This window comes from Burkholderia crassaminum (assembly GCF_964265005.1).
Taxonomy (GTDB): Bacteria; Pseudomonadota; Gammaproteobacteria; order Burkholderiales; family Burkholderiaceae; genus Burkholderia.
This window is the reverse complement of the sequence record NZ_OZ183799.1, coordinates 1,374,604-1,430,979: the sequence shown is the minus strand read 5'-3', so window position 1 is coordinate 1,430,979 and position 56,376 is coordinate 1,374,604. Positions and strand designations below refer to the sequence as shown.

General features: G+C 68.4%; 54 protein-coding genes and 1 pseudogene (2 of these 55 cut by a window edge). 21 read left to right on the top strand and 34 right to left on the bottom strand.

The window, feature by feature from the left end:
• The 3 genes from ACPTTF_RS06595 to gloB all read right to left on the bottom strand — a co-directional run.
• A protein-coding gene (locus tag ACPTTF_RS06595; protein WP_423370641.1) for an MFS transporter crosses the window boundary here: on the bottom strand, positions 1-955 show its 5' portion. Its footprint begins 263 nt before the window's first position; 955 of the gene's 1,218 nt are visible here — the first part of the coding sequence; its start codon is at positions 953-955; the stop codon falls past the left edge of the window.
• Positions 956-1,112: 157 nt separating this feature from the next.
• Positions 1,113-2,675 carry a transglycosylase SLT domain-containing protein gene (locus tag ACPTTF_RS06590; protein WP_423370640.1) on the bottom strand — a complete coding sequence of 521 codons (1,563 nt, stop codon included), beginning with the start codon at positions 2,673-2,675 and terminating at the stop codon, positions 1,113-1,115.
• A gap of 151 nt (positions 2,676-2,826) precedes the next feature.
• Positions 2,827-3,633 (bottom strand): hydroxyacylglutathione hydrolase, encoded by an 807-nt coding sequence (gene gloB, locus ACPTTF_RS06585; RefSeq protein WP_423370639.1) that lies wholly within the window; start codon positions 3,631-3,633, stop codon positions 2,827-2,829.
• Between the two features lie 18 nt (positions 3,634-3,651).
• Between gloB and ACPTTF_RS06580 the strand changes: the two genes are divergently transcribed.
• The 3 genes from ACPTTF_RS06580 to dnaQ are packed head-to-tail and all read left to right on the top strand — an operon-like array spanning position 3,652 to position 5,677.
• Positions 3,652-4,464: a class I SAM-dependent methyltransferase gene (locus ACPTTF_RS06580; protein ID WP_166963164.1), complete on the top strand. Its 813-nt coding sequence runs from the start codon at positions 3,652-3,654 to the stop codon at positions 4,462-4,464.
• A complete protein-coding gene (gene rnhA, locus ACPTTF_RS06575; RefSeq protein WP_011351593.1) occupies positions 4,461-4,904 on the top strand; it encodes a ribonuclease HI in 444 nt (147 codons plus the stop codon). The genes ACPTTF_RS06580 and rnhA overlap by 4 nt, the downstream gene beginning before the upstream one ends.
• Positions 4,905-4,942: 38 nt before the next feature.
• Positions 4,943-5,677, top strand: coding sequence for a DNA polymerase III subunit epsilon (gene dnaQ / locus ACPTTF_RS06570; RefSeq protein ID WP_166963166.1), 735 nt, complete (start codon positions 4,943-4,945; stop codon positions 5,675-5,677).
• A gap of 34 nt (positions 5,678-5,711) precedes the next feature.
• Here dnaQ and ACPTTF_RS06565 read toward each other — a convergent pair whose 3' ends face one another.
• Positions 5,712-6,044, bottom strand: coding sequence for a YnfA family protein (locus tag ACPTTF_RS06565; RefSeq protein ID WP_122944979.1), 333 nt, complete (start codon positions 6,042-6,044; stop codon positions 5,712-5,714).
• 539 nt (positions 6,045-6,583) lie between these two features.
• On the opposite strand from ACPTTF_RS06565, the gene proP reads away from it, so the two are divergent.
• The gene (gene proP / locus ACPTTF_RS06560) at positions 6,584-8,071 is read left to right on the top strand and encodes a glycine betaine/L-proline transporter ProP (RefSeq protein WP_423370638.1); all 1,488 of its coding nucleotides are present in this window, start codon (positions 6,584-6,586) and stop codon (positions 8,069-8,071) included.
• A gap of 109 nt (positions 8,072-8,180) precedes the next feature.
• On the opposite strand, the gene ACPTTF_RS06555 is transcribed toward proP, so the two are convergent.
• Together ACPTTF_RS06555 and ACPTTF_RS06550 are read right to left on the bottom strand one after the other, a co-directional pair.
• Complete coding sequence (locus ACPTTF_RS06555; RefSeq protein WP_174915255.1) at positions 8,181-8,387, bottom strand: hypothetical protein; 207 nt, start codon at positions 8,385-8,387, stop codon at positions 8,181-8,183.
• Between the two features lie 228 nt (positions 8,388-8,615).
• Positions 8,616-9,245, bottom strand: a complete 630-nt coding sequence (locus ACPTTF_RS06550) for a glutathione S-transferase (protein ID WP_423370637.1) — start codon at positions 9,243-9,245, stop codon at positions 8,616-8,618.
• A gap of 169 nt (positions 9,246-9,414) precedes the next feature.
• Here ACPTTF_RS06550 and ACPTTF_RS06545 point away from each other — a divergent pair, with 169 nt between their 5' ends.
• A complete protein-coding gene (locus ACPTTF_RS06545) occupies positions 9,415-10,632 on the top strand; it encodes a polyhydroxyalkanoate depolymerase (RefSeq protein ID WP_423370636.1) in 1,218 nt (405 codons plus the stop codon).
• Between the two features lie 7 nt (positions 10,633-10,639).
• Here the strand turns inward: ACPTTF_RS06545 and ACPTTF_RS06540 are convergent, their stop codons facing one another.
• The 11 genes from ACPTTF_RS06540 to madL form a co-directional block, all read right to left on the bottom strand.
• Positions 10,640-11,284 (bottom strand): phosphoribosyltransferase, encoded by a 645-nt coding sequence (locus tag ACPTTF_RS06540; protein ID WP_423370635.1) that lies wholly within the window; start codon positions 11,282-11,284, stop codon positions 10,640-10,642.
• A gap of 125 nt (positions 11,285-11,409) precedes the next feature.
• Complete coding sequence (locus ACPTTF_RS06535; RefSeq protein ID WP_423370634.1) at positions 11,410-11,931, bottom strand: phospholipase D-like domain-containing protein; 522 nt, start codon at positions 11,929-11,931, stop codon at positions 11,410-11,412.
• A gap of 117 nt (positions 11,932-12,048) precedes the next feature.
• A complete protein-coding gene (locus ACPTTF_RS06530; RefSeq protein ID WP_423370633.1) occupies positions 12,049-12,981 on the bottom strand; it encodes an acyltransferase domain-containing protein in 933 nt (310 codons plus the stop codon).
• Positions 12,978-13,844 (bottom strand): triphosphoribosyl-dephospho-CoA synthase MdcB, encoded by an 867-nt coding sequence (gene mdcB / locus ACPTTF_RS06525; protein ID WP_423370632.1) that lies wholly within the window; start codon positions 13,842-13,844, stop codon positions 12,978-12,980. The genes ACPTTF_RS06530 and mdcB overlap by 4 nt, the downstream gene beginning before the upstream one ends.
• Positions 13,841-14,509, bottom strand: coding sequence for a malonate decarboxylase holo-[acyl-carrier-protein] synthase (mdcG, locus tag ACPTTF_RS06520; protein ID WP_423370631.1), 669 nt, complete (start codon positions 14,507-14,509; stop codon positions 13,841-13,843). Before mdcG ends, mdcB begins: the two co-directional genes overlap by 4 nt.
• Positions 14,496-15,203 (bottom strand): biotin-independent malonate decarboxylase subunit gamma, encoded by a 708-nt coding sequence (gene mdcE / locus ACPTTF_RS06515; RefSeq protein ID WP_423370630.1) that lies wholly within the window; start codon positions 15,201-15,203, stop codon positions 14,496-14,498. Before mdcE ends, mdcG begins: the two co-directional genes overlap by 14 nt.
• Entirely contained in the window at positions 15,190-16,125 is a 936-nt protein-coding gene (locus ACPTTF_RS06510; RefSeq protein ID WP_423370629.1) for a biotin-independent malonate decarboxylase subunit beta, read from the bottom strand. The genes mdcE and ACPTTF_RS06510 overlap by 14 nt, the downstream gene beginning before the upstream one ends.
• Entirely contained in the window at positions 16,122-16,436 is a 315-nt protein-coding gene (gene mdcC, locus ACPTTF_RS06505; RefSeq protein WP_034183256.1) for a malonate decarboxylase acyl carrier protein, read from the bottom strand. The genes ACPTTF_RS06510 and mdcC overlap by 4 nt, the downstream gene beginning before the upstream one ends.
• 10 nt (positions 16,437-16,446) lie before the next feature.
• Complete coding sequence (mdcA, locus tag ACPTTF_RS06500) at positions 16,447-18,093, bottom strand: malonate decarboxylase subunit alpha (RefSeq protein WP_423370628.1); 1,647 nt, start codon at positions 18,091-18,093, stop codon at positions 16,447-16,449.
• Positions 18,094-18,227: 134 nt separating this feature from the next.
• On the bottom strand, positions 18,228-18,995 hold the full coding sequence (gene madM / locus ACPTTF_RS06495; RefSeq protein ID WP_423370627.1) for a malonate transporter subunit MadM: 768 nt from the start codon (positions 18,993-18,995) through the stop codon (positions 18,228-18,230).
• Between the two features lie 11 nt (positions 18,996-19,006).
• Entirely contained in the window at positions 19,007-19,402 is a 396-nt protein-coding gene (gene madL / locus ACPTTF_RS06490) for a malonate transporter subunit MadL (RefSeq protein ID WP_048242453.1), read from the bottom strand.
• A gap of 327 nt (positions 19,403-19,729) precedes the next feature.
• Here madL and ACPTTF_RS06485 point away from each other — a divergent pair, with 327 nt between their 5' ends.
• Positions 19,730-20,578, top strand: coding sequence for a LysR substrate-binding domain-containing protein (locus tag ACPTTF_RS06485; protein WP_166963192.1), 849 nt, complete (start codon positions 19,730-19,732; stop codon positions 20,576-20,578).
• A gap of 171 nt (positions 20,579-20,749) precedes the next feature.
• Positions 20,750-21,031, top strand: a complete 282-nt coding sequence (locus ACPTTF_RS06480) for a DUF4148 domain-containing protein (RefSeq protein ID WP_423370626.1) — start codon at positions 20,750-20,752, stop codon at positions 21,029-21,031.
• 54 nt (positions 21,032-21,085) lie between these two features.
• Here ACPTTF_RS06480 and ACPTTF_RS06475 read toward each other — a convergent pair whose 3' ends face one another.
• Complete coding sequence (locus tag ACPTTF_RS06475; protein ID WP_423370625.1) at positions 21,086-22,003, bottom strand: 3-hydroxyacyl-CoA dehydrogenase NAD-binding domain-containing protein; 918 nt, start codon at positions 22,001-22,003, stop codon at positions 21,086-21,088.
• Between the two features lie 246 nt (positions 22,004-22,249).
• On the opposite strand from ACPTTF_RS06475, the gene ACPTTF_RS06470 reads away from it, so the two are divergent.
• Complete coding sequence (locus ACPTTF_RS06470; RefSeq protein WP_423370624.1) at positions 22,250-22,690, top strand: Hsp20/alpha crystallin family protein; 441 nt, start codon at positions 22,250-22,252, stop codon at positions 22,688-22,690.
• A 16-nt stretch (positions 22,691-22,706) separates the two neighbouring features.
• Positions 22,707-23,117 carry an Hsp20/alpha crystallin family protein gene (locus ACPTTF_RS06465; protein ID WP_423370623.1) on the top strand — a complete coding sequence of 137 codons (411 nt, stop codon included), beginning with the start codon at positions 22,707-22,709 and terminating at the stop codon, positions 23,115-23,117.
• Positions 23,118-23,204: 87 nt separating this feature from the next.
• Here the strand turns inward: ACPTTF_RS06465 and ACPTTF_RS06460 are convergent.
• Together ACPTTF_RS06460 and ACPTTF_RS06455 are read right to left on the bottom strand one after the other, a co-directional pair.
• Positions 23,205-23,541, bottom strand: a pseudogene (locus ACPTTF_RS06460) (zf-TFIIB domain-containing protein).
• A 93-nt stretch (positions 23,542-23,634) separates the two neighbouring features.
• Entirely contained in the window at positions 23,635-24,390 is a 756-nt protein-coding gene (locus ACPTTF_RS06455; RefSeq protein WP_423370621.1) for a TerC family protein, read from the bottom strand.
• Between the two features lie 108 nt (positions 24,391-24,498).
• On the opposite strand from ACPTTF_RS06455, the gene ACPTTF_RS06450 reads away from it, so the two are divergent.
• Together ACPTTF_RS06450 and ACPTTF_RS06445 are read left to right on the top strand one after the other, a co-directional pair.
• The gene (locus ACPTTF_RS06450) at positions 24,499-25,392 is read left to right on the top strand and encodes a LysR family transcriptional regulator (protein ID WP_423370620.1); all 894 of its coding nucleotides are present in this window, start codon (positions 24,499-24,501) and stop codon (positions 25,390-25,392) included.
• Between the two features lie 115 nt (positions 25,393-25,507).
• A complete protein-coding gene (locus ACPTTF_RS06445; protein WP_423370619.1) occupies positions 25,508-26,824 on the top strand; it encodes a DUF2242 domain-containing protein in 1,317 nt (438 codons plus the stop codon).
• 234 nt (positions 26,825-27,058) lie between these two features.
• Here the strand turns inward: ACPTTF_RS06445 and ACPTTF_RS06440 are convergent, their stop codons facing one another.
• Complete coding sequence (locus ACPTTF_RS06440) at positions 27,059-27,979, bottom strand: pyridoxal-phosphate dependent enzyme (RefSeq protein WP_423370618.1); 921 nt, start codon at positions 27,977-27,979, stop codon at positions 27,059-27,061.
• Between the two features lie 165 nt (positions 27,980-28,144).
• On the opposite strand from ACPTTF_RS06440, the gene ACPTTF_RS06435 reads away from it, so the two are divergent.
• From ACPTTF_RS06435 to ACPTTF_RS06410, 6 genes are all read left to right on the top strand, one after another.
• Positions 28,145-29,056: a LysR family transcriptional regulator gene (locus ACPTTF_RS06435; RefSeq protein WP_423370617.1), complete on the top strand. Its 912-nt coding sequence runs from the start codon at positions 28,145-28,147 to the stop codon at positions 29,054-29,056.
• Positions 29,057-29,794: 738 nt separating this feature from the next.
• Positions 29,795-31,000 (top strand): MFS transporter, encoded by a 1,206-nt coding sequence (locus ACPTTF_RS06430; RefSeq protein WP_423370616.1) that lies wholly within the window; start codon positions 29,795-29,797, stop codon positions 30,998-31,000.
• Positions 31,001-31,578: 578 nt separating this feature from the next.
• Complete coding sequence (locus ACPTTF_RS06425; protein ID WP_423371849.1) at positions 31,579-32,076, top strand: Csu type fimbrial protein; 498 nt, start codon at positions 31,579-31,581, stop codon at positions 32,074-32,076.
• A gap of 15 nt (positions 32,077-32,091) precedes the next feature.
• On the top strand, positions 32,092-32,811 hold the full coding sequence (locus ACPTTF_RS06420) for a fimbrial biogenesis chaperone (RefSeq protein ID WP_423370615.1): 720 nt from the start codon (positions 32,092-32,094) through the stop codon (positions 32,809-32,811).
• Positions 32,812-32,920: 109 nt separating this feature from the next.
• Positions 32,921-35,203 carry a fimbria/pilus outer membrane usher protein gene (locus ACPTTF_RS06415; protein ID WP_423370614.1) on the top strand — a complete coding sequence of 761 codons (2,283 nt, stop codon included), beginning with the start codon at positions 32,921-32,923 and terminating at the stop codon, positions 35,201-35,203.
• On the top strand, positions 35,200-36,162 hold the full coding sequence (locus ACPTTF_RS06410) for a Csu type fimbrial protein (protein ID WP_423370613.1): 963 nt from the start codon (positions 35,200-35,202) through the stop codon (positions 36,160-36,162). Before ACPTTF_RS06415 ends, ACPTTF_RS06410 begins: the two co-directional genes overlap by 4 nt.
• Positions 36,163-36,190: 28 nt before the next feature.
• On the opposite strand, the gene ACPTTF_RS06405 is transcribed toward ACPTTF_RS06410, so the two are convergent.
• The 4 genes from ACPTTF_RS06405 to ACPTTF_RS06390 form a co-directional block, all read right to left on the bottom strand.
• Complete coding sequence (locus tag ACPTTF_RS06405) at positions 36,191-36,481, bottom strand: hypothetical protein (RefSeq protein WP_166957847.1); 291 nt, start codon at positions 36,479-36,481, stop codon at positions 36,191-36,193.
• Positions 36,482-36,586: 105 nt separating this feature from the next.
• Positions 36,587-37,609 carry a histone deacetylase family protein gene (locus ACPTTF_RS06400; protein ID WP_423370612.1) on the bottom strand — a complete coding sequence of 341 codons (1,023 nt, stop codon included), beginning with the start codon at positions 37,607-37,609 and terminating at the stop codon, positions 36,587-36,589.
• A gap of 49 nt (positions 37,610-37,658) precedes the next feature.
• Positions 37,659-38,930, bottom strand: coding sequence for a Zn-dependent hydrolase (locus ACPTTF_RS06395; protein WP_423370611.1), 1,272 nt, complete (start codon positions 38,928-38,930; stop codon positions 37,659-37,661).
• A 31-nt stretch (positions 38,931-38,961) separates the two neighbouring features.
• Complete coding sequence (locus tag ACPTTF_RS06390; RefSeq protein ID WP_423370610.1) at positions 38,962-40,272, bottom strand: MFS transporter; 1,311 nt, start codon at positions 40,270-40,272, stop codon at positions 38,962-38,964.
• 190 nt (positions 40,273-40,462) lie between these two features.
• Between ACPTTF_RS06390 and ACPTTF_RS06385 the strand changes: the two genes are divergently transcribed.
• Positions 40,463-41,419, top strand: a complete 957-nt coding sequence (locus tag ACPTTF_RS06385; RefSeq protein ID WP_423370609.1) for a LysR family transcriptional regulator — start codon at positions 40,463-40,465, stop codon at positions 41,417-41,419.
• 58 nt (positions 41,420-41,477) lie between these two features.
• Here ACPTTF_RS06385 and ACPTTF_RS06380 read toward each other — a convergent pair whose 3' ends face one another.
• From ACPTTF_RS06380 to speB, 5 genes are all read right to left on the bottom strand, one after another.
• Positions 41,478-42,548, bottom strand: a complete 1,071-nt coding sequence (locus ACPTTF_RS06380) for a porin (RefSeq protein WP_423370608.1) — start codon at positions 42,546-42,548, stop codon at positions 41,478-41,480.
• Between the two features lie 160 nt (positions 42,549-42,708).
• Positions 42,709-44,139, bottom strand: coding sequence for a purine-cytosine permease family protein (locus ACPTTF_RS06375; protein ID WP_423370607.1), 1,431 nt, complete (start codon positions 44,137-44,139; stop codon positions 42,709-42,711).
• A 304-nt stretch (positions 44,140-44,443) separates the two neighbouring features.
• Positions 44,444-45,121: an SOS response-associated peptidase family protein gene (locus ACPTTF_RS06370; protein ID WP_423370606.1), complete on the bottom strand. Its 678-nt coding sequence runs from the start codon at positions 45,119-45,121 to the stop codon at positions 44,444-44,446.
• Between the two features lie 128 nt (positions 45,122-45,249).
• The gene (locus tag ACPTTF_RS06365; protein WP_423370605.1) at positions 45,250-45,714 is read right to left on the bottom strand and encodes a GNAT family N-acetyltransferase; all 465 of its coding nucleotides are present in this window, start codon (positions 45,712-45,714) and stop codon (positions 45,250-45,252) included.
• A complete protein-coding gene (gene speB / locus ACPTTF_RS06360) occupies positions 45,707-46,675 on the bottom strand; it encodes an agmatinase (RefSeq protein WP_423370604.1) in 969 nt (322 codons plus the stop codon). Before speB ends, ACPTTF_RS06365 begins: the two co-directional genes overlap by 8 nt.
• 127 nt (positions 46,676-46,802) lie before the next feature.
• Between speB and ACPTTF_RS06355 the strand changes: the two genes are divergently transcribed.
• Positions 46,803-47,720: a LysR family transcriptional regulator gene (locus tag ACPTTF_RS06355; RefSeq protein WP_423370603.1), complete on the top strand. Its 918-nt coding sequence runs from the start codon at positions 46,803-46,805 to the stop codon at positions 47,718-47,720.
• A gap of 24 nt (positions 47,721-47,744) precedes the next feature.
• On the opposite strand, the gene ACPTTF_RS06350 is transcribed toward ACPTTF_RS06355, so the two are convergent.
• Complete coding sequence (locus ACPTTF_RS06350; RefSeq protein WP_423370602.1) at positions 47,745-48,374, bottom strand: NAD(P)H-binding protein; 630 nt, start codon at positions 48,372-48,374, stop codon at positions 47,745-47,747.
• Positions 48,375-48,828: 454 nt separating this feature from the next.
• Between ACPTTF_RS06350 and ACPTTF_RS06345 the strand changes: the two genes are divergently transcribed.
• Both ACPTTF_RS06345 and ACPTTF_RS06340 read left to right on the top strand, forming a co-directional pair.
• Positions 48,829-52,416, top strand: a complete 3,588-nt coding sequence (locus ACPTTF_RS06345) for an ESPR-type extended signal peptide-containing protein (RefSeq protein ID WP_423370601.1) — start codon at positions 48,829-48,831, stop codon at positions 52,414-52,416.
• A gap of 59 nt (positions 52,417-52,475) precedes the next feature.
• Positions 52,476-52,649, top strand: coding sequence for a hypothetical protein (locus ACPTTF_RS06340; RefSeq protein WP_423370600.1), 174 nt, complete (start codon positions 52,476-52,478; stop codon positions 52,647-52,649).
• A gap of 88 nt (positions 52,650-52,737) precedes the next feature.
• Here the strand turns inward: ACPTTF_RS06340 and lpdA are convergent, their stop codons facing one another.
• The 3 genes in view from lpdA to ACPTTF_RS06325 are tightly spaced (at most 5 nt apart) and all read right to left on the bottom strand, a layout consistent with a single transcriptional unit that may run on beyond the window.
• On the bottom strand, positions 52,738-54,129 hold the full coding sequence (lpdA, locus tag ACPTTF_RS06335; protein ID WP_423370599.1) for a dihydrolipoyl dehydrogenase: 1,392 nt from the start codon (positions 54,127-54,129) through the stop codon (positions 52,738-52,740).
• Positions 54,130-54,134: 5 nt separating this feature from the next.
• Positions 54,135-55,472, bottom strand: coding sequence for a dihydrolipoamide acetyltransferase family protein (locus ACPTTF_RS06330; RefSeq protein ID WP_423370598.1), 1,338 nt, complete (start codon positions 55,470-55,472; stop codon positions 54,135-54,137).
• Position 55,473: 1 nt separating this feature from the next.
• Positions 55,474-56,376: the 3' portion of an alpha-ketoacid dehydrogenase subunit beta gene (locus ACPTTF_RS06325; RefSeq protein ID WP_166957915.1), read on the bottom strand. The gene runs 138 nt beyond the window's last position; only the last 903 of its 1,041 coding nucleotides appear in the window; its start codon lies off the right edge, out of view — the gene reads right to left on this strand; it ends in the stop codon at positions 55,474-55,476.

The following is a 56,376-nucleotide window of genomic DNA, read 5'->3' as shown; positions in this document are numbered from 1 at the left end:
CGACGCCGCCGAACATCCCGTATGCGGCCCACAGCACGGCCGGCGGCAACGGCACGCGCGCGACGATCGCGGCCTGCGTCGCGACGAACAGCGCCATCCCGACGCCGCAGAACGCGTACACGGACACGCCGCGGCGCTCGAGCACGCGCGCCGCGGCGCCGAAGCCGACGCAGCCGGCCATCATCGCGAAGCCGAGCACCGACACGAGGCGCGCCGCATGCGGCGCATCGAACCCCGCGACGTCGCGCAGGTACGGCCCGACCCACAGCGACTGCATCGCGTAGAACACGCCCTGCGTGACGACGGAGAACGACGAGATCTTCCAGAACGCGCGGCTGCTCAGGATATGCCACGTGCCCTTGAACTGGCTGACGAGCCCGCCCTGGTGGCGCACCTGCTTCGCTTCCGGCGCGCCCAGGCCGATCGATACCGCGACAGCCACCGTCAGCACGGCGAGGCCGAAACAGATCGCGCGCCAGCTCGTCCAGCCGAGCAGCCAGGTCAGCGGCGAGCCGACCATCACGCCTCCGAGGCCGCCCACGGCCATCACGAGGCCGTTGACGAGCGGCAGCCGGCCGACCGGGAAATGCTGCGCGAGCGCCTTGAACGCCGCGCCGAGACACACCGACACGCCGACACCGATCAGCAGCCGGCCGACCATCATCGTGCCGAGGCTGTGCGCGGCGCCGAACACGGCCGCACCGGCGGCCGCGAACAGCAGCATGCCGGCCGTCACGCGGCGCGGGCCGAAGTGGTCGAGCATCACGCCCGCCGGGATCTGCGCGCCCGCGAAGCCGAGGAAATAAAGACTCGTGAGCAGGCCGAGATCGGCGGCCGACAACCCGAGCTCGTGCGTGACGAACGGCGCGAAGCCCAGATTGACGCCGCGAAACACATACGACACGAAATACCCGACCGAAAACAGCGCGAGCACCCTCACCTGCACCGACGACATCGCTTCCCCTTGTTATATGAAGACATTCAAGGCGGCGCCCCCGCGCCGCGCACAAACAAAAACGCCGTCACCTTGGTGACGGCGTTTCGTCGCATTTCGTCGGATGATAACGCAATCGCACGAACCGGGCCGGCCGCGCAATGCGCTCGCGACTGCGTTACTTCTTCTTGCCCTTGTGCGCAGCGGCCTTGGCCGGCGCCGCTTTCGCGGGAGCCGCCTTCGCCGATTTGGCCGCGCCGCGCTTCGCGCCGTGCGACTTGCCGCCCACCGCCAGGCTCGCGCGCTCGATGTGCGCCCCGCCGGCCGACGTCGCGATCCGCTCCGGGCCCGGCTCCGCCGGCACCGAACGGCCGACCGGCACGTGCAGCACGAGCGCCTGGCCCGGCATCGCCAGATCGCGATGCGTGCGGTTCCACGCCTTGAGCTGGCCGACCGACACGCCGTAGCGGCCGGCGATCGCCGCCATCGACTGCTTGCGGCGCACGCGGATCAGCATCTTGCGGGTGTCGGGTACATCGGGCTCCATCGCGAGCGCGCCGTTTTCAGCGACGTCGGCGCTGATGTCCTCGTCGTCGTCATCGCCGCGCGGCACGACGATCGTCGAGCCCGGCTTCAGGCGCATACCGGCCGGAATCTTGTTGACCGACATCAGCGTATCGGCGTCGACGCCGATCCTCTCGGCGATCGCGGCCGGGCGCGCACGTTCGCTCACCGTGTAGGTGGTCCACGTCGACAGTTGGCCGTTGTAGGCCTTCAGGTTCTTCTCGAACGCCGACGCGTTGTCGAACGGCAGCAGGATCTGCGGTTCGGTCGCGCCGAGGATCACCGGCTTCGAGAACGACGGGTTCAGCGAGCGGAATTCGTCGAGCGGCAGGTTCGCGAGCTTTGCCGCCACCGCGACGTCGATGTCGCGCGACGTCGTGACCGTCACGAAATACGGGTGGTTCGGGATCTCCGGCAGCGTCAGGCCATACTGCTGCGGGCTTGCGATGATGTTCTTCACCGCCTGCAGCTTCGGCACGTAGTTGCGCGTCTCGTTCGGCATCCGCAGGCTTTGGTAGTCGGTCGGCAGACCGGCCGCCTGGTTGCGCGCGATCGCGCGCTGCACGTTGCCCTCGCCCCAGTTGTACGCGGCCAGCGCCAGATACCAGTCGCCGAACATGTCATGCAGGCGCGACAGGTAGTCGAGCGCGGCGCTCGTCGACGCGAGCACGTCGCGGCGCTCGTCCTGCCACATGTTGCGCTTCAGGTTATACGTGCGGCCCGTGCCGGGCATGAACTGCCACATGCCGGCCGCCTTCGCGACCGACAGCGCCTGCGGGTTGTACGCGGACTCGATGAACGGCAGCAGCGCGAGCTCGGTCGGCATGTGACGCGCCTCGAGCTCCTCGACGATGTGATACAGGTACTTCTGCGAGCGCTCGGTCATGCGCTGCACGTAATCGGGACGCTGCGTGTACCAGGTCGTCTGCATGTCGACGAGGTCGCTCTGCAGGTCGGGCATCTGGAAGCCGCGGCGAATGCGCCCCCACAGATCGGAGTCGGCACTGGTCAGGTCGCCGACGGATTGCTTGTCGACGTCGACAGTTTCTTTGGCGGTGGCTGATTTACGGAGGTAGTTGGACGTCGCCTGCGAATCGGCGGCGTTGTTGGCGACAGGGGCCTGGCTCGCACAAGCGGCGAGTAGCAGGACCACCATCGCACTCAATATAAGTCGCATGAAAATCTCGGCTTCCGACGGCTGGAAATTGCAGGCGATACTACGGAAGTGCGTGCTTCACGTCAATAAAAACACCGAAAACTCAGCGAAATCCTACATTTGGAGCAATTTTTACAGACACCGCTTGAGCTTTGGAGTCCTCCGGAAAACATCATCGGAACCGGTTTTTCCACTCGCGCATCAGCGTGAATGCCGCCAGACGATCCGGCACTGTTTCGTGCAGCTCGGCCTCGAGCGTGGCATGAATCGCCGCACTGTCCGCCCGCATGAACGGGTTAACGGCACGCTCGTGAGCGATCGTAGTGGGCAGCGTCGGCACGCCCCGCGCGCGCAGCGCCTGCGCTTCGTCGCGCCACGCAGCGAGCGCCGCATTGCCGGGCTCGCATGCGAGCGCGAAGCGAATATTGGACAGCGTGTATTCGTGCGCACAATGCACGTGCGTGTCGCCCGGCAGCGCCGCGAGCGCGTCGAGCGACGCGAGCATCTGCGTGGGCGTGCCTTCGAACAGGCGGCCGCAGCCGCACGAGAACAGCGTGTCGCCGCAGAACACGTGCGGCGCCGCGTTGCACTGCCCTGCCGCCTGGAAATAGGCGATGTGGCCGCGCGTGTGACCGGGCACGTCGAGCACGTCGAATGCGACGGCCGGTGCGTCGAGCATCACGCGATCGCCGCCCGAAAGTGGCCGCGTGACCACGCCGATCGCTTCGGCCGCGGGGCCGTAAACGGTCAGCGGAACATCGGCCGGTTGGCTATTGCGCAGCGCCTCGACACCGCCGACGTGGTCGGCGTGGTGGTGCGTGAGTAAAATAGCGGTCAACCGCCAGCCTCGTTCGGCAAGAACCCGGCGCACCGGCGCGGCTTCACCCGGGTCGACGGCGATTGCATCGCGGCCGTCCGAGACGAGCCAGATATAGTTGTCTTCGAATGCCGGAACCGGCACGTATTCCAGCTCGTTCATGGGCGCGCAATCATCGTTATGTCTGATCGTCAAATTATAGACTGGCCCGCCTGGACCGACTCGCCGCCCGGCCGCTATGTGCTGGGCTGGGAGCAGGCGCAGCTCGACCGGATCGTGTCCGACGTCTTCGGGTTCCACGCGCTGCAGCTCGGCCTGCCGCAGCTCGATGCGTTGCGCGAGAACCGCATGCCGTATCGCGGCCTCGTGCTCGATCCGGCAAGCGGCGCGAGCGCGCCCTATCAGTATCCGTGGGCCCGCGAAGCCCATTCGCCCGAGCATGCACCAGCCGATCGCAGCACGACCTGGTGCGACCTGCTCGACCTGCCGTTCGAGTCGCAGAGCGTCGACCTGATCGTAATGCCGCACACGCTCGAATTCACGTCCGACCCGCACCGCCTGCTGCGCGAGGCCGAGCGCGTGCTGATGCCGGAAGGCCAGCTCGTCATCACCGGCTTCAATTCGCTCAGCCTGTGGGGCATGCGGCAATCGTTCGGGCGCATGGCGAACCGTCCGTTCGTGCCGGCCACGCGCGACCAGATCGCGTTCATCCGGCTCAAGGACTGGATCAAGCTGCTCGGCTTCGACCTCGAACGCGGCCGCTTCGGCTGCTACCGGCCGCCGCTCGCCACCGACAAGTGGCTGGCCCGCTGCGGCTTCATGGAGTCCGCCGGCGACCGCTGGTGGCCGATCTTCGGCGCCGTCTACATGGTGACGGCCGTCAAGCGCGTGCGCGGCATGCGTCTCGTCGGCCAGATCAAGATGAAGAAGCCCGTGCTCGCACCGGGCCTGACGCCGGCGGCCTCCCCGACCACCCATCAAGAACATTCATGACTACCGATACCATCGACATCTATACCGACGGCGCCTGCAAGGGCAACCCCGGCCCCGGCGGCTGGGGCGCACTGATGCGCTACGGCGACAAAGAGAAGGAGCTGTTCGGCGGCGAGCCGAACACGACCAACAACCGTATGGAGCTGATGGGCGTGATCGCCGCGCTCGAAGCGCTGAAGCGCCCGTGCCAGGTGATCGTGCATACCGACTCGCAATACGTGCAGAAAGGCATCAGCGAGTGGATCCACGGCTGGAAGAAGAAAGGCTGGATTACCGCGGCGAAGACGCCCGTGAAGAACGCCGACCTGTGGAAGCGCCTCGACGCGCTCGTCGCGCAGCACGAGGTCGAGTGGCGCTGGGTCAAGGGCCACGCGGGCCATCCCGAAAACGAGCGCGCGGATGCGCTCGCGAATCGCGGCGTCGAATCGCTCACGGCCTGAACGCGGGCCGCCCCCTTGTTTTCTACGTTTTCCCCGACATGCGCCAGATCATTCTCGATACCGAAACCACCGGCCTGAACGCCCGCACGGGCGACCGCCTCATCGAAATCGGCTGCGTCGAGCTGCTGAACCGGCGGCTCACCGGCAACAACCTGCACTTCTACGTGAACCCCGAGCGCGACAGCGATCCGGGCGCGCTGGCGGTGCACGGGCTCACGACCGAATTCCTCAGCGACAAGCCGAAATTCGCGGAAGTCGCCAACCAGATCCGCGACTTCGTGAAGGACGCCGAGCTGATCATCCACAACGCGCCGTTCGACCTTGGCTTCCTCGATGCCGAATTCGCGCGGCTCGACCTGCCGCCGTTCACCGAACAATGCGGCAGCGTGATCGACACGCTCGTGCAGGCCAAGCAGATGTTCCCCGGCAAGCGCAACTCGCTCGACGCGCTGTGCGACCGCTTCGGCATCAGCAACGCGCACCGTACACTGCACGGCGCACTGCTCGACTCGGAGCTGCTCGCCGAGGTGTATCTCGCGATGACGCGCGGCCAGGACAGCCTCGTGATCGACATGCTCGACGACGGGGGCGCCGACGGCGGCGCGGCGAACGGTCAGCGCGTGTCGCTCGCCGCGCTCGACCTGGCCGTGGTGGCCGCGAGCGACGACGAACTCGCCGCGCACCAGGCGCAGCTCGACGAGCTCGACAAGTCGGTCAAGGGCACCTGCGTATGGCGCGCGTCGGCCGACGCGGGCGCCGCCGAAACGGCCTGACACACGTGGCACGCGGCACGCGCCGCGGCCGCGCTCACGCGCGCGGCTGCAGCGCGATGACCGCCATTCCGCCGAGCGCGAGCGCCGCGCCGGCCACATCCCAGCGGGTCAACGCGACACCGTCGACCACTCGCAGCCAGACCAGCGCTACCGCGATATACACGCCGCCGTACGCGGCATAGGTGCGCCCCGCCGCACTCGGGTGCAGCGTCAGCAGCCACGCGAACAGCGCGAGCGACAGCGCGGCCGGCACCAGCAGCCATACCGGCCGCCCCTCCTTCAGCACGAGCCACGGCAGGTAACAGCCGACGATTTCGGCCAGCGCGGTGGCGGCGAACAGCGCCGCGATCCTCATCAGTTCGGTCATCCGGTTCCTCGCGAATTCAGCCCCCGTCACCAGGGCGGCACGGCCCCGCCGCGCGCCGCCGATCATACCCGAGCCGCCCCCGCCGGATCCCCCGCCAGACGGGCGTTTCCCGGCAATTTGCGCGATCATCCGTCATCGTGCTATCATGTCGCTTGTTTCAACATTCAATCTCTGTCTATTCGATTTCGAGAGAAGTCCGTCCGCGCGTTGCGGGCCGGCCCTTCGACCGAAATTGCACCCACAGGAAAGCCCGCCCGACAGGCCCGCTTTTCTCGTTTCGTTGCCCCTCCGGGGCGTTGCCGGAACGCCGGACACACCGTCCGCACCGGTATCTGCCGCCTGCATCACGCGGCCCATTCTTCATGAGCGCACTGTCGCGACGGCCCATCGGGCCCGCGTCGAAGCAGCCCCTTACGGCCCTTTATCGCCTTTTGTGCAGTAAGTGCTTAATGGTCTGCCCCGACGCGCCGCACACGACACCGCGCTCGCCGGCAAACCGTGTCGGACGGCCCGCCCGTTCGGCGCAGTCAAAGGAGTGCATGACCTTGACCGCAACACACGTCAGCCCGACCGCTGCCTCTTCCTCCGCTTCGTCGTCCGGCGAAGCCCCGCTCGTCGCGGACGACATAACCGTCGTCGACCAGAGCCTCCTCAAGCGCGCCGTCAGCGCAATGGCCATCGGCAATGCGATGGAATGGTTCGACTTCGGCGTCTACAGCTACATCGCCGTCACGCTCGGCAAGGTGTTCTTCCCGTCCAGCAGCCCGTCCGCGCAGCTGCTCGCCACCTTCGGCACGTTCGCGGCCGCATTCCTCGTGCGCCCGCTCGGCGGCATGGTGTTCGGCCCGCTCGGCGACCGCATCGGCCGCCAGCGCGTGCTCGCCGCCACGATGATCATGATGGCCGTCGGCACCTTCGCGATCGGCCTGATCCCCAGCTACGCGTCGATCGGCATCATGGCGCCAGTACTGCTGCTCGTCGCACGCCTCGTGCAGGGCTTCTCGACCGGCGGCGAGTACGGCGGCGCCGCCACCTTCATCGCCGAATTCTCGACCGACAAGCGCCGCGGCTTCATGGGCAGCTTCCTCGAATTCGGCACGCTGATCGGCTATGTGATGGGCGCCGGCGTCGTCGCGCTGCTCACCGCGTCGCTGTCGCAGGAAGCGCTGCTGTCGTGGGGCTGGCGCGTGCCGTTCCTGATTGCAGGCCCGCTCGGCCTGATCGGTCTCTACATCCGGATGAAGCTCGAGGAAACGCCCGCGTTCAAGCGCCAGGCCGAAGAGCGCGAAGCGCAGGACAAGGCCGTGCCGAAGGCGCGCTTCCGCGACACGCTGATGCGCAACTGGCGTGCGCTGCTGCTGTGCGTCGGCCTCGTGCTGATCTTCAACGTGACCGACTACATGGTGCTGTCGTACCTGCCGAGCTTCATGTCGTCGACGCTGCACTTCGACGAATCGCACAGCCTCGTGCTCGTGCTGATCGTGATGGTGCTGATGATGCCGCTGACGCTCGCCGCCGGCCGCCTGTCCGACCGGATCGGCCGCAAGCCCGTGATGCTCGCCGGCTGTGTCGGCCTGCTCGTGCTGTCGATCCCGTCGATGATGCTGATTCACGCCGGCACCACCGCGTCGGTGTTCGGCGGCCTGCTGATCCTCGGCGTGCTGCTGTCGTGCTTTACCGGCGTGATGCCGTCGGCACTGCCGGCACTGTTCCCGACCGAGATCCGCTACGGCGCGCTCGCGATCGGCTTCAACGTGTCGGTGTCGCTGTTCGGCGGCACGACGCCGCTCGTCACCGCGTGGCTCGTCGACGTGACCCACAACCTGATGATGCCCGCGTACTACATGATGGGCGCCGCCGTGATCGGCATCGTGTCGGTCGTCGCGCTCGCCGAAACCGCGCGCCAGCCGCTCAAGGGCTCGCCGCCGGCCGTCGCGACGCGCCGCGAAGCCCACCAGCTCGTGCGCCAGATGCGCGAGGACGACGATTCCGGCATGTATCCTGTCGTATCGACCGCGCGCGCCTGAGCGTCGCCCATGAAAAAGCCCCGGCCGAAGCCGGGGCCCGATCGAACCCGATCCGCCCGACCGGCTTGCGCCGGCCGGGCTTTTTTTCATTCATGCGACGCAAGCGCCCTCATGCTTGCGCTTCGCAGTGGCGGCAGAAAATCAGTGCACGCGACCGTGACACGGCAGCCTGCGCGCCGCGCGCCGCGACGATCAGCCCGACCTGACTGAGATTGAAATCGCGCTCGACCATCAACTGCGTCAGCGCGGCAAGCGGCAACACGAGGGACGGGTGATACAGGCTCGATTCGATCAGGGCTTTCATCATCGGCTCCATCTGGCAATGCGTGATTCGATGGAGTGGATTCTAGGGACCGGCCGCTTCCGGATAAACCGCGCGAATGCGAAGTCACTTGTCAGCCGCGGAGAACAATCGGCAAAGGCTTGCCGGACAAGGCCGGGCGGGCGACCGGGCGCAGCGCGCGGTGGTCGGTCGCCCCTCCTTACCCGTTGCACCGCGACCGGCAACGCACGTTCGCAAGCCCGTTGTTCGCGTGAACAGGCCCTAGACGAGCGGCGTCTCGACAAACACCGGCAGCGCTTCCGCCCGTGCCGAATGCGCGGCCAGTGCCGGATAACGGGCCGGATCGATCCGCGCGAGCGCCGGGTAGTCGGCTGCCATGAACTGCGTGAAGCGCCACGCCACCGCGACCGTCACATCGGACTGCAGCAGGCGCGCGCCGCCGAACCAGCCGTTCGCAGCGGCGACGAGCAGCTCCAGTGCGCCGTATGCGCCCTCGATCTGGCCCAGCACGCGCTCGAGCCACGGCGCGTGCTGCTTGTCCGCCGGACGCAGCGCCTGCTCGTACACGACCTGCACCGTCTTCTCGGCGGCCGCCAGCGCGAATCCGACCGGTACGAGCACGTTCAGCCGCGCAGCGGCATCCTCGGGCAGCAGGCGCCGCTCGGGCGCGACCAGGTGATCGAGATAGTCGACGATGAGCGACGAGTCGAGCAGCGTTGCGCCGTCGCCGGTCACGAGCGTCGGCGCCTTGACGACCGGGTTGAGCGCCCTGAACTGCTCGACATGACGGAACACCGAGATCGACTCGTGTTCGAACGGGAGGTCGAGCAGCTTCGCCGAAATGGCGACGCGGCGCACGAATGGAGAATCCAGCATGCCGATCAGCTTCATCGCAAACGCTCCGCTCGAGGGAATGGGATCGACGACTGTAGCAGCGTCGCAGGGCTTCGCCTAGCGCGCCCGTGCGCTTGCTGCGCATCAGCCGGCCGCGCGGGGCTCACGTTGTCCGGCCATAGTGGCCATAATGCAAGTTCACGCCCCTTCCACCCCAAGGTTCGCCATGTGGTATGCCCTCGTCGAGCAGCAGCGGGAATGGATGCGCGCCTGGCGCGTGGCGACGCGGCATGCGTTCGACGCGTGGCCCGCGGCCACGCTGCCGCACGCCGCGTCGTCGTGCTACGACGACCTGTTCGAGCCGCTGCTCGGGCCGTCGACCGCCCCCCCGCACTTCGACATCGGATGGCCGGCCCTCGGCGAGCGCGTCGTCGCGCACACACCGTTCTGCGACCTGCGGCGCTTCGCGCGCACCGAGGCGCAGCGCACGGTGCTGCTGTGCGCGCCGCTCGCCGGGCATGCGGCCGTGATGATGCGGGAAACCGTCGAGACGCTGCTCGCGGACGGCGACGTCTGCGTGACCGACTGGCGCAATGCGCGCGACGTGCCGCTCGCGTCGGGCCGCTTCGGGCTCGACGAATATGTCGCGACGCTCGACGGCTTCGTCGACGGGCTCGCGCACGACGACCGGCCGCTGCATGTGGTCGCCGTGTGCCAGGCGACCGTGCCGGTGCTCGGCGCGCTCGCACTGCGCGCCGCTCGCGGTCTTGCACCGCCCGCGAGCGTCACGTTGATCGGCGGCCCGCTCGACGCACGCCGGAATCCGAGTTCGCTCGGCACCGCCGCTGCTGCCCATTCGCTAGGCTGGTGCCGCCGGCACCTGATCGACGTCGTGCCGCCCGGTTTCGCGGGGCATGGCCGCCACGTGTTTCCCACCTATTTGCAGCAGGGCGAGATCGCGCTCGTGTACCCGCAGCGCTTCCTGTCGCTGATTGAAGCGTACGCGCTGGCCGCGTCGCGCTTCGACATGACCGGGCTCGCCGGCGCGCGGCGTGCGCTGCTCGAATATACGGCGCTGCTCGACATGCCGGCCGAGTATTTCCTCGATACGATCGACATCGTGTTCCAGCGCATGAGCCTCGCGCACGGCACGTGGGACGTGGGCGGCCAGCGCGTCGAGCCGGCCGCGCTGCGCGGCGTCGCGTTGCTGACCGTCGAAGGCGCATGCGACGCGGTCACGGGCGCCGGCCAGACGCACGCGGCGCTCGACATGTGCAGCGGCCTCGCCGACGACGAGCGCTACCGCGTCGACATCGGCGACTGCGATCACTACGGGCTGTTCACGGGGGTGCGCTGGCACGGAGAGGTCCATCCGATGTTGCAGCGCGTGTTCGCGTGGGCCGAAAGCCGCCGCCCTCGCCCGCACCGCATCCCGCGGCCGTGACGCCGCGTCAGAGTTGGGCCGCGTCGAGCAACGCACGTACCTCGTCGTCGCTCGTCTGCTCGAAGCGCGCGTAGAACTGGCTGATCCCGAAGAACGGCAGCGGCTGCGAGACCGTGACGAACGCGTCGGCCAGATCGTCGAACGCATGCCGCGCGCCCGCCGGCGCGACCGGGGCAGCCGCGACGATGCGCGCCGGGTGGCGCTCGCGCAACGCCTGCAGCGCGACGCGCATCGACGCGCCGGTCGCGACGCCGTCGTCGACGACGATCGCGATGCGCCCCTCGACCGGCAGCGGCGGCGCGGCGCCGCGATACAGCGCTTCGCGGCGATGCAGTTCGACCGTCTCGCGCGCGATCACATCGGCGAGCTGCGCGCCGGACACGTTCATCGAACGGAGCACCGAACGCTGCAGATGAATCGCACCGCCCGTCGCGATCGCGCCCATCGCGAGCTCGGGATCGGACGGCACACCGAGCTTGCGTACGACCAGCACGTCTAGCGGCGCGCGCAGCGCACAAGCGACCGGATACGCGACGGGCACGCCGCCGCGCGGCAATGCGAGCACGACGACATTGCTGCGCCCCGCGTAATCGCGCAATGCATCGGCCAAACGGCAGCCGGCATCGGCGCGATCGGCAAAACACTCGAACACGATCGGCTCCCTGCCGTTGCGCCGGATGCGCGAAACCCGCGTCGGCGCCTGTCAACGAGCATGGTTCATCGGCAGCGCCGATGCAAGCGGGGTCACACCGGCGCGCACGGCGCCGAAGGAAAGGGTCAGAGGCCGCCGGCCTGCCGGTACAACCGCCAGAACGACTGCGCATAGGACTGCGCAAGCTCGGGGGCGCGATGGAACACATTCACCGTTTCCGCATGCGCGGTCGCACCCTCGGACAGCGTCGTCAGCGCGACGCTGTCGTCGACGATCACGAAGCGCGGCGCAGGATCGCCGTGCCGCAAATCGATCGCCACGTCGATACCCGACGATTTCAGATAGCCTGCGCCGCTGTACCGGCCCGCGCGCGGCGAACGCACGAGCACGACACGCACCTCGATCCCGCGCGAGCGGGCCGCGCGCAGCGCGCTCGCGACCGCCGGGGGCACGTGCGTATAGCCGGCCAGCAACACGCGGTGCTGCGCCTGCTCGATCAGGTCGACGGTCGCGTCGGCCGCCGCATTGTCATACGAAAAGTATGTGCCGACCGATGCGGCGTCGGACGGAATCTGGCTGGCGTGGGCGCTCGCCGCGCAGCAAAGCGCGGCGAGAAGGAAGGCGGCTGGTCTCATGGCGGGCGCCATTGTAGCGATGCCAAATCGCGTGGCAAGCGCCGGCTGCGATGCTGCTGCGCCGGCGCAACACACAGTGCGGAACGAGGGCCTGACGACTGTGTTTCAGCCTGTTTTTCGGGCCGCCGGTCAGTCGGCCGCAACGCGCGCGAGCCAGCTCGTCACCCCGTCGACGGAACGGAAATCCGCGAGGCTGCGCGCCGGCAATGCCGGGTACGCGCCACCAGCCATCTCGGCCAGCGCACGACCGGGGCCGAGTTCGAGAAACGCGGTCGCACCGGCCTCCACGCAGGCGGCAAGACAGGCCGCCCACTCGACCGGCTCCGCGATCTGCCGGGCAAGCTTGTCGAGGCCCGCATCGACGTCGAGCACCGACGCGCCGTCGATGCCCGAAAACAGCCGCGTGCCGGGCAGCGGCCGCCGTACGTGCGTCGCGGCGAGCGTTGCGCGAAAGGTCGGCACGGCCGCGGCGAGCCGGCGCGTGTGCGACGCGATCCGCACGCAGACGGGCGCGACGCGCAGTGCGCCATCGCGCGACGCTTCTTCGGCCACAGCATCGACATCAAGCTGCCGCCCCGCAACCACGAACGCGTCGCCGGGGTTCGCGATCGCGATCGCCGCATCACGGCCGTCGCACAACCGCGCGAGCTGCGCGCGCGTCAGGCCGCGCACGAACACCATCCGCTCGTCGCCGCCGCTCGCGGCATCCATTGCACGCGCACGCGCATCGGCCAGGTCGAGCGCCGCTTCCGGCTCGATCATCCCCGCGAGGCTCCACGACGCGACTTCGCCGACGCTGTAGCCGGCGACGCAGCGCCGGCGCGGCCACACCGCGTCGAGCAGCGCGGCACCCGCGAGCGCCTGGACCGTGCAGAGGATCTGCGCGGCACGGTTTTCGCGCAGCGCGTCCGGCCCGGCCTGCCGGACCCACGCGCGCGGATCGTCGCCGAGCAGCCGGCCGGCGTGCGCGAACAGCGCGTCGGCCTGCGGCGCGGTGCCGGTCAGGTCGAACATGTCGGCGCGCTGCGCGCCCTGTCCCGAACAGAGGATGGCCAGCGTCATCGCGCACCCCCGTCGGCTTCGAGCGCATCGACGAAGACGCTCATCGCGAGCAGGTCGGCCGCACCGCCGGGGCTCAGCCGCCGCGCGACGAACGCACGATGCGCGGCAACTGCGCGCAGCCGCCAGTCGCGCGCCCGCACGCCGCCGCGTGCAACGAACGCGCGTGCGGTCGCCCGCGCGAACTCGAGGCCGGCCTGCCCGCCCCGGTGCAGCAGGTTCGTATCGTCGAGCGCGGCGATCAGCGCGAAGCACGCGGCGACGCGCGCGGCTTCCGGATCGTCGGGCAAATCGCGCTTCGCGCGGCGCAGCGCGGGCAACCCGATCGCGTACACGGTCTTGAAACCGTCGGCCGCTTCGCGGCGCGCACCGCCGACGCCGTAGTGTCGGCTCGCGCGCTCGCCATGGCTGTCGGGCAAGCGCGGGCCGCCGAGGATATCGGTACCCCAGCGGCGGGACACGAACGCGCCGAGCGTCATCCCGCCCGGCTGGGTCCCCGCAATCGCGCGCCGGCCCGCCGCCGCACACAGCAGCCCGAGCCCGAAGATCGCGCCGCGATGCGTATTGATGCCCCCGGTCGCGGCGAGCATCGCATGCTCGGCACGCAGGCCGATCTTGCGCAGCACGGCCATGTCCGCATCGCGCGCGCCCGCGTCGGCCAGTTCCGCGAAGTAAGGCCGCAGCACGGCGGCGCTGCGCGCGAACGTCGCGGCATCCATGTCCGAATGACTGCCGGTGTCGACGTGGCTGACGAGCCCCGGCTTCGGATAGGTGTCGATCTCGAGCACGAGGCTGCGCTCGGCCAGTTCGGCGATGTGCTCGGCTTCGGACGGCGCCGGTGCACGGCAGGCAGCCCATGCGCTCATCGCGCGCCTCCGGTGAATGCGTCGGCCGGCATCAGTTCGACGGCGATCGCGGTCTTGACCGCGACTTCAGGCTGCCGCGCATGCAATTCGCGCCAGTTGACGCCCGCGCCGTCGTCGCGCAGCAGTTCGCCGTCGATGCGCATCGGCGCGCGCGCGTCGATCGCCGCGAGGCCGTCGAGCAGCGGCGCGATCGATGCGGCATCCGGCAGCGGGAACACGATGTCGAGATCGGACGACTCACCCAGGTAGGGCTCGCCCGTCAGCGCCTGCCATGCGAGGCTGCCGAACACGCGGCCCTGCACGCCGCACCGCGCGCCGAGCGCATCGAGCTCGCTCAACGGCGCGCGCCATGCGTCGGGCGCGGCCACGAGCACGTCGGACAACGCGGGCAGCGGGCCGACCGTCGCGAGCGCATCGGCGGCTGCGTTCAGCGCGATGCGTCGCTTGCCCGCGGAAGGCGGCAGCGGCAGGCCGAGCGGCACGCGGCCGGCATCGGCCTCGTCGGGCGACGCGCGGCGCACGATCAGCGGCCAGCCGCGCGCGGCCCATGCCTGCACGAGCGGATCGGCCGCGAGCACGGGATCGCGCGCGAATGCCGCGCCCCACCCGGCCGCCGTCAACGTGACGAGCATGTGGCGGCGCAGCAGCATCTCAGCGTGCGGCACGCGCGAGTGCCTCGACGCGCCGGGCGACATCGGCAGCAACCGGCCGGCCGCGCGCGGCGCGCTGGTCAACGCGCTCGGCCGGCTTGTCGAGCCACTCGCCGACCTGCGCGTCGAGCGCGCGGGCCGGATCGAGCACGGCATCGACGGCACCCATTTTCACGAGATTGTCGAGCCCCGGCGCGAACACCGGCGTCGAACGCGACATCTCCTTCAGCACGTCGATCGGCAGCTTGGTCACGCGCGACATCGACGGCAGGTCCATCACCTCCGGCTCGGCGCCCGGCACCGCAAGCAGCGTGCGCGTCGCGAGCGCGGTCGCGATGAACGCGCCGGCGGCCGTGTGGCCGTACAGCACGCCGATCGTCCGGTGCCCGGCGAGATCCGCGTGCATCAGGCACTTCGCGAGATGCGACAGTCCTTCGTTCAAACCGAGCAGTTCGTCGCGCTTGCTCATCCGCTGGCTGTCGCTGTCGACGAGCACGAGGATCGGCGTGTCGCCGCCGCGCGCGATCGTGTCGAGCACGCGCGCCGCAAGCGTCAGCGCCTCGTCGATGCCGAACGGCAAGCGGTCGGCGACGCCGATCACGTCGACGCGTGTGCCGGCCAGTTCAGCGTGCCCAGTCAGCAGGCCGCCGCTGCGCGCGATCGAATGGCCCTTGGGAAACAGCGAATTCAGTACTTCATCGAGCGTCATGCTGCGGCTCCTGTAACTGGTCGGCGAGCTTGGCGAATTCGTCGTCGGGCATGCCCGGAATCGCTTCCGGCTTGTCGGCCCCGAGCGTGCGCCACACGTCGAGCGCATCCTTGCATGCGCCGAACCGTGCGACACGCGCTTCAAGGCGCGCCTGCTCCGCGCGCAGCATCGCCGCATCGAACGTCGGCGCGCGGCCGATCAGCTCGAGCGTCGCCGCACGGAACGCATCGGGCGTATCGGCCACGTAGCGATCCGCGCCGCCGATCAGCCGCCGGTGCTTGCCGCCCATCGTGCGCCAGATCAGCGCGCGGTCCTTCGCGTCGAACTCCTCGACGCCGCGATTGGTCTCGATCACTTCGGGGCCCGACACGCTGATGCGGCCCTGCTCCGACACCGCGAGCGCCGAGCAGCACGCGGCGAGCAACCCGCCGCCGCCATAGCAGCCCGCGCGCCCGCCGATCAGCCCGATCACCGGCACGCCGGCCGTACGCGCGTCGACGAGCGCGCGCATGATCTCGGCGATCGCGAGTTCGCCTGCGTTCGCTTCCTGCAGCCGCACGCCCCCCGTATCGAACAGGATCAGCACCGGCTTGCCGACTTCGCGCGCGGCACGCAGCAGCCCGGTGAGCTTCGCGCCGTGCACTTCGCCGAACGCGCCGCCCATGAAGCGGCCTTCCTGCGCGGCGACGAACACCGGCTGGCCGTCGAGCCGGCCATGGCCGACCACCATGCCGTCGTCGAACTGCTGCGGCAGGTCGAACAGCGGCAGGTGCGGGCTCGTCACGCGTTCGGCCGGGCCGAGGAATTCGCTGAAACTGCCGGCGTCGAGCAGCCCGTCGATGCGCTGCCGCGCCGATGCTTCGTACCAGCTCGCGCCGTTCGCGACGAACGCGGGCGCGTCGTGGATCACTTCGGTCGTCATGCGTCCCCCTCGATCGCGCGCACGGCCTGCGCGAGCCGCAGCGACACCATGTCGGGCCGCGCGCCGCCGTCGTTGATCGACAGCTTCAGGCCGCCCGGCGTGCGCCGTTCGACGAAATCCGACACGACGGCCTGCCATACCGCACCGAAACCGACCGCCGCGGTGCGGATGTCGATCTCGCATTCGTTGCCCGGCAGCACGCGCTCGACGAGCACCTCGAGATTGCCGGATGCCACCACGCCGACGAGCGCCGCGGCCAGCTCGCCCTTCGCGCGCTCGCGCGCGGTGAAGCGATAGTTCAACTGTTCCATGCCCTCATCCTCACCAGTTGCGGAACCGGGCCGGCGGCGCATAGAGCCCGCCCGACCAGTGCACGAGATCCTTGATCGAGCGCGCGGCGAGCCAGCGGCGATCGGCGTCGAGCGGATCGATGCCGAGATCCTCCGGGCGGCGGATCACGCCGCGTTCGCGCAGCCGCTCGACCATCTTCCGGTCGCGGCCGCGGCCGATCTCCGTATAGCCGGCGACGCCGCGGATCGCATGTTCGCGCTCGTCCTTGTCACGGCACATCAGCAGGTTCGCGATTCCTTCCTCGGTGACGATGTGCGTGACGTCGTCGCCGTAGACCATGATCGGCGCGAGATCGAGCTGCAGCTTGTCGGCGAGCTTCAGTGCGTCGAGCTTCTCGACGAACATCGGCGCGTTCTTGTCGCCGAACGTCTCGCCGATCTGCACAACGAGCTTGCGGCCGCGCCTGAGCGCCGCCGGTGTATCGGGGTCCGCTTCCGCACCCGCCTTCAGCCACGGCTCGCTCGGGTGACGCCGGCCGCGCGCGTCGCTGCCCATGTTCGGCGCACCGCCGAAGCCGGCGATCCGCTCGGCCGTGACCGTCGACGAATGGCCGGACAGGTCGATCTGCAGCGTCGAGCCGATGAACATGTCGCACGCATAGAGGCCGGCCGTCTGGCAGAACGCACGGTTCGAGCGCAGCGACCCGTCGGAGCCCGTGAACCACACGTCGGAACGCGCGCGGATGTAGTCGTCCATCCCGACTTCCGAGCCGAAGCAATGGATCTGCTCGACCCAGCCCGATTCGATCGCGGGAATCAACGTGGGGTGCGGATTGAGCGCCCAGTGCGAGCAGACCTTGCCCTTCAGCCCGAGCTTCTCGCCGTAGGTGGGCAGCAGCAGCTCGATCGCGGCCGTGTTGAAGCCGATCCCGTGATTCAGGCGCTTGACCCCGTACGGCTCGTAGATGCCCTTGATCGCGAGCATCGCGGTAAGGATCTGCGTTTCGGTGATCGCAGCCGGGTCGCGCGTGAACAGCGGCTCGACGTAGAACGGTCGGCCGGCCTCGACGACGAAATGCACGCGATCGCCGGGGATATCGACGCGCGGCACCTTGTCGACGATGCGGTCGACCTGCGCGATCACGACGCCGTCCTTGAACGCGGTGGCTTCGACGACGGTCGGCGTGTCTTCGGTGTTCGGGCCCGTGTACAGGTTGCCGTCGCGATCGGCGCTGACCGCGGCGATCAGCGCGACCTGCGGCGTGAGGTCGATGAAGTAGCGCGCGAACAGCTCGAGATAGGTGTGCACCGCGCCGAGCGCGATCTTGCCGCCGAACAGCAGCTTCGCGATGCGCTGCGACTGCGGGCCCGAATACGCGAAGTCGAGACGCTTCGCGATGCCGCGCTCGAACACGTCGAGATGCTCGGGCAGCACGACGCCCGACTGCACCATGTGCAGGTCGTGCACCTTCGCGCTGTCGACATCGGCGAGCGCCGTCGCGAGCAGGTCGGCCTGCTTCTGGTTGTCGCCTTCGAGGCAGACGCGGTCGCCGGGCCGCAGCACCGCTTCGAGCAACGCGACGGCGTCGCGCGCATCGACCCGCTTGCCCTGCGCGAAACGCGCACCGGCCGCGAGGCGTGCATCGCGCGCCTGCCGCGCGTGATTCCATCCCGTCATGAACAGTTCTCCCGCTTCGATGGTTCAGCGGCATTCTAAGCCTGGCGCCGCCGCCGATTGATGATGTTGACGAATGCGACTCAGAGGACGCAGCGATGGATGCGGCCCGCGCACGGGCCGCGCATCGGTCGCGCCTACGCGCCGACCAGCGCGCGCGTCGTGAAGTACAGCACCGACGGCCCGAGCAGGCAGCCGACGCCCGTATGGAACGTCGCGACCAGCGCGCCGTACGGGACAAGCCGGCGGTCGGTCGCGGCGAGCCCCGCGCTCACGCCGCTGACGGTGCCGGCCAGGCCGCCGAAGATCATCGCGGAGCGCGGCGTCTTCAGGCCCATGAAGTTGGCCGCGACCGGCGTGCCGACCATCACGATGATCGCCTTCACGAGCCCCGTCGCGATGCTCAGCGCGATCACGTCGGAACTCGCGCCGATCGCCGCGCCCGTCACGGGGCCGACGATGTAGGTGACGGCGCCCGCGCCGATGGTCGTCATGCTGACCGCGTCGGTATAGCCGAATGCGCGCGCGATGCACGCGCCGACGATGAACGGCAGCACGGTGCCGAGCAGCAGCGACACGACGCCGACGAGCCCGGCCTTGCGCGCCTCGGTCGGCTGCACTTCGAACGCGGTCGCGACGATCGCGAAATCGCGCAGCATCGCGCCGCCCATCAGGCCGACGCCCGCGAACAGCGGCACGTCCGCGATCCCCTTCTCGCCGCCGGTGAATGCGCCGCCGACGTAAGCCAGCGCGAGACCGATCACGATCGCGATCGCGGAGCCGTGCACGCGGCCGAACGTGAGCTTGCGCGACGCGACCGACGACAGCCACATGATCAGGCCGACCAGCGCGAACGACGCGACGAGCCCGTTGTGGGCGACGGTTTTTTCGAGCATCTGCAACATGGCGGCCTCCGTCACTGTTCTTCGAATTGCGGCACGCCTGCGAAGGCCGTGTCGTCGCGCCCGGTGCGCACGAGTACCGCGATGCAGCATGCGCAGATCGCGACCGCGCCGACGGCGGCGAGCAGCGCGACGGGGCCGCCCTTCAACGCGGCGACGACGTTCTGGTTCGCGGCCATCGCGACGACGACGGGGATGTACATCGCGCCCCAGAAACCGACGCCGGCCTCGGTTTCCTTCGGCAGCCAGCCACGCCGGTGCAGCCACAGGCGCAGGCAGATCAGCAGCAGCATCGCGATGCCGACGCCGCCGACGTTGGTCTTCACGCCGATCGCGGTGCCCAGCAGGTCGCCGAGGAACAGTCCGGCCAGGTGGCAGAACGCCAGCAGCGCGGTTCCGTAGATGATCATGAGTCGTCTCCAGTCTCTTCGTGACGGGCGCCGGACGCATGCAGGAACCGGCCCCGCACGCCGATCCCGTGCGCGGACTGTCTCCTGCGGCGGTGCGCCGCGGCCCGGCGGCCCGTCGTGCGGGCGCGTTCTCGGGCGGTCGATGGGATGATGCGGTTTCGGGCCGGACGCCGGATGCCGTAGACTGACCGATGCAGCCGCCGGCACGACGCGGGCTACGCGTCCGGTGCGCCCCGTTGCGGGCACCCACCGGCGCGTGATCCGATACTAGCGCTGCACCATCCGGCCATTTATGAAGTTGTCGAAACCGATTCAGTGGATTTAGCAATGCGTCCGTTACCGCCCGAGCTGCTGCGCAGCTTCGTCGCCGTCGCCCAGTCCGGCAGCTTCACCGCCGCGTCCGAGCGCGTGAGCCTGTCGCAGTCGACCGTCAGCCAGCACATCCGCCGCCTCGAGGAGCTGCTCGACCGGCCGCTGTTCGAACGCGACACGCGCAACGTGCACCTGTCGCAGCACGGCGACGCGCTGTTCCGCTACGCGGTGCGCATCCTCGAACTGATGGATGAAGCCGTCACGTCGGTGTGCGGGCCGCCGCTGTCGGGCAAGGTGCGGCTGGCGATGTCGGAGGATTTCGCGTCGGCGCACCTGACGGCCGCGCTCGCGAGCTTCGTGCAGCGCAATCCGGACGTCGAGCTCGCGATCTCGACCGGGCTGTCGGGCGACCTGTTCGACGCGCTCGACGAAGGGCGGCACGATCTCGTGTTTGCCAAGCGCATCGCGGGCAGCCGGCGCGGCCGCGTGATCCGCAGCGAGCCGCTGTACTGGTGCACGGGCCCCGATTCGCGGATCACCGGCCACGAGACCGTGCTGCCGCTCGCGATGCATCCGGAGCCGAGCGTGTCGCGCCGCCGCGTGCTCGAATCGCTCGAAGCCGTCGGGCGGCCGTACCGGATCGCCGTCGTGAGCAGCAGCGTCGCGGTGTTGCGCGCCGCTGCAAGCGCGGGGCTCGGCGTCAGCGCGTTCGCCGGCTACGTGATCCCGGCCGGGCTCGCGCGGCTCGATGCCGGGCTGCCCGAACTCGGCGAACTCGAATACGTGATCGACCGGCCGGCAGCCGCGTCCCGATCGACGCTCGCACTCGAAGCCACGCTGATCGCGGCAGCGTCGGAGTTGTAACCGCGCCGGGCGCAACGCAAGCATGCGCGGCCGACCCGGCCCGCACCTGACAGCTTTGCCCGGAACGCGTCATCGTCCGCGCAGCACCCGCTCGCGACAATGGGACCCATCGGAACGCACGGCCAGCCGCCGCGCGCATCCGGTGTCCCGTCCCCTTGATCGGAGCACGCCATGAATGTCTTGCGATTCGCCGTCGCGACCGCCGCCGCCGCCCTGCTGTCCCCCGCCTTTGCCCAGACGACCGACGCCACGGCGCCCGCGCAGGGGCTGACCCGCGCGGAAGTCATTGCGCAACTCAAGCAGGCCTATCTCGACGGCGAACTGCCGACGAACGACGGCAACTACCCGCCGAACGCCGCGACACGCGCGCGCAACCGCGAACTGGTGCAGGCCGCGAGCCCGTCGTGGCTTGCCCAGACGCCGCAGGCACCGCAAACGGCTGCGCAGCAGTAGCCGAGCGCGGCCCGACCGAGCGCGGCCCGACCGAAACGCTCCGCCGCGGCGCGATTACGGCAGGAAGCTGCGGCGCCGCGCGTCGATCAGCTCGACGAGCAGGCGGTCGCGTTCGGCCGCCAGTTCCTGCATCGAGCGCTCGCCCTGGATCGCGCGCAATTCGTCGTTCAGCTTGCGATCGACGTCCGGATCGAACGACGGCGTGCCGAGGTCGTCCCACCAGCTCGTGATCGGCCCCGACAGGTGTTCGAGAAAGTGCGCGATGCCGCCCGCGCCGCCGCCGAGGTGATAGGTCAGGCACTGCCCCATCAGCCCCCAGCGCAGGCCGGGGCCCCATGCGACGGCTTTGTCCGCATCGGCAACGCTCACGACGCCTTCGCCGACGAGGTGATACACCTCGCGGAACAGCGCGGCCGCGAGCCGGTTCGCGACGTGGCCGGTCATCTCCTTGTTGAGGACGATCGTCTGCTTGCCGAGCGCATCGTAGAAATCCTTCACGCGCGCGATCACGTCCTGGCCGGTGGCCTCGCCGCCGACCAGCTCGACGAGCGGAATCAGGTGCGGCGGATTGAACGGATGTGCAATCAGGCAACGTTCCGGATGCTTGTCGCACGCGGTCTGGATGTCCGACATTTTCAGGCCCGACGAACTCGACGCGATCGGCACGTTCGCGGGCAGCACGTCGTCCATCTGCCGGTACAGCGCACGCTTCAGGTCGAGCCGCTCCGGGCCGTTCTCCTGCACGAAGTCGACGCCGTCGAGCGCGCGCACGAGATCGGCGTCGAACGACAGCCGCGCGGATAGTTCGGCGGCCCGCTCGCCGAGAAACGCGGCCAGCGCGTCGCGCAGCCGCGCGTCGGCTTGCGGCGCCGGATCGGTCGCGACGACGTCGAAACCCTGCGTCAGATAGAAAGCGGCCCAGCTCGCGCCGATCACGCCGGCGCCGACGATCGCAATGCGTCGAATGTCCATGGTTGTCCCGTGTCGTTGGTCTGCAGATAGATCGCGGCGATTGTCGCATCGAATCCCACGGGCATGCATTGATGCAGATTGCAGATTCCCTCTTGAAATGCGCCGCGGCGGCCACTAATTACTCGTCGTCGGGCAGTGCACCATGCAACGCACTGCCCCCGTTTCGACCCAGTGGAGCCCCACGTCGCGCCCGCCGCAGGCGCCGCGCCGTCACGTCTCCCGCGTTCCCTGTTCAGGAGGACCAACATGAGCGGTATCCATTTCGGCAGCGACCTGTTCGACGAATTCGCCCGCGTGCAGCGGCAAGTGGCGAACCTGCTTGGCGACCGTCCGTCCGGCATTCGCGCGGTGCGGCCCGGCGCCTTTCCCGCACTCAACGTCGGCGCGACCGACGGCGCCATCGAGATCGTCGCGTTCGCGCCCGGCATGGCCGCGGCCGACTTCGACGTATCGATCGACAAGGACCTGCTGACGATCAGCGGCGAGCGCAAGCCTTCGCCGCGCAGCGAAGGCGACGATCTGCGCACCTATGCGCAAGAACGCTTTCACGGCGCGTTCCGCCGTGTCGTCGAGCTGCCACGGGACGCGGATCCCGACCAGGTCAGCGCCCGCTATGAAAACGGCTGCCTGCTGATTCGCGTCGGCCGGCGCGAGGCATCGAAGCCGCGCGCGATCACCGTTCAATAATATTCAGGATACCGACATGAATGCGAACCCGACCCTGGCCGAGCGCCAAACGAGCACCGTCCACCCCGCTGCTGCCGAGGCGGCTCGCCGGCCCGCGATCACGCCGGCCGTCGACATCGACGAGAATCATCTCGGCGTCACGCTGCGGGCCGACCTGCCCGGCGTGCCGCGCGAGAACCTCGACGTGAAGGTGCACGACAACACGCTGACGATCGAAGCCGACACGCGCCTCGACACGCCGGCCGACCTCCGCGTGCGGCACGCCGAAATCCGTGCGACGCGCTATGCGCGCAGCTTCGTGCTGAGCCCCGATCTCGACACGTCGAGGATCGACGCGAACCTGCGCGACGGCGTACTGACGCTGACGATTCCGCGTCGTGAGGAAACGCGTCCGCGCCGCATCGACGTGACCGCCGGCAACGCGTAAGCAGCGGTGCGTGCCGTCATCCCGCACGCATGAAAAAGCCCCGCCGGGTACGCTCCGGGCGGGGCTTTTTTACGACGTGCAGCGCAATCAGTCGAAGTCGAACAGGTCGAACACCGATTTCCGGCGACGCTGGCCGTCATGCTTGTAACGATCGTCGCGCGAGCGGCTGTCGTGTCGGTCACGCTCGTCGTGCGAGCGGCCGTCGCGCCCCCCCCCCGTCGTCGCGGCCGCGCGGCGCTTGCGCATCGTGCTGAGTGGGCGTCTCGTCGCGACGCACCGGCGCATCGCCGGTTTCGCGCGCGATCAGCTTGTCGAGTTCGCCGCGATCGAGCCATACGCCGCGGCAGGTCGGACAGTAGTCGATTTCGATCGACTGGCGCTCGGCCATCAGCAGGTCGGGCGTCTTGCAGACAGGGCATTTCATCGCGCTTCTCCTTTCCGTGCGAATTTCGTCTGGATTCCGTATGACGCGCGCGAGCCGGACGCCTCGACGGCAGCCGGCGTCGCGCGCGGCGGCTCAGTGGCCTTCCGTCCGTGCCGCGCGCTTCGCCTTCGCGCGCCGCGCCAGCATGTTCATACCCTCGACGAAAGCCGAGAACGCCATCGCCGCGTAGATGTAACCCTTCGGCACATGCGAACCGAAACCTTCGGCGATCAGCGTCATGCCGATCACGACCAGGAACGACAGCGCGAGCATCACGATGGTCGGGTTGCGGTCGATGAAGCGTGCGAGCGGCTGGGCAGCGAACAGCATCACGGCGACGGCGACGATCACCGCGACGAACATGATCGGCACGTGTTCGGTCATGCCGATCGCGGTCACGATGCTGTCGATCGAGAACACGATGTCGAGCATCACGATCTGGCCGATCGCGGCCCACACCGTCAGGCCCGCCGCGCCGCCGGCACCGCCCGCGCCTTCGCCGTCGTGCGACACGTGGTGATGGATCTCGGTGGTCGCCTTCCAGACGAGGAACAGGCCGCCCGACAGCAGGATCATGTCGCGCCACGAGAACGCATGGTCGAACAGCGTGAACACCGGTTCGGTGAGGCTCGCGATCCACGCGACGCTGCCGAGCAGCGCGAGGCGCATCACCAGCGCGAGCGCGATGCCGAGGCGCTGCGTGCGGGCGCGCTGCGCTTCGGGCAGTTTGTTGCTGAGGATCGAGATGAAGATCAGGTTGTCGATGCCGAGCACGACTTCCATCACGACGAGCGTCAGGAGCGCAGCCCAGACGGCGGGGTCGGCGGCAAGCGTCAGCAGGTAGTCCATGAAATGGGCCGATACGAAAGTGGAAAGCCCGATGATATGCCGCCCCGAGCTTCGGAAAAATCAGAGAGAATCTGATTTTTGGTTCGGTTTTTCCGATATATCGATCCGATGCTCAATTTCCGACATCTGTACTATTTCTGGGTCGTCGTGAAGGAAGGCGGCTTTGCGCGCGCGGCCGGGCGGCTCGACATGGCCGTGCAGACCATTAGCGCGCAGGTGCGCGAGCTCGAAAAAGCGCTCGGGCACCAGTTGCTGCGCCCGGCCGGGCGCGGCGTCGTGATGACCGACGCCGGCCAGGCCGCGTTTGCGCGCGCGGAGGCGATCTTCGAGATGGGACGGCTGATCCCCGACGAAGTGCGCGCAGCGGCCAGCCAGCCGACCGTACGCCTCGCGGTGGGCCTCGCGGACGGCATCTCCAAGCTTGCCGCGCACGCGATCCTTGCCCCCGTCCTGGATACCCCCACGCTGCGGCTGCTGTGCCACGAGGGCGAGCACGACGCGCTGCTCGCGGAGCTCGCGCTGCATCATCTCGATCTCGTGCTGGCCGGCCAGGGCGCACCGTCCGGTTCGAACCTGCGCGTGACGAGCGAGCGGCTCGTCGCGTCGCCGGTCGACTGGTACGGGCCCGCGGCACTCGTCACGCCGGCCGCGCGGCAGCACTTTCCGCAGTGCCTCGCCAACCTGCCCGTGCTGCTGCCGACCGCGCATTCGGCGCTGCGCGCGCGCCTCGACCGGTGGCTGGAAGGCGAGCGGATCGTACCCCGCGTGGCCGGGGAATTCGAGGACAGCGCACTGATGGCCGTGTTCGCGGCGCGCGGCCTCGGCGTGTTTCCGCTGAGCGAACTCGGCGCGAACGATGCGTCGCTGCTGCGCGGGTTGCGGCGGCTCGGGCGCGCGGGCGACGTGACCGAGGAGATCCACGCGATCCGCTCGCGGCGCGGCGAACACCATCCGCTGACGTCGCAATTGCTGGCCGCGGCACGCGGCGCGGCGGCCGACTGAAGCGAGTGCGACATCAAACGAAACTATAATGACGCCCCGGCCTTACGAGATTGCCGCGCGCATTTTCCCGGCACCGCCGTTGCGCGACCTCTCGCCAAGCCTTCTGAAAGACGCCATGCACAACCGATTTCGCCTGTTTTCCGTTTCGTGCGCGCTCGCGGCCGCGACCGTGCTGGCGGCGTGCTCGTCGCCGCCCAAGCCGATCTACCAGCAGGAACAGTTCGACGCGACGAGCAGCCCGTATGCGCATACGTTCCACTCGAAATCCGACGCGGCCTGCGAGGCCGCGCGGCGCGCGCTGCTGAGCCAGGGCTATGTGGTGTCGTCGTCGCGCAACGATGCGGTCGACGGCAGCAAGAATTTCCAGCCGAACAACGACATGCACGTCGTGATCGAGTTTCACGTCGTCTGCGCGGACGCGAACGCGGACGGCTCGTCGAGCATCGCGTACGTCAACGCGGTACAGGATCGTTACACGCTGAAGAAGTCGAATACGTCGGCCAGCGTCGGCCTCAGCGTGTTCGGCTCGCTGTCGCTGCCGATCGGTTCGAGCGACGACGCGCTCGTCAAGACCGCCAGCGAGACGATTCCCGCCGGCGTGTTCTATGAGCGCTTCTTCAATCTCGTCGAGCATTTCCTGAAGATCGACCCGGCCCGCCGCGACCGCGCGACCGTCAAGGCCGCCGAGAAGGAACCCGTCACGCCGCTGCCCGAACCCGCGCCGACGCCGCAGGGCGAGCCGATGAAGATGACGACCCCGGCCGTGCCGACGCCGCCTGCGGCGCCGGTGCCGCTTTCGCTGCCGGTCGTCGCGCCCGAGTCGGGCGCGAACGCCGTGCCGGCCGCGGCGTCGGCCGTGGTCGCGCCGGCGGCGATGCGTGCTGCCGCGCCGGTGGCGGCGTCTGCTTCGGGGTCGGTACCTGCTTCGGGGTTGGCACCTGCTTCGGGGTTGGCACCTGCTTCGGGGTTGGCACCTGCTTCGGGGTTGGCACCTGCTTCGGGGTTGGCACCTGCTTCGGGGTTGGCACCTGCTTCGGGGTTGGCACCTGCTTCGGGGTTGGCACCTGCTTCGGGGTTGGCACCTGCTTCGGGGTTGGCACCTGCTTCGGGGTTGGCACCTGCTTCGGGTGCGGCACCTGCTCCGGCCGCTGCGTCGACGCCCGCACCGGCGATGACACCTGCGCCGGCGTCCGGATCGGCATCCACGCCAGCCTCGACACCCGCGCCGGCATCCGCTTCCAGCCCGGCATCGACGCCCGCCGCTTCCGCACCGGCCGCTGCGACGCCCACACCGGCCGCGCATGCACCCGCGTCCACCGCATCGGCCCCCGTATCGGCATCGGCGCCCTCGGGCACATCGCCCGTGCCTGCCGCCGCCAACCCCGTCGCATCGTCCGCACCGTCGGGCGCGAGCGCTCCGGCCGCAAACTGACCGGCCGCCCGTATCGTCGCGCCCGGCCGCAACCGGCGCAGCGCGACGATACGCACCCTTCCCAGTCAATCCTCACAGGAATTTCCACGCTGCCTGCCGCCTGCCGCCTGCCGCCTGCCGCCTGCCGCCTGCCGCCTGCCGGTAGCGTAATTGCGTAGCCGGCATTGCGCCGATGCTTCGCAGCGAGCATGCACGGCCGACGCCCGCGTTCGCCGGGATCGACAGCCGCCCCGCCTACCGCAACGTCGTGCGCAGCGTCTGCAGCTGCTCGACGGTCGCCGTCACGCCGCCGCAGACGATCACGGCGATATCCGTCGCCGACGCGAGCACGGGCACCGGCCGCTCGAGCGCGGCCAGCGCGGCACCGCACGCGGGCTCGACGACGATCCGGTGTTCGTCGAGAAAACGCAGCGACGCGGCCACCGCGTCGGCATCGGACACGACGACCGGATAGATCTCGTGCCGGGTCGCCCATTCGACCGAGGCATCGCACGGCCGCTTCGCGCCGAGCGACGTCGCGATGCTCGTGATCGCCGGCAATTCGACCGGGCGCCCCAGCGCGAGCGATCGCGCATAGCAGTCGGCGCCTTCCGTTTCGGCCGCGACCACCGGCACGTCGTGCCAGCCGTTGCGCGCCAGCCCTTCGAGCACGCCGCACAGCAGCCCGCCACCACCGACCGCGAGCACGACCGCATCGGGTTTCGGGCCGGCCGACGCCATCTCGTCGATCATCGTCGCGTGGCCCTGCCACAGCACGCGGTCGTCGAACGGATGCACGAACGCATCGTGCTCGCCGAGCGCCGACTGCGCGAACGCGTTCGCCTCGGCCCAGCTCGCGCCGTGCACGATCAGGTCGGCGCCCTCGACGCGGATCAGTTCGCGGGCGCGGGCCGACGCACTTTCCGGCACGACGACGAGCACCGGCACGCCGAGTTCGCGGCCGCAATAGGCGACCGCGATGCCCGCGTTGCCGCCCGACGACGACACGAACCGCCGCGCGCCGGCCGCATGCCGCGCTTCGCAGACGGCACCGATGCCGCGCAGCTTGAACGAGCCCGACGGCTGCAGCGCATCGAGCTTCAGCCGGATGGTCCTGCCGAGCCGGCTGGACGCGATTTGCGAGCGGATATAAGGGGTCGGGATATGAAGCGGCATGGGACAGGACCAAGGAGAACGAAGCGAACGGAGAAAACGCACGCGACCCGCGAGGGCGAGCGGCAATGACGGTCATCGTACGGCAGGCCTTCCATGCTTTCCAATACCATCACATGGCACTTGCTATGCTTCACAGGTATATCAATGAACCGGAACGGATACCGCATGCGCCAGATCGAATTGCGTCACCTGCGCTACTTCGTCGCCGTCGCACAAGCGGGCAGCGTGATGGCCGGCGCCCGCGCGGCCGGCATCGTCCAGCCCGCGCTGTCGCGACAGATCCGCGAACTCGAGGACGCGATCGGCACGCCGCTGCTGGTCCGCCGCGCAACGGGCGTCACGCTCACGGCGGCCGGCGCGAGCTTCCTGCAGGACGCGACCGGCCTGCTCGCGACGTTGCAGGACAGCCGTGAGCGCGCGTTGCGCAGCGCGGCCGGCCAGCTGGGCGAGCTACGGCTCGGCGCGTTGCCGAACTGCCTGCCGTTGCCCGTCGTCGCGAACGTCCTCAAGGCGTTTCGCGACGCGTGCCCGGACGTGAAGCTGTCGATCGCGCCGATGCTGTCGGCCGAACAGGCGAGCGCGCTGGTGCGCGGCCAGCTCGACGGCGGCATCATGGCGTGGCGTCGCGACGAGGCGCCACACCTGTCGGGCGTGCGGTTGCTGAGCGACCGCTTCGTGCTCGCGATGCCCGCGCCGCCGGGCGGACACTTCACCGCGCCGCGCACGCTGGCCGACGTCGCGAACGAGCCGTTCGTGTGGTTCGACGCGCAGCGCTCCGCCGCGCACCACCGGTTCCTGATGGCGCAGTGCCAGCGGGCCGGCTTCGCGCCGCGCATCGCGCAGGTCGGCAGCGACATCCCGACGTTGATCGGCCTCGTCGCGGCCGGAATGGGCTGTGCGTTCGTGCCGGAAAGCGCGTCGCCGACCTGCCCGCATACGGTCCGGCTCGTCGCGCTCGACGAACTCGCGAGCCGCTTCGACATCGAGTTCGTGTTCGACGGCGCCGCGGTGCCGCCATCGCCCGTCGTCGCGCGGTTTCTCTCGGCCGTGCGCGATGCGGCCGGCGAAGCGAGCTGACCGGACGCAGTTCGTCCGACGCGTCCGGCACACGATCCGGCGGCGGGGATTCGCACCGTCGATCTCCGACCTGGCGCCCCTCCGTCAAATCGTCGGTTTGACTGCCTTGACGCACTAATCACCGGCATCGTCTTGACTAAAAATCTTTCAGAACGCCGACGGACAGCGCCGAGGCGCCTGTGTTTTTAAATTGACACCAAAAACGGCCGTTTAACGCCGGTTCGAATTGTCATGCGTCGAAATATACTTCGCGCGCATCCAACCCTCGTGCCAAAGAGAGGATGCGTTTCCGCCCCGGTCACGGTCCCCCTGTGGCCGGGGCTTTTTTTGCGCGCGGGCCTTGTCTGCAAAGGGTTTTCGGCAGTGATGCGACGCTCGCACAGGGCGATGGCCGCCACCTGAGCGGCCCGCCCGATTCGTGCAGCCGCGCGCCGCCGGACGGTCGGCGGATGGCTTTCGGGTCACCCGGGGGCAGCAACCGTCATTCCGCGTCGAACCGCCGATGGCTCGCAATCTTCCGGCCGAAAGTCCCACCCCCTTTCATTACAAAAAACTTTCACGAAAGCCCCCGACCGTTCACCCGCGCCACCATCGAGCTTCGTTGCTCGCTGCATTGTTGAAATGAAATCAAGATAATTTCGTCCGGATGCGGCTTTTTCCGCAAAAGTGATGCAGGCACACTTCGCCCTGTCCTCAACGGCCCGGTGCCGTTGTTCCTCGATTACAGGAGCTCATCGCGTGAACCCCACGACTTCCTCTCCTTCCCGCCCGGGCGGCAGCGCCGCGCTGCCGCTGCTGGCACTCGCCGCCGGTGCGTTCGGCATCGGCACGACCGAGTTCTCGCCGATGGGCCTGCTGCCGGTGATCGCCGACGGCGTGCACGTGTCGATTCCGCAAGCCGGCATGCTGATCAGTGCCTATGCGATCGGCGTGATGGCCGGCGCGCCGCTGATGACACTACTGCTCGCGCGCTGGTCGCGCCGCTCGGCGTTGATCGCGCTGATGTCGATCTTCACGATCGGCAACCTGCTGTCGGCGTTCGCGCCGGGCTATACGACGCTGCTGCTCGCCCGCCTCGTGACGAGCCTCAACCACGGTGCATTCTTCGGGCTCGGCTCGGTGGTCGCGGCCAGCCTCGTGCCGCGCGAAAAGCAGGCCAGCGCGGTGGCGACGATGTTCATGGGTCTCACGATCGCGAACGTCGGCGGCGTGCCGGCCGCGACCTGGCTCGGCCAGATCATCGGCTGGCGCATGTCGTTCGCGGCGACCGCGGGCCTCGGCCTGGTCGCGATCGCCGGGCTGTTCGCCGCGCTGCCGAAAGGCGAAGCCGGCAAGATGCCCGACCTGCGCGCCGAACTCTCGGTGTTGACGCGCCCCGTCGTGCTCGGCGCGCTCGGAACGACCGTGCTCGGCGCCGGCGCGATGTTCACGCTCTACACGTATGTCGCGCCGACGCTCGAACACCTGACCGGCGCGACGCCCGGCTTCGTGACCGCGATGCTGGTGCTGATCGGCGTCGGCTTCTCGATCGGCAACATCGCGGGCGGGCGTCTCGCCGACCGCTCGCTCGACGGCACGCTGATCGGTTTCCTGCTGCTGCTGATCGCCACGATGGTCGCGTTCCCGGTGCTCGCCAGCACGCATGCCGGCGCCGCCGTCACGCTGCTCGTGTGGGGTATCGCGACGTTCGCGGTCGTGCCGCCGCTGCAGATGCGCGTGATGCGGGCGGCCCACGAGGCGCCGGGCCTCGCGTCGGCCGTCAACATCGGCGCGTTCAACCTCGGCAACGCGCTCGGCGCGGCCGCCGGCGGCGCGGCGATCTCGGCGGGCTTCGGGTATGCGGCCGTGCCGCTCGTCGGCGGGCTGATCGCCGCGGCCGGACTCGCGCTCGTCTTCCTGCAGATCGCGCAGCAGCGCCGCGCACCGGCCGCCGCGAATTCGTAATCGCGATACGTCGGACGCCGGCAACGGATGCGGGATCCCCCCGCACCGACACACGTTCACGGCCGCGCAATGCGGCCGTCTTCGTTTTCAACCGTCAACTCCGGTTCAACGTCTCTTCAATCCGAATTATTGGGAATATCCGTAAATCCGGCTTCGATCAAGATTCAATTCATTCAGGGATTACCGAAATCAATTCAATACCCTCGAATGATTCATTTTTCACCTCTTCCATTCCACCAAATGCATTAATTACTTATTCCGTACAGGCCGGCTCCTCCCGCCAGGTCTGGCAAAAATTTGCGCCAAGCCCTGCGTGAGTCATGAAGTGCTTACTGCATCGCAGGAAAATATTTCCTGCGATTCGAACCTTGAAATCGAAAAGCGAAATATTTCATGGTTTTATTCAATCAATATCCAGATCAAATGTAACAAAATGAAACAGCGTAAATTTTAAGATTGAAAGAATTTCCGATTCGTATCAGGATTTGCGATACCGTGGCCTGCGAAGCGCGGCATAAATCCAACGAAAATTCGATCGATGAGGGATCTGTGTGAAAGTCGCCATCGCATCCACCACATTGTCGCTCGCGCTGTCAGTCGGCCTTTCGACATCCACCGCCGACGCAGCCACCTATTCGAATGGCACCGCGACCTCCACCTTCAACGTCACGCTGACGGTGCAGCCGAACTGCGCGATCACTGCGAACCCGCTGGCCTTCGGCACGAACGGCGTGCTGTCCGCCGCGATCACCCAGCAGACGACCTTGAGCGTCACCTGCACCAACACGACGCCGTACAACGTCGGTCTCGACGCGGGACAGGTCACGGGGTCGACCGTCGCGAGCCGGCTGATGGCCGGCACGGCGACCGGCAACACGACGACGACGGTCGGCTTCCAGCTCTACCAGGACGCCGGACGGACGACGGTCTGGGGCAACACGCAAGGCACGGACACCGTGGCCGGCACCGGCACGGGGTCCGCACAGTCCTTCACCGTCTACGGCCAGGTGCCCGCGCAAACGACGCCGAAGCCGGACACCTATCAGACGACCGTCACCGCAACCGTCTACTTCTGACCGGCGCTGCTTCCCATGTCCGCATTACGTCGAACGCTCGCCGCGCTGCTGTGCGCGGCCGGCGCCGCGCACGCCGCGTCGCTGCAGATTTCCCCCGTCACGATCGAATTCGGTGCCGACGACACGGCCACCGGCATCACGTTGCGCAATCCGGGCGAGCGCGCGGTGTACGGGCAGGTGCGCGTGTTCCGCTGGGATCAGGCCGATGGCCAGGATGCGCTGACGCCCACCCAGGATCTGCTGGCCAGCCCGCCGCTGATCGAGGTCGGCATGCAGTCCGAGCAGCTGATCCGCGTCGTGCGCGCGTCGCGTACATCAGCCGGTGTCGAGCAGGCCTACCGGCTGCTGATCGACGAGCTGCCGCAGCCGGGCGAGACGCCGGCCAACGGTGTGTCGATCCGGCTGCGCTATTCGATTCCCGTGTTCGTCGAGCCGGCAAGCAACGGCGCGCCGCAGCTCGACTGGGCGCTGCTGCGCGGCACCGGCGGCTGGGTACTGCGCGTGCACAACGGCGGCATGCGGCGCGCGCAACTGGCGTCGGTCGAGCTCGTGACCGGCGACGGGCACGCGTACCCGCTCACGCGCGGGCTGCTCGGTTATGCGCTCGCGGGCCGAACCGGCCAGTGGAGCGTGCCGCTGCCGGCGGGCGTCGCGCTCGGCGGCAAGGTCACGGTGCGGGCGGCCGTCAATTCGCAGCCGGCCAGTGCGGTCGTCGCGGTGGAGCCGCCGGGCTAGACCGCCGGTGCGCCGCCCGGCCTCTCCCCCTTCGCCACGCGCCGGCACGCCCCCGGCCAACGGACGCAGGACGCCGCGACGCTCGCCGCGCGCCGCGCTCGCGGCCGTCGTGGCCGGCGGCCTGCTCGCGCTCGGCTCGGTGCGAGCTGACGAACCCCCGGCACTCGTGATGACCGACGGCATCCACGACGTAATCCTCGAAGTCAGCGTCAACGGCGAAAACACGACGCTGCTCGCGCACTTCCGCGAACGCGACGGCCACCTGTCGGCGAGCGGCGCCGACCTGCGGACGATCGGCGTCGCGACCGACCGGCTCGGCATCGCCGACGCGGCGACGGTCGACCTCGACGCGATTCCCGGCCTGCGCTACCGCTACGACGCGGCACGCCAGAGCGTCGACCTGCAGATGCCCGACACGCTGCGCCGGCCGTACGCGGTCGACAGCCGTGCGTTGCCGCCCACGCAGGCGGCCAGCGCGTCGCGCGGCGTCGCGATCAACTACGAGGCGTACGCGCAGACGATCGGCGACCGGCAGTACTCGCTCTACACCGACGTGCGCTACTTCGATCCGGGCGGCGTGTTCGACACCACGGGCGCCGCGACCTTCTACAACGGCCACCGGCGCTACACGCGTTTCGATACGTCATGGAGCCGCTCGGACCCGGCGCGGCCGAGCACGATTCAGATCGGCGACACGATCTCGGGATCGCTCGCGTGGACGCGCTCGGTGCGCGTCGGCGGCTTCCAGTGGCGCAGCAACTTCGCGCTGCGGCCCGATCTCGTGACGTTCCCGATTCCGTCCCTCGCGGGTTCCGCCGCCGTGCCCTCGGCCGTCGACCTGTACATCAACAACGTGCGCCAGTACACCGGCAACGTGCCGAGCGGCCCGTTCATCATCCACGACGTGCCGGGCATCACGGGCGCCGGCCAGGCGACCGTCATCACGCGCGACGCGCTCGGGCGCACCGTCGCGACCTCCGTGCCGCTCTACGTCGATACGCGCATGCTGTCCGCCGGGCTGTCGAGCTATTCGTTCGAAGCCGGCTTCCTGCGCCGCAACTACGGGCTGCAGTCGTTCGACTACGACGCGCGGCCGGCCGTCAGCGGCTCGATGCGGCGCGGCGTCACCGATGTGCTGACCGTCGAGGGGCATGCAGAAGCGACCGGCGGCGTGCTCGACGCCGGCGTCGGCGCGCTGCTGCGGCTCGGCTACGCGGGCGTCTTGAGCGGCTCGGTCGCGGGCAGCGCCGGCCGCTATCCGGGCACGCAGGTCAGCGTGGGCTACCAGCTGATCGAGCCGCGCTTCTCGATCAACGCGCAGACGATCCGCGCGTTCGGCCGCTACGGCGACCTGGCATCGCGCGACGGCGCGACGGCACCGGCGGCGACCGACCAGGCGACGCTCGCGCTGCCGTTCATGCACCGCCAGACACTGTCGCTCAGCTATATCGGCTTCCGGATGCCGCAAGGCCCGAGCACGCGGATCGGCACGGTGTCGTACACGCTGAGCCTCGGCGATCTCGCGTCGCTGAGCGTGAGCGCGTACCGCGATTTCGCGCAGCAGGGCGCGAACGGCGCGTTCGTGTCGCTGAACATCGGGCTCGGCCGCAACACGTCGATCAACACGACCGTCGGCCGCCAGCGCGGCCAGTCGAACTACACCGTCGACGCGAGCCGCCCGCCGGACTACGGCGGCGGCTGGGGCTGGGGCGCGCAGACGGGCGGCACGGGCGCGGTGCCCTATCGGCAGGCGCAACTGCGGTATCTCGGTCATGCGGGCGAAGTCATCGCGGCCGCGCAGCAGATCGACCGCCAGACCGGCGCGTCGCTCGACGTGAACGGCGCGCTCGTATTCATGGACAGCAGCCTGCAGGTGTCGCGCCGCATCGACGACGGCTTCGCGCTCGTGTCGACCGACGGCGTCGCGGGCATTCCGGTGCTGCACGAGAACCGCGTGATCGGCACGACCGATCGCGCGGGGCACCTGCTCGTACCCGACCTGAACGCTTACCAGAACAACCAGATCGCGATCGACTCGATGAAGCTGCCCGCCGATGCGCGGATCGCCCGCACGTCGATGACGGTCGTGCCGCAGGCGCAATCGGGCATCGTCGCGCATTTCGGCGTGTCGCGCTATCGCGCGGCGTCGGTGATCCTGCGCGACGCCGAGGGCCGCCCGCTGCCGGCCGGCGCGCGCGTGCATCACGCCGAAAGCGGTGCGGACACGATCGTCGGCTATGACGGGCTCACGTTCATCGACGGACTGAAGGAGGACAACCACCTCGTGATCGACTACGGCACGCAGCGCTGCGTCACGGAATTCGCCTTCACCGCGCCCGGCAACGGCACGCTGCCGACCGTCGGCCCCCTCACCTGCCGGGCAGCGCCATGAGGTTCGCGCTGCTGCTCGTCATCGCGTTCGCGGCTTGGTGCGGCCTGCCGCACCAAGCGCGGGCCGAGTCCTGCACGGCCACGGCGTCGACGGTCAGCTTCGGATTGGTCAGCCCGATCGCCAACGCGCCGGTCACCGCCACCGGCACCGTCAGCATCACCTGCACGTGGTCGGCCGTCTCGCTGGTGCCGAACGTGCTCGTGTGCCTGAACCTCGGCGGCACGAGCCCGCGCAGCCTCGTCAACGGCAACAACTCGATGCAGTACGACCTCTATCTCGATGGCGGACATACAGTCGCATGGGGCTCGGTGTATTCCGGCACGACGCCGGCGTCCGTCACGCTCGTCAAACCCGCGCTCGGCACGAGCGCGTCCACGACGGTCACCGTGTACGGGCAGATCACCGGGAACCAGCCGACCGTGCCGACGACCGGCAACAGCACCACGACCTACTCGCAACAGTTCGGCGGCACCACGACGTCGATCAACACGGGGTTCTATCTGCTCGGCGCGCCGACCTGTGCGGCGCTGACGACGTCGAGCGGCACCTTCCCGTTCGGCGCGACGGCGGACGTCACCAACAACTGCAACATCAACACGACCAACGTGAGCTTCGGCACCGCGAGCATCCTGTCGGGCACGCTCGCGGCAACGGGTACGATCACCGCGCAGTGCACCAACGGCGACGCGTGGAAAATCGCGCTGAGCAGCGGCAGCAGCGGCAACGTGACGGCGCGCCAGATGCAGCGCGGCGGCGGGGGCGGAACGATCGGTTACGGGCTTTACACGGACGCCGCGCACTCGATCGGGTGGGGCGACGGCACGGGCGGCAGCGCGACGGTCACGGGCGTCGGCACGGGCACGTCGCAGGTCGTGACCGTGTACGGCGCGGTGCCGGCGCAGACCACACCCGCGCCCGGCAACTACAGCGACTCGATCACCGCGACGATCAGTTTCTAGCGCTCAGGACCATGAGCGGACGGACCGTTCAGAACGTGACGGTCCATGCGGGCAGCGCGCCCGTGCCGACGCTGCGCGGTGCCGACCGCACATCGGGCAGCGTCGCGTGGCTGAGCACGAACGGCGTGCCGTGCATGCAACTGACGCTCGGCATGCCGGCATCGGCAGCCGCCTGCGGCGCACCGGCGTCGATCGTGCAGGTTTCCGGAATGGTGAGACTGACTCGCAGCGGAATCGACGGCTCCGCCGCGCTCGCGAGCGACCCTGCGCCCAGCACCGCGATCGCGATCGCACCGCGTGCGATTTGGCCGGCTGTCATCGTGCGGCCCTCCTTCGTTCATCCATCCATGCAGATGCGCGAATTATCCGCATGCGCGCGGAAAACCTCAATCCGCACGCACACGATCGAGCCCCGCCGCACCGGTCAGCGCGCGGCGGCGAACCCGCCGAAAAACGCGCGCGCGTTGGCCTCGAGGCTTTCGAGGTGATAACCGCCTTCCTGCACGATCACCGTCGGCAACCCGAGTGCGCCGATCGCGCCGCCGAGCCGCCCGAAACCGTCGGTCGTGACGGCAACCTGCGATTGCGGATCGTCCTTGTAGATATCGAAGCCGAGCGCGAGCACGAGCGCATCGGGCTGGAACCGCGCGAGCGCGCGCAGCGCATCGTCGAGCCGCGCGAAGAACGCCGACTCCGGCGCGCCGTGCGGCATCGGCAGGTTGAGGTTGAAACCGTCGCCAGCCCCCGTGCCCGTCTCTTCCTCGTAGCCCGCGACGACCGGGTAGAAGTTGGTCGGGTCGCCGTGGATCGACGCGTACAGCACGTCGTCGCGGCCGTAGAAGATCTCCTGCACGCCCTGCCCGTGATGCATGTCGGTGTCGAGGATCGCGACCCGGCGATGGCGGCCGAGCAGCGACTGCGCGGCGATCGCCGCATTGTTCAGGTAGCAGAAGCCGCCGGCCGCGTCGCGGCGCGCGTGATGGCCGGGCGGCCGGCACAGCGCGTACGCGTCGCGCGCGCCGTCGTTGACGTCGGCCGCAGCCGCCAGCGCACTCTGCGCGGACCAGTACGCGGCGCGCCACGTGTTCGCACCGACCGGGCAACTGCCGTCGGCGAGGTAGCGCGCGGCTTTCGCGAGCACGCCGCGCAGCGGGTTCGGGTCTCGCACGAACACGTTCGACATCACTTCGTCGCCCCAGTCGTCGGGCATCCGCTTCCAGTCGCGGTGCGCTTCTTCCAGAAAGCGCAGGTAGTTCATGTCGTGCACGGCCGCGATCGGCGCGGTGCCGCGGTCGGCCGGCTCGCGCACGTCGAAGTCGAGCGACCGGACGGCCGCGACGAGCCGCGCCGCGCGCTCGGGCACTTCCTGCGGCTCACGCATCCGGCCGCGCGACAGGTAGCTGTGCGGATGGTGCAGCAACTGCTCGGGATGGAAATAGGTGTTCATTGTCTGCCCTCGTCGGTTGTTCGATCTGTCGATTTATCGGTGCGCGGTGTCACGCAACCTGCGTGGTGGCCGCCACGGCAACGCTCGCCGCGACGCCGGCGCGCGCGAGCACCGCATGAAGCAGCACGTTCGTGCCGCGCGTCACGTCGGCGGGCAGTGCATCCTCGGCTTCGTTGTGCGACAGGCCGTCGACGCACGGGATGAACACCATCGCGGTCGGGACGCGGCGCGCGAGCAGGATCGCGTCGTGCCCGGCGCCGCTGACGATCCGCTCGTTCGTATAGCCGAACGCGGCGGCCGCCTGCGCGACCCGCTCGACACAGTCGCGATCGAACGGCGTCGCCGGGCTGCGCCAGCAGGTGTCGATCGCGACCTGCACGCCGCGCGCGGCGGCGACACGTGCGCACGCATCGCGCAGTTCGCGCTCCATCGCATCGACTTGCGCATCGTCGTGATGACGGAGATCGACCGTGAACGTCACGTCGCCGGCAATGGTGTTGCGCGACGCGTTGCGGATGCCGACCTGCCCGATCGTCGCGAGCCCGCGCGGCGCGTGACCGGCGACGATCCGTTCGAGTTCGAGCGCCATCTGCGCGCTCGCGAAATACGCGTCCTTGCGATACGGCATCGGCGTCGTGCCCGCATGCGCGGCCACGCCCGTCACCGTCACGTCGAGCCAGCGGATCGCCTGCCCGCCCGTGACGATGCCGATCGTCGTGCCGTTCGCCTCCAGCACGGGGCCCTGTTCGATATGCGCCTCGAAGTACGCATCGACCGCGCCGCCCGTCGCACGCGTGCCGCGATAACCGCATGCGTCCAGTGCCGCGCCGAGCGTGAGCCCGTCGGCGTCCTGCTTCGCGAGCGCATCGTCGAGCGGCAATGCACCCGTGAACACGGCCGAGCCGAGCATCGCCGGTGCGAAGCGCGCACCCTCCTCGTTGGTCCACGACACGATTTCCAGCGGCTTGCCGGTCGCGATGCCAGCGTCGTTCAGCGTGCGTACGAGTTCGAGCGCGGCGAGCACGCCATAGACGCCGTCGAACCGGCCGCCTTCGGGCTGCGTGTCGAGATGGCTGCCGATCAGCACCGGCGCGGCCTGCGCATCGACGCCGTCGCGCCGCGCAAACAGGTTGCCGACTGCGTCGACGCTCACCGTCATCCCCGCATCGCGACACCACTGCGCGAACAGGTCGCGCCCGCGACGATCGTCGTCGGTGAGCGCAAGGCGCCGCACGCCGCCGCGCGGCGTCGCGCCGATCCGCGCCATGTCCGCCAGGCTCTGCCACAAACGGGCGCCGTCGATTTCCAGCAGGTCTTTCATGTGCACTCCGGATGAAATCTTTGGTTGAGGTTCACTGCGAGCCGAGCGCTTCGGCGGCGGCCGGCCGCGCCGCGCGGCGGGCGTCGATCGCGACGATGGAGAGCAGCGAGATGCCGGCCAGGCACGTGTAGAACACCGCGAGCGGCCACCACTGGCCTGCGAAGCGATGCGCAAGCCACGTGCCGACGAGCGGCGTCAGCCCGCCCGCGATCGCGCCGCAGATCTGGTAGGCCAGCGAGATCGCCGAATAGCGCACGTGCGCCGGAAACACCTCGCTCACGAAACCCGCGATCACCGAATAGAAGCCGGCCATGCAGACCACCGCGAGTGCGATGCCTGCAATCAGCGACGCAGACGTGCCGCCCTGCACGAGCATGAACATCGGATAGGGCGACAGCATCGCGAGCAGCGCCGCGAGTTTCAGGAAGCGCGCGCCGCCGATGCGCTCGGCGATCCACGCGGCGACCGGCTGCGCGAAGAACTGGATGATCGCGACCGCGAACAGGCTGTCGAGGATCAGCGATCGCGAGACGCCCACGTACTGCGTCGTGTACGCGATCATGAACGTGTTCGTGAAATAGACGCCCGCGATGCCGATCGTGTTCGCGCCGATGCAGAGCAGCACGAGCCCCGACGCGGAGCGGAACACTTCCGCAACCGGCAGCTTCACCGTGCGGTTGGCTTCCTTCACGCGCGCGAATTCCGGCGACTCGTTCACGCCGAGCCGGATCAGGATGCCGACCACGAGCAGCACCGAACTCGCGAGAAACGGCAGGCGCCAGCCCCACGCGAGGAAGTCCGCCTTGTCCATCGACGTGACCGCGCGGAACGCGATCAGCGACAGGATCAGCCCGGCCGGGCTGCCGAGCTGCGCGAACGACGCGAAGAACGTGCGGCGCCCCTGCGGCGCATGCTCGCCCGCCATCAGCACCGCGCCGCCCCATTCGCCACCGACCGCGATCCCCTGCACCACGCGCAGCGCAACGAGCAGCACCGGCGCGAGCACGCCGACCTTCGAATAATCGGGCAGCAGCCCGACGCAGACGGTCGCCACGCCCATCATCATCAGCGTCGTCATCAGCGCCTTCTTGCGGCCGATGCGATCGCCGAGGTGCCCGAAGATCACGCCGCCGAGCGGCCGCGCGAAGAAGCCGACCGCGAACGTCGCGAACGACGCCATCGTGCTGACGAACGGGTCGTGCGACGGGAAATAGAGTTCGCCGAACACGAGCGCGGCGGCGGTCGCGTAGATGTAGAAGTCGTACCACTCGATCATCGTGCCGATGAACGCGGCCGTCGCGGCGCGTCCCGGCTGGCGGGCGGAAGGAAGGGACTGGGTCATGCGGGCTCCTGACGCGCGCCGCTACGGAGCGACGCGCAATATCGTGTGACGGCCGTCTGTCGCGGCCTTGCGCCGCACGCTGCGGCACCCCTCCTTTATCGGCGACCGCAAATCATTAGTCAAATTTCAAGTTATTATTCGCCGTATAAATTCAACTAATGTCCGCCTTGACGCCTCGCCCGGAGACCCGATGCGCCCCGACCTCGCCCCATTCCTGAACGACCGTCTCGACTGGAACCTGCTGCGCACCTACCTCGTCATCGTGCAGGAGCGCAGCGTGAGCCGCGCGGCCGCACGCCTGCACGTCACGCAGCCGGCCGTGAGCCAGGCATTGCGGCGGCTCGAGGACACGCTCGAGCGCAAGCTGATCGAGCGGCGCGGCACGCACTTCGCGCCGACGCCTGCCGGCGAAGCCGTGTACCGGATCGCGAGCGACATCTACGGCGGCATCTCGCGCCTCGAAACCGAAATCGACGACAGCACGGCCGACCTGACCGGTTCGATCCGGCTGCTGACGGTGAGCCGCATCGAGTCGCCCGTCTACGATGAATTCCTCGCGGAATTCCATCGCGCGTATCCGCGCATCGACCTGCAGATCGAGGTGATGCGCTCGTCGGACATTCTTTCTTCACTGCTGCAGAAGACCGCCACGGCCGGGCTCGGCCTGTGCCGCACGCCGCACGACAAGCTGGAGATGCGCTGCTTCCTGCGCCAGCGCTACGCGATCTACTGCGGCCGCCATCACCGGCTGTTCGGGCAGACGCAACTGCGCATGGACGATCTGCTCGCCGAGAATTTCGTGTCGTTCACGAGCGACCAGATCGGCGACAGCCTGTCGCCGCTCACCGTGTTTCGCGACCAGAAAGGCTTCACGGGCCGCATCGTCGCCTCGTCGCCGAGCCTCGAGGAAGTGCGGCGACTGATCTTCGCGGGTTACGGGATCGGCTGCCTGCCGGAACACATCGTGCGCGACGACATCGCCCAGCAGCGGCTGTGGCGGCTGCCGCCCGACGACGGGCTCGTCGATGTCGACGTGTTCCTGCTGTGGCACCGCGATCGCAAGATGAACGCGGCCGAGCACGCGTTTCTCGACGCGATGGAGCGCTGCATGCAGCGCCATTCGCTGGCGGAGCGGCTGGGGAAGTAGCGGCGCGAGCGCGCCGGAGGAAAGCGCCGGGCGCACACGGCCCGGCGCGTCGGCAACGTCAGAAGCGATGCACGATGCCGAGCTGCACGCCGCGCGCATTCGCGCCCGGATACGCGAGCGGCAAGCCGGGGTTCGCCGCACCGGCAAGCGTGTAGCCGGCCTGGTTGCGGTTGCGCAGGTACGACAGCGCGCCGTAGAAGCTCGTGCGCTTCGACAGGTCGTACTCGTACATCAGCCCGAGCTGGTCCGCATTGTTGCCCTGCGACGACTGGTCATGCAGATACGCGTAGCCGAGCGCCACGTAGTTCGCCGGATTGAACTGGTATTTGACCGACAGCCCGTACACGCGCGAATCGATGCCGAGATCGGCCCACTTCACCGCGGAGAAGCCGCCGTACACGGTGGCCTTGCCGATCTCGTACGACGCGCCGGCCATGATCGTGCGATCGGTGGTGGTCGCCGTCGCGTTCTTCAGCCACTGGCCCGCGACGAACGCGCCGAACGGCCCGTGTTCGTAAGTCAGGTCGAACTGCTGGCTGGAACCTGCCGAGCGCACGCCGCCTGCATCGCCGAACCCGAAGTACAACCCGCCCTGGAAGCCCGCGATTTCAGGGCTCTGGTACGACAGCGTATTGCTGGTGCGGAACGCGAATACGGTCAGGTTGTCCATGCCGGACGCCTGTGTGACTCCGCCGAACGCATCCTGTCCACCCTGGTCGTTGAACAGCGGCGAATTCTGGCGGCCCGCGCGCACCTTGCCCCACTGCCCTGCAATGCCGACCCACGCCTGCCGGTTGAACAGGCTGCCGGAACTCGCCAGCGAGCCGTCGTTCGGGTTGAAGCCGTTTTCCAGCGCGAACTCGATTTTCTGCCCGCCGCCGATATCCTCGCCGCCCTTCAGCCCGAACCGGCTGCCCCACTGGCCGCCCGAACCGATCGCCGCCGTATAGCCGTTGCCCGTATTCACGTATTGCGCGAACTCGTCGATCACGCCGTACAGCGTGACGCCGTCCTGCGCGAGCGCCGTGCCCGATCCGGCAATACACGCCGCCGCCACCGTCATGCGAAGACCGGCGCGCACCATCCACACCCGCGAATCGCTGCCGCGGGCTGTCATTTGTTTAGTCATACTATTCAATGGCCTGAGAATGAAACGACACCGCGCGCGGCAGTCGCGCCGCACCGGCATCGCGGAAAAGGAAACGTGGGGAAGAGCCCGGCGCAGGCAGCGCCCGGCTCGTGCGGCATTCAGGCCGGCAGTCGGCCGGCCCGATGCGCGTGACGTGTCGTCAGTGGTGAACTTCGCCGCGTTCGAGCGGCAGGATCAGGCGTTCGGGAATGCTGCGGCGCGACGCACGTGCGCCGATGTAATACAGCACGGCCGGCACGATCAGGCCGAGGATCCACGAGATGTCGGTGCCGCCGAGCGCGTCGACGAGCGGCCCCGTGTAGATGTGCGTCGACATGAACGGCAGTTGCACGAGGATGCCGACCACGTAGATCGTGATCGCCATCACGTTCCAGCGGCCGTAGCGGCCGTTCGGATCGGACAGCGCCGGCACGTCGTAGCGCGAGCGCGTGAAGCAGTAGTAGTCGACCAGGTTGATCGCGCTCCACGGCGTGAAGAACGCGAGCAGGAACAGGATGAACGCGGTGAATTCCTTCAGGAACGAATGGCGGCCCGCGAGCGCGATGAGCGTGGATACGCAGATCATCCCGAAGATGTACACGAGGCGGCTCTTCGACGACACGGCGCCCTTGCCGCGAAAACCGCTGACGATCGTCGCCATCGACATGAAGCTGCCGTACGCGTTGAGCGCCGTCACCGTCACCTTGCCGAACGCGATGCTGAAGTACAGCAGTGCGGCCACGGCGCCCGTCGAGCCGAGGCCGACGATATACGCCACTTCATGGTGCGCGAACTGGCCGCCGGCCAGCGCGGCCGCGAATACGCCGAACACCATCGCCGCCTGCGCGCCGATCACCGAGCCCAGGCCGACCGCGAGAAACGTCGCGACCGACGAGGTCGAACGCGGCAGGTAGCGCGAATAGTCGGCAACGTACGGGCCGAACGCGATCTGCCACGACGCGGACAGCGACATCGACAGCAGGAAGCTCGCGAGCGAGAAATGCTTGTTCGCGAGCAGCGCGCCGATGTCGTGGTTCGCGAACAGCTGCGTGAACATGTAGACGAACGCGGCGATGCCGACCACGCTCGCGATCCGGCCGACGGCATGGATCGCGCGATAGCCGAACACGGTCAGCACGACGATCACGGCCGCGAACAGCAGGATGCCGGCCGCGTCGTCGATGTTCAGCAACTGCGCGACGGCCTGCCCGGCCAGCACCGAGCCGCTCGCGGAAAAGCCGATGTACATCAGGCACACGAGCACGATCGGGATCATCGCGCCATAGACGCCGAACTGCACACGGCTCGAGATCATCTGCGGCAACCCGAGCTGCGGCCCCTGCGCGCCATGCAGCGCCATCACCGCGCCGCCGATGAACTGGCCGAGCAACAGCGCGACCAGCGACCAGAACACGTCGCCGCCGAGCACGACGGCGAGCGCGCCCGTGACGATGGCCGTGATCTGCATGTTGGCCGACAGCCACAGGGTGAACTGGCTCAGCAAGCCGCCATGGCGCTCGGCGTCGGGAATGAAGTCGATCGAACGGACTTCGATCAGGCCGCCGGCTTTTCCACTGGGATTCGTTGACACGGGGAAATCTCCAAAATACTCAGGATCACAAATGATTTGAACGAGATGGGAATCTGCGAGCCGCCCTTTTCGGCTCTGCGGGTGCGGGGCGCCGTGGATCGCCGGCATGCGCCACGCACGCACGGTTTGCGCACTGGCGCGCAAGCGGCACGACGTGTGCCGACATTGCCAGCGGATGATCTTGTATATACAACTTGCGAGATATCGGTGATTACCCGGTATCGGCGGATTTTCGAAATCGTCCGAATAATCAGGACATCTTCGACCGGTTTTGTCGACAGGTGGACGTCGGAATAATGAAAGCTCAGGTGCGTGCGGGTGGCGCCTGATCGGGCTCGGCCGTCATGTCGGCGGCGGGGAGCAGGCAAAGCATGCGTCGGGCTGCTTCGATGTCGCGTACGTGCAGCCACTCGTCGTAATCGTCGCGGCGCAGGATCACGACGCCCCGCTTCTCCTCGCCGGGCCGATGCATCCGCGCGAACAGCGGATGCGCGTCGGCGTTGACCGTGAGCATCGCCATGCCCACGCGTTCGTGGCCGTCTGCGCCTTCGTAGCGCCGGAAGATGCCGGCGACGCAGCACGGTTGCCAGCCGTCGACGCCGATCCGGTGCCACACGTTGCGACCGGTTTCGTAACAGGGCTCGAAGATCCAGCGCACCGGAATCAGGCAGCGCTGGCCGTTGCGCCACGCGTTGCCGTAGAGCCGCGACGAGCCGACCGTTTCCGCCCGCGCGTTCACCGTATCGAGTTTCTTCTTTTTGCGACCGGTCTCGTCAAGCCGCTCGGGCTGCATGAATTTCGGCCAGAAGCCGAACACCGCCGCGACCACCTCGAGGCCGTCGCCGTCGGCGTGCGCGACCGGCGCCGCGTAGTCGGGATACACGTCGGGCGCCCAGGGGTCGCGGCGGAACAGGTCGCCGATTCCGATCTTCAGTTCGCTGATGCCCGGGTCTTCATCGGGGGCGCGGTAGTGGGTGCACACGGCTCGGCGGACGATGGAAGCAATGTCTCCATCGTAGGTCAGCGCAGGTGCCGCGGTCGCGCCATCAATTTGTATGACGAAACAGTTTTACGAATCGACGAGGCTCCGGGTGCCTCCGACGCATGCCGTCATGCGTGCTGTCCGATCCGCAGCGTCAGGATTTCATCGCCCGCGTCGTCGAGCGTGCCCGTCGGCGTCCAGCCCAGATGCCGGTAGAAACCGTGCGAGCGCGACGCGGGATCGGTCGAGCACCCGAGAAACAGCGACGTGACACCGCTCGCGGCGAACGCGTCGATCACCTGCCGCAGCAGCCGCTTGCCGATCCCCGCCCCCTCGTACTCGGGCAGGATCGCGAGCACGACGATCTCGCCCGATTCGGTGTCGCCGAAGCAGTAGCCGACCATGCGCCCGTTCGAGCAGCAGACCCGGCCCGAGAACAGGCCGTCGCGGATACCGTCGCCCCAGCTTTCGACGGTGATGCCGAGGCCGCGCAACTGCGCCTCGGTAAATGCGTTCTCGCGCGTCTTGCCGCGCAGTTCGATGCACGCGGCCGCATCGTCGGGCACGGCGTTGCGCCATGTGAGTTCAGTCATCGTTCGATTCTTCCGTGGTGCGCCGCCGGCGGGATGCATACAGGCAGATCAGCTCCAGCGCGATCGTCGCGCCGGCCAGCGACGTGATTTCCGCATGATCATACGGCGGCGACACTTCGACCACATCCATGCCGACCAGGTTGATGCCTTCCAGGTGACGCAGGATCTCGAACGCCTGATGGCTCGACAGCCCGCCCGAGACCGGCGTACCCGTGCCCGGCGCGAATGCCGGATCGAGGCAGTCGATGTCGAATGTCAGGTACACGGGATGGTCGCCGACCCGTTCACGAATGCGCGCGGCAATCGCGGCGGGCGACGACGCATGCACATGGCGCGCATCCTGGATGTCGAAGCCCATCGGCTCGTCGTTGGTCGTGCGGATGCCGATCTGGGCCGACCGTCCGGGCACGACCCACCCTTCCCGTGCCGCGTGATAGAACATCGTCCCGTGATCGATGCGCTTGACGTCGCGGTCGGGCCACGTGTCGGTATGCGCATCGAAATGCACGAGCGACAGCGGCCCGTGCACCTTCGCGTGCGCCTTCAGCAGCGGATACGTGATGAAGTGATCGCCGCCGAGCGTCAGCATCGCGCAGCCGCGCGCGAGGATCCCGTCGGCATGCCGCTCGATCGCGCCCGGCACCGATTCGGGCTGCCCGAGATCGAACGCGCAATCGCCGTAGTCGACCGCGGCCAGCACGTCGAACGGATCGAACGACCACGGCCACGGGCGCTCCCACGCGATGCCCGTCGATGCGATCCGCAACCCGCGCGGGCCGAAACGCGTTCCGGGCCGGTGCGAGGCGGCGGAATCGAACGGCACGCCGGTGATCGCGAGGTCGACGCCGTCGAGATCGCGGCTGAAACGCCGGCGCATGAAGCTCGTCGCGCCCGCGAAGGTTGGTTCGGCCTGCGTACCGTAGAGGCTGTCGCGCGTGAATGCGAAATCGTTCTGGCTCATCGTCGGATTCCTGTCTGAAGGGGGACGGCCGCGCGGCTGGCGACCTCGTGCCCGATTCTGCCGTCGCCGCATCCGACGAAAAATATGAACTAACATAAGCCGACTTCACGAAACGCGATGTATCGCCATGCTGACCCGATTGAGAGACATGGATGTGCAACTGCTGCGGCTCTTCCTGACGATCGTCGAAAGCGGCGGCTTCAGCGCCGCGCAGGGCACGCTCGGGATGGCGCCTTCGACGATCAGCACGCAGATGGCCAAGCTCGAGACGCGTCTCGGGTTCCGGCTGTGCGATCGCGGCAAGAGCGGCTTCCGGCTGACGCCGAAAGGCGAACGCGTGCTGCACTCGACGCGGCGGCTCCTGCACGCGATGGACGTGTTCACGCGCGATACGCAGCACGTGTCGGGCACGTTGCTCGGCGAGCTGCGCATCGGGTTGTCGGAGCGACTGGCACCGGACATCGTCGAATCGATCGCGGCAGGCGTCGGCCGCTTCCGCGAACAGGCGCCGGACGTGCTGATCGAGATGATCGCGATGCCGCCCGACGAACTGGAGCGCCGGCTGCTGAAAAGTGAACTGCAACTCGCGATCGGCTATTTTTCCGGCCACCAGGCCGGCCTGCACTACGCGCCGCTGTTCGTCGAACACCAGTCGCTGCACTGCGGCGCCCGGCACCCGCTGTTTGCGAAAAAGACCGTGTCGGCCAACGACATCGCGCGCACGAGCAACGTCGCCCGGCTCTACAAGACGAACACGTCGGGTGCGGCGCTGCGCAACGCGCAGCCGACCGCGTTCTCCGAAAACGTCGACGCCGACGTGATCTTCATCCTGTCCGGCGCGCATGTCGGCTTCCTGCCCGACCATGTCGCGGCGCCGTGGATCGCAGCAGGGAAGATGCGCCGGCTGCTCGCGAGCAAGCTGAGCCATACGGTCGAATTTCAGCTCGCGACACCGAGGAACTGCGACGGCAGCGAAGCGCTGGACGCGTTCACGGCGGCGCTCGCCGAACAGTTCGACAGGCTCGACGGCTTCGCGGGTCGGTGACCGACGTGTGCCGCCCGTTGCGCGTCAGGCGAGCCGGTCCGACGCGATGACCTGCACGCCCGGCCGCGCGTCGATCGCCGCGTCGAGCAGCGCGCGGGCAATCCGCGGCGCGGGATTCACGCGCCACTTCGCCGGCAGCACGGGTCGGGCCACGTTCAACGCGAACACCATCAGCCGCTCGCCGAGCCTGAACTCGTCGCGGCTGCCGCCGATCAGGCCGGGCCGCACATAAGTGAGCGACGCGAACCCGACGCCGGCGAGCGCCTGTTCGACCTCGCCCTTCACGCGGTTGTAGAAGATGCTCGATGCCGGATCCGCACCGAGCGCGGAATTCAGGACGTAAGCCGGGGTGCCGTAGCGGTGCGCGAGCCGCGCGACCGCGAGCGGATAGTCGTGGTCGACGCGCCGGAATGCCGCCTTCGAGCCGGCGGCCCGCATCGTGGTGCCGAGCGCGCAGATCACGGCATCGGCATGCCACCAGTCGGCCGCGTCGGGCAGATGATCGAAATCGACCTCGAGCGCGCGCATCTTCGGGTGCGGCGACAACGGGCGGCGCGCGAGGACGATCACCTGATCGACCCGCGCATCGGCGAGCGCGACTTCGAGGACGTGACGCCCGACGAGTCCGGTCGCGCCGACGAGCAGCAATTTCATGTCCGGTTCTTCCGTGTGGAGCCTGCGTTGGCGGGGCGGGAGCGGCCCGGTTTCCGGCTTCCCACATGATCGTCGGCCGACTCGGCGCCGACAACCGCCCAACATCTCGAAAAGTTACAGGGCGCGCTCATTCCATATCTCTAAATTGACGCGGCACGATTCCGGCTGCTGTTGGCCCACGCTTCAATTCGTCGCACTTTTCACGCATTTTTTCTATTTTCATCGCACCCCATCTCTCCAAACCCACTCCTCTTCGATACTTGTACGACAAATAATGTCAAACAATGAAAGAAAGTGCGGTCATTTTTCGTTGTTTTACATTACAAATATATTTCAATCTGTAAGATTCGCCTCATTCGTTATCTCTTAATTCACCCGGGAACGCCCATCCAGCTGTCTTAATTCCTCAAGTCATCGTATCGCGGTGCGGCGTCCTTTTTTTCCGAGACAGACCATGAACCGCAATTTCCGTACGATCTGGAACGACGCACTGGGCGCCTGGGTCGCCACCTCCGAAACCACCCGGGCCAACGGCAAGAAAACCTCGAGCAAGGTGTCGGCGTCCGCTCGCGTGGCCGCCACCCTCTCCGTCGCCGCCGCCCTGATCCCCCTCGACAGCCTCGCCTACGTTTCCGTCGGCGGCAACACCGGCTACCAGTGCTCCGGCACGTGGGCGGCCTGCGCCGACTACTGGTCCGTCGCGATCGGCGACGAAGCGACCGCGACGCAAACCGGCAACCGCGCCGGCGCGACGACCTCGAGCTTCCTGACGGCGGTCGGCGCGCGTTCGAAGGCGACGGGCGGCACGTATGCCGCGGCCTTCGCGGCCGACGCCAATGCCACCGGCGAAGGCTCGCTCGCGATGGGCGGCAAGTCCACCGCGTCAGGCGCGAGCGGCGTCGCCGTCGGCTACCAGTCGAACGCAAGCGTCGCCAACGCGGTCGCGCTCGGCCAGGGTTCCCTCGCCGACCGCACCGGGTCGGGCACGGAGCGCTTCTCCGATGCGGCCGTCGCGTCGAACGGCGTCGTGTCCGTCGGGAGCGCCGGCGCGGAACGCCAGATCACCCGCGTCGCCGGCGGCACGCAGGACACCGATGCCGTCAACGTCCGGCAGTTGGCCGCCGTCGACACAGCGGCATCGAACGGCCTCGCGTCGCTGTCGACCGGGCTGAGCACGACCGGCACCACGATGACGTCGCTGTCGACGTCGGTCACAGCCGGCCTCAATTCGCTGTCGACCTCCACGTCGGCCGCGATCGATGCCGCGACCACCCGCTACTACAGCGTCAACGACGGCGGCAAACCGGGCGGGAACTACCACAACGACGGCGCCACCGGGCTGAACGCACTCGCGGCTGGCGTCGACGCATCGGCGGCCGGCGTGGCCGATATCGCGATCGGTATGGGCGCGGCGAGCAGCAGCGGCTCGACCGGCGCCGGCAACGTCGCGATCGGCCATGACGCCAGCGCGCTCACGCCTGGCGGCGGCTACGGCGTGGTCGCGCTCGGCGCGGGCGCGACGGCCGGCACGGGCGGCTACACGGGCGCCACCGCGATCGGCTACAAGAGCACGGCCACGGAAAACAGCACGGCGATCGGCGCGAACGCATCGTCGAGCCAGACCGGCACGGCACTCGGCCGCGCCGCGGAAGCAACCGGTCGCGGTGCGCTGGGCGCCGGCTCGTCCGCAGCCGCCACCGCGACGAGCGCGGTCGCGCTGGGCGACCGCGCGACGAGCTCGGCCGCCACCAGCGTGTCGGTCGGTGCGCAGGCCAACGCCAGCGCACAGGCCGCAAGCGCGATCGGGCCGCGTGCCGTCGCGTCGGGCGCCGGAGCGGTTGCACTCGGCGCCAGCGCAACGGCAGCCGATGCGAGCGCAGTCGCACTGGGCTCCGGTTCCGTGACGGGCGCGGCTGTCGGCACGAGCGGCGCGACGATCAACGGCACCGCGTACGACTTTGCCGGCACCGCCCCCGCGTCGACCGTCAGCGTCGGCGCCGCGGGCCGCGAGCGCACGGTCACCAACGTCGCCGCCGGCCGGCTGGCCGAGAAAAGCACCGACGCCGTGAACGGCTCGCAGCTGCACGCGACCAATGTCGAACTCACTGCAGTGGGCTCCGGCCTCACGAGCCTGTCGACGTCGACCGAATCGTCGATCGCGTCGCTGTCGTCGTCCACGTCGACGGGCCTCTCCACGACGAACGGCGCGCTCACGTCGCTGTCGACCTCGACCGCCGACAGCCTGCGCATCGTCGACAGCAACATGGCCTCGTTGTCGACCGGGCTGAGCACGACCGACAACACCGTTGCATCGCTGTCGACCGCAACGTCCACCGGTCTGTCGACGACCAATCACACGCTGGTTTCGCTGTCCACGTCCGCCTCGACCGGCATCGACACGCTCGGCAAGAACCTGACGTCGTTGTCGACCGCAACATCGACCACCGCCGGTTCCTTGTCCACCACGATCAGTACAACGAATGACAATCTCGTCTCACTGTCGACCTCGACGTCGACCGGATTCGTGTCGCTATCGACCGGCCTGAGCACGACCAACGACACGGTCACGTCGCTGTCGACGTCCACGTCGACGGGCCTCTCCACGACGAACAGCACGCTCGCGTCGTTGTCGACATCCGCGTCGACGGGCTTCCATTCGCTGTCGACCGGCCTCAGCGCGACCGACAGCACGATGACGTCGCTGTCCACGTCGACGTCGTCGGGCCTCGGCTCGCTGTCGACGAGCATCAGCTCCGTCACCGTCAACACGACGAATCTCGGCAACAGCACGGCCGATGCGCTCGGCGGCGGCGCCACATACGATCCGGCAACCGGCAAGATCACCGCGCCGTCGTACGTGACGTACAACAACGACGGCACGACGACGACCAACGCCAACGTGGGCGACGCGATCGACAACCTCAACGCAAAGGGCGCGAAGTACTTCCACGCGAACTCGACCGAGGCCGACAGCCAGGCCACCGGCGCGAACAGCGTCGCGATCGGCCCGAATGCGGTCGCCAACCTCGACAACTCGGTGGCGATCGGCAACCGTTCGGCCACCGGCGCCGCGGTCGGCGTGTCGTCGTCGACCATCGGCGGCCTGCATTTCGGCGGATATGCGGGTGCGAACCCGTTCGGCGTGTTCAGCGTCGGCTCACCGGGCCAGGAACGCCAGATCCAGAACGTCGCGGCAGGCCGCGTCAGTGCCGACAGCACCGATGCGATCAACGGCAGCCAGCTGCATGCGACCAACCTCAACGTCGCATCGCTGTCGACCGGGTTGAGCTCGACGAACAGCAATCTCGCATCGCTGTCCACGTCGACATCGACCAGCATCGGTTCGCTGTCGACCGGCCTGTCGTCGACCAACGAAGCGCTGGGCTCGCTGTCCACGTCAACGTCGACGAGCGTCACGTCGCTGTCCACCGGCCTGTCGACGACCAACGAGCGCGTGTCGTCGCTGTCGACCAGCGTGACGAACATCAACACGCAAATCAACAACCTGTCGACGTCGGCCTCGCGCAACACCGGCATCACGGCCGACATGAACGGCTCGGGCACCGATGCGCCGACCGTCGCGGCCGGCTCCAACTCGGTCGCGATCGGCGCGAACTCGAACGACAGCGGCCGCTCGAACGTGGTCTCGGTCGGCAACGCGGAACAGCAGCGCCAGATCGTCAACGTCGCACCGGGCACGCAGGGCACCGACGCGGTCAACCTGAACCAGCTGACGATGGCGACCGAATCGGCGAACCGCTACACCGACCAGCGGGTCGGCGCGATTCAGCAAGGCGTGAACGATCTCGCACGCAACGCATATTCGGGGATCGCGATCGCCGGCGCGCTCGCGGGGATGCCGCAGGTCGATCCGGGCAAGGTCGTCTCGGTCGGCGCCGGGTTCGGCAACTACGGTGGTTACACGGCAATCGCGGTTGGCGGCAGCGCGCGGATCACGCAGAACACCGTGATCAAGCTCGGTGTCGGCACCGTGAACGGTTCGCGCATGATGGTCAACGGCGGGATCGGGCATTCGTGGTGATGCCGCGCGGGCCGGCGCGAACGCGGCCGGCCCGCCCCGCCGCGGCAAAGACAAAGCCCGTGAGCACCCGGTTGCTCGCGCGCATTCACCGCGTGCCGGTCAGCGTGACGATGCTGGAGAACGCGGGCCACTATCCGCTCGAACAGCCGGGGCTGTCGCAGATGGTCGATGCGATCGACGCGTTCTATCGCAAGGTGACGGCGGAACACGTCGACTACCGCGCGCCGTCATGACGAACGGCGCACGTGCCGGCACAGAAACAGGCACAGAAGCCGCCGATGCGCGCGTTGCGCATCGGTGGCTTTTTGTCACGAGCGCCCGTCAGACATGCAGCGCATGCCCGAGCGCACGCAGCGCAGCCTCCTGCAGTGCTTCACCCAGCGTCGGATGCGCATGGATCGTGCCGCCGATGTCTTCCAGCCGCGCCCCCATCTCCAGCGACTGCGAGAACGCCGCCGCCAGTTCCGACACGCCGCGCCCGACGGCCTGCCAGCCGACGATCAGGTGGTTGTCGCGGCGCGCCACGACACGCACGAACCCGTCGGTCGCCTGCAGCGTCATCGCACGCCCGTTCGCCGCGAACGGGAACGACGCGCTCAGGCAATCAACGCCGGCCGCATGCGCATCGTCCGGCGACCAGCCGGCCGTCACGATCTCGGGATCGGTGAAGCACACGGCCGGAATCGACGCCGGCACGAACTGGCGGCGCCGGCCGGCAATCAGCTCGGCGACCATCTCGCCTTGCGCCATTGCGCGATGCGCGAGCATCGGCTCGCCGGCGACATCGCCGATCGCCCACACGTTGCGCATCGACGTCCGGCATTCATCGTCGATCCGTAACGCACGGCCGTTGCGATCGAGCTGCAGCGTCTCCAGCCCGAATCCGTCGACGCGCGGCCGGCGGCCGACGGCCACGAGCACGCGATCGGCCGGCAGCGTCTGCTCGGCGCCGTCGGCGGCCTGCACGCGCACCGCGCCTTTCTCCCCCAGCCCGAGCACCTTGTGGCCGAGCCACAGCCGGACACCGAGCCGCGCGAGCGAATCGGCGACCGGCCGCGAGAGTTCGGCATCGTACGCAGGCAGCACACGTTCGGCCGCTTCGACGATGCTGACGTCGACACCGAGCTTGCGATAGACGATCCCGAGTTCGAGCCCGATATACCCGGCCCCGACGACGACCAGCCGTTTCGGCAACGTCGCGGGCGACAGCGCCTCGGTGGACGACACGACGTGCCCGCCGAACGGCATCGTCGGCAGTTCGACCGGCTCGGAACCGGTCGCGAGCAACAGGTGTTCGCAACTGATCCGCACCGAGTGGCCACCGGTGACGACATCGACGGTCTTGCCGTCGACCACCTGTGCATCGCCGTGCAGCACGCGCACGCCGTTCTTCTTGAGCAGCGCGCCGACGCCGCGCGTGAGCCGGTCGACGATGCCGTCCTTCCATGCGACGCTCTTTGCGATGTCGATCTCGGGCGTGTGCACGCGAATCCCGAGTGCGCCCTCACCTGCGTGGCCGCACGCCTGTTCGAACGCATCGGCCACGTGGATCAGCGCCTTCGACGGAATGCAGCCGATGTTCAGGCAGGTGCCGCCGAGCCGGTCGCGCTCAACGAGCACGGTCGGGATGCCGAGTTGGCCGGCACGAATCGCGGCGACATAGCCGCCCGGGCCGCCGCCGATCACAAGCAGCGTGGTGTGTTCGTTCTTCATCGTGCTCACTCCACGAACAGCAGTGCCGGGCGTTCGAGCACCGCGCGCACCGCCTGGATGAATTCGGCCGCATCCGCGCCATCGACGACGCGATGGTCGAACGACGACGACAGGTTCATCATCTTGCGCGCGACGACCGCGCCGTCGCGGATCATCGGCCGCTCGACGATCCGGTTCACGCCGACGATGCCGACTTCCGGATGATTGATGACCGGTGTCGACACGATGCCGCCGAGCGCGCCGAGGCTCGAAATCGTGATCGTCGAGCCGCTCAATTCGTCGCGCTGCGCGCGGTTTGCGCGCACTGCATCGGCGAGCCGCGCGATTTCCGCCGAGATCGACCACACGTCGCGCGCTTCCGCGTGACGCAACACGGGCACCGTGAGGCCGCCGTCCGTCTGCGTCGCGACGCCCATGTGCACCGCGCCGTAGCGCGTGACGACACCCGCTTCGTCGTCGAAACGCGCGTTGATCTGCGGAAAGTCGCGCAATGCGATCACCATCGCGCGGATCAGCAGCGGCAGCGGCGTGAGCTTGCCGCGCGTGTCGCCGTAGCGGCGGTTCAGTTCCGTGCGCAACGATTCGAGCTCGGTGACGTCGATTTCCTCGACGTAGCTGAAGTGCGGAATGCGGCGCTTCGCTTCCTGCATCTTGCGCGCGATCGCGCGCCGCAAGCCGATGACCGGCACTTCGGTTTCGTCGTTGCGTTGGTCGTAGCCGTGCGCTTGTGATCCGCGTGATCCGCGCGCCGCGCCACCGCCGGTGCCCGCATACGTATCGAGATCCGCGTGCAGGATCCGCCCGGCTTCCCCCGTGCCGCGCACATAGCGCAGCTCGATGCCCATGTCCCATGCGCGCCGGCGCACGGCCGGCGACGCAAGCGGCCGTTCACCCGGCGCGAGCGCCGCGCGCGGCGGCTCTACCTGCGCCGAGTGCCCGGCGTGCTTCGCGTGACGCGGCTGCTCAGGCGCGTGCTTCGTCGCCGGCCTTGCAGGCGACTCTGCCGGCGCGTCGGCCACCGCCTTCGACGGCGCGGCCGCGACCGGTGCGGTTTCTACCTTTGATTCCCGCACCGGTGCGCCGGCCTTCAGGTTGCCGGCGCCTTCGACCTCGAGGCGAATCAGCTCGCTGCCGACCGCCATCATCTCGCCGATCCGGCCGCCGAGTTCGATCACCTTGCCCGTCACCGGCGACGGAATCTCGACCGCCGCCTTGTCGGTCATCACATCGGCGAGCGGCTGGTCTTCCTTGATCGTCTGCCCGACTTCCACGTGCCAGGCCACCAGTTCGACCTCGGCAATCCCTTCGCCGATATCCGGCATCTTGATGACATGAATCCCCATCTCACGCCTCCATCACGCGTCGCAACGCTTCACCGACCCGGGCCGGGCCCGGAAAGTACGCCCACTCCTGCGCATGCGGATACGGCGTGTCCCAGCCCGTCGTGCGCTCGACCGGCGCTTCGAGGTGGTAGAAGCAATGTTCCTGGACCAGCGACACCAGTTCCGCCCCGTAACCGCAGGTGCGTGTCGCCTCGTGCACCACGACGCAGCGCCCGGTCTTGCGCACCGACGCGACGATCGTGTCGAGGTCGAGCGGCCACAGCGTGCGCAGGTCGATCACCTCCGCATCGATGCCCGTCTCCTCGGCCGCGGCGAGCGACACGTGCACCGTCGTGCCGTAGGTCAGCACCGTCACGTCGTTGCCGGGCCGCACCACGGCGGCCGTATCGAGCGGCACCGTGTAGTAACCCTCGGGCACCGCGCTCGACGGATGCTTGAGCCACGACGTGACGGGCCGGTCGTGATGGCCGTCGAACGGCCCGTTGTACAGCCGTTTCGGCTCCAGGAAGATCACCGGATCGTCGTTCTCGATCGAGGCGATCAGGAGCCCCTTCGCGTCGTACGGGTTCGACGGCATCACCGTGCGCAGCCCGCACACCTGCGTGAACATCGCCTCCGGGCTCTGGCTGTGCGTCTGGCCACCGTAGATGCCGCCGCCGCAGGGCATGCGGATCGTCATCGGTGCGATGAACTGGCCGGCGGACCGATAGCGCAGCCGCGCGCCTTCCGACACGATCTGGTCGGATGCCGGGTAGAAATAATCGGCAAACTGGATCTCGCACACCGGGCGCAGCCCGTATGCGCCCATCCCCACCGCCGCGCCAACGATCCCGCTTTCAGAGATCGGCGCATCGAACACGCGCGACTTGCCGTATTTGTTCTGCAGTCCTTCGGTACAGCGGAA

Excerpts from the sequence above, each read along its gene's own strand:
- ACPTTF_RS06590 (WP_423370640.1), bottom strand. The coding sequence starts at position 2,675 with ATGCGACTTATATTGAGTGCGATGGTGGTCCTGCTACTCGCCGCTTGT.
- gloB (WP_423370639.1), bottom strand. The coding sequence starts at position 3,633 with ATGAACGAGCTGGAATACGTGCCGGTTCCGGCATTCGAAGACAACTAT.
- ACPTTF_RS06580 (WP_166963164.1), top strand. The coding sequence starts at position 3,652 with ATGTCTGATCGTCAAATTATAGACTGGCCCGCCTGGACCGACTCGCCG.
- rnhA (WP_011351593.1), top strand. The coding sequence starts at position 4,461 with ATGACTACCGATACCATCGACATCTATACCGACGGCGCCTGCAAGGGC.
- dnaQ (WP_166963166.1), top strand. The coding sequence starts at position 4,943 with ATGCGCCAGATCATTCTCGATACCGAAACCACCGGCCTGAACGCCCGC.
- ACPTTF_RS06565 (WP_122944979.1), bottom strand. The coding sequence starts at position 6,044 with ATGACCGAACTGATGAGGATCGCGGCGCTGTTCGCCGCCACCGCGCTG.
- proP (WP_423370638.1), top strand. The coding sequence starts at position 6,584 with ATGACCTTGACCGCAACACACGTCAGCCCGACCGCTGCCTCTTCCTCC.
- ACPTTF_RS06555 (WP_174915255.1), bottom strand. The coding sequence starts at position 8,387 with ATGGAGCCGATGATGAAAGCCCTGATCGAATCGAGCCTGTATCACCCG.
- ACPTTF_RS06550 (WP_423370637.1), bottom strand. The coding sequence starts at position 9,245 with ATGAAGCTGATCGGCATGCTGGATTCTCCATTCGTGCGCCGCGTCGCC.
- ACPTTF_RS06545 (WP_423370636.1), top strand. The coding sequence starts at position 9,415 with ATGTGGTATGCCCTCGTCGAGCAGCAGCGGGAATGGATGCGCGCCTGG.
- ACPTTF_RS06535 (WP_423370634.1), bottom strand. The coding sequence starts at position 11,931 with ATGGCGCCCGCCATGAGACCAGCCGCCTTCCTTCTCGCCGCGCTTTGC.
- ACPTTF_RS06530 (WP_423370633.1), bottom strand. The coding sequence starts at position 12,981 with ATGACGCTGGCCATCCTCTGTTCGGGACAGGGCGCGCAGCGCGCCGAC.
- mdcB (WP_423370632.1), bottom strand. The coding sequence starts at position 13,844 with ATGAGCGCATGGGCTGCCTGCCGTGCACCGGCGCCGTCCGAAGCCGAG.
- mdcE (WP_423370630.1), bottom strand. The coding sequence starts at position 15,203 with ATGACGCTCGATGAAGTACTGAATTCGCTGTTTCCCAAGGGCCATTCG.
- ACPTTF_RS06510 (WP_423370629.1), bottom strand. The coding sequence starts at position 16,125 with ATGACGACCGAAGTGATCCACGACGCGCCCGCGTTCGTCGCGAACGGC.
- mdcC (WP_034183256.1), bottom strand. The coding sequence starts at position 16,436 with ATGGAACAGTTGAACTATCGCTTCACCGCGCGCGAGCGCGCGAAGGGC.
- mdcA (WP_423370628.1), bottom strand. The coding sequence starts at position 18,093 with ATGACGGGATGGAATCACGCGCGGCAGGCGCGCGATGCACGCCTCGCG.
- madM (WP_423370627.1), bottom strand. The coding sequence starts at position 18,995 with ATGTTGCAGATGCTCGAAAAAACCGTCGCCCACAACGGGCTCGTCGCG.
- madL (WP_048242453.1), bottom strand. The coding sequence starts at position 19,402 with ATGATCATCTACGGAACCGCGCTGCTGGCGTTCTGCCACCTGGCCGGA.
- ACPTTF_RS06485 (WP_166963192.1), top strand. The coding sequence starts at position 19,730 with ATGCGTCCGTTACCGCCCGAGCTGCTGCGCAGCTTCGTCGCCGTCGCC.
- ACPTTF_RS06480 (WP_423370626.1), top strand. The coding sequence starts at position 20,750 with ATGAATGTCTTGCGATTCGCCGTCGCGACCGCCGCCGCCGCCCTGCTG.
- ACPTTF_RS06475 (WP_423370625.1), bottom strand. The coding sequence starts at position 22,003 with ATGGACATTCGACGCATTGCGATCGTCGGCGCCGGCGTGATCGGCGCG.
- ACPTTF_RS06470 (WP_423370624.1), top strand. The coding sequence starts at position 22,250 with ATGAGCGGTATCCATTTCGGCAGCGACCTGTTCGACGAATTCGCCCGC.
- ACPTTF_RS06465 (WP_423370623.1), top strand. The coding sequence starts at position 22,707 with ATGAATGCGAACCCGACCCTGGCCGAGCGCCAAACGAGCACCGTCCAC.
- ACPTTF_RS06455 (WP_423370621.1), bottom strand. The coding sequence starts at position 24,390 with ATGGACTACCTGCTGACGCTTGCCGCCGACCCCGCCGTCTGGGCTGCG.
- ACPTTF_RS06450 (WP_423370620.1), top strand. The coding sequence starts at position 24,499 with ATGCTCAATTTCCGACATCTGTACTATTTCTGGGTCGTCGTGAAGGAA.
- ACPTTF_RS06445 (WP_423370619.1), top strand. The coding sequence starts at position 25,508 with ATGCACAACCGATTTCGCCTGTTTTCCGTTTCGTGCGCGCTCGCGGCC.
- ACPTTF_RS06440 (WP_423370618.1), bottom strand. The coding sequence starts at position 27,979 with ATGCCGCTTCATATCCCGACCCCTTATATCCGCTCGCAAATCGCGTCC.
- ACPTTF_RS06435 (WP_423370617.1), top strand. The coding sequence starts at position 28,145 with ATGCGCCAGATCGAATTGCGTCACCTGCGCTACTTCGTCGCCGTCGCA.
- ACPTTF_RS06420 (WP_423370615.1), top strand. The coding sequence starts at position 32,092 with ATGTCCGCATTACGTCGAACGCTCGCCGCGCTGCTGTGCGCGGCCGGC.
- ACPTTF_RS06410 (WP_423370613.1), top strand. The coding sequence starts at position 35,200 with ATGAGGTTCGCGCTGCTGCTCGTCATCGCGTTCGCGGCTTGGTGCGGC.
- ACPTTF_RS06405 (WP_166957847.1), bottom strand. The coding sequence starts at position 36,481 with ATGACAGCCGGCCAAATCGCACGCGGTGCGATCGCGATCGCGGTGCTG.
- ACPTTF_RS06400 (WP_423370612.1), bottom strand. The coding sequence starts at position 37,609 with ATGAACACCTATTTCCATCCCGAGCAGTTGCTGCACCATCCGCACAGC.
- ACPTTF_RS06395 (WP_423370611.1), bottom strand. The coding sequence starts at position 38,930 with ATGAAAGACCTGCTGGAAATCGACGGCGCCCGTTTGTGGCAGAGCCTG.
- ACPTTF_RS06390 (WP_423370610.1), bottom strand. The coding sequence starts at position 40,272 with ATGACCCAGTCCCTTCCTTCCGCCCGCCAGCCGGGACGCGCCGCGACG.
- ACPTTF_RS06385 (WP_423370609.1), top strand. The coding sequence starts at position 40,463 with ATGCGCCCCGACCTCGCCCCATTCCTGAACGACCGTCTCGACTGGAAC.
- ACPTTF_RS06380 (WP_423370608.1), bottom strand. The coding sequence starts at position 42,548 with ATGACTAAACAAATGACAGCCCGCGGCAGCGATTCGCGGGTGTGGATG.
- ACPTTF_RS06365 (WP_423370605.1), bottom strand. The coding sequence starts at position 45,714 with ATGACTGAACTCACATGGCGCAACGCCGTGCCCGACGATGCGGCCGCG.
- speB (WP_423370604.1), bottom strand. The coding sequence starts at position 46,675 with ATGAGCCAGAACGATTTCGCATTCACGCGCGACAGCCTCTACGGTACG.
- ACPTTF_RS06355 (WP_423370603.1), top strand. The coding sequence starts at position 46,803 with ATGCTGACCCGATTGAGAGACATGGATGTGCAACTGCTGCGGCTCTTC.
- ACPTTF_RS06350 (WP_423370602.1), bottom strand. The coding sequence starts at position 48,374 with ATGAAATTGCTGCTCGTCGGCGCGACCGGACTCGTCGGGCGTCACGTC.
- ACPTTF_RS06345 (WP_423370601.1), top strand. The coding sequence starts at position 48,829 with ATGAACCGCAATTTCCGTACGATCTGGAACGACGCACTGGGCGCCTGG.
- lpdA (WP_423370599.1), bottom strand. The coding sequence starts at position 54,129 with ATGAAGAACGAACACACCACGCTGCTTGTGATCGGCGGCGGCCCGGGC.
- ACPTTF_RS06330 (WP_423370598.1), bottom strand. The coding sequence starts at position 55,472 with ATGGGGATTCATGTCATCAAGATGCCGGATATCGGCGAAGGGATTGCC.